Raw genomic sequence first — 57,671 nt, 5'->3', positions numbered from 1 at the left:
GTTAGGCTTCTGAAATACCATACCAACACGGCGGCGTAACTCTGCAACGTCTGTTCCTTTGGCATAAATATTGTCAGAGTGCAGATTGATTTCACCAGTAATACGGCAGCTATCAACCAAATCATTCATGCGGTTAAAGCAACGCAATAAGGTCGATTTACCACAACCAGAAGGTCCGATAAATGCTGTTACCTTTTTTTCGGGAATAATCATATCTATCCCCTTCAAGGCTTCTTTTTCACCATAAAATAAGTGCAAATCGTTTACCGATAAACATACTTTTTCATCTTCAATACGCAGAGCCTGTTGGCTACGCTGCATCGCTGAAATATCAATTGAGTGTGTTTTTACGTCGCTCATAATAATCTATTCTCCGCCGCTTACATTTCTAGCGATTTGTATTTTTCACGTAGATGGTTTCGAATCGTTACTGCTGACAAGTTAAGCAAAGCAATAACAATCACTAGCAATAAAGCTGTCGCGTACACAAGAGGTCGTGCCGCTTCCACATTAGGGCTTTGGAAACCCACATCATAAATGTGGAAGCCCAAATGCATGAATTTTTGATCCAAATGGATATAAGGGTAATTACCATCCAATGGCAATGACGGCGCAAGTTTTACCACACCAACTAACATCAAAGGTGCTACTTCACCGGCCGCACGCGCTACCGCAAGAATCACCCCAGTCATGATAGCTGGACTTGCCATAGGCAAAACAACACGCCATAGGGTTTCTGCTTTCGTTGCTCCTAAAGCCAAACTGCCTTCACGAACATTGCGAGGAATACGGGACAAACCTTCTTCCGTCGCGACAATCACCACAGGTACCGTCAATAAAGCCAGTGTGATAGACGCCCACATTAAACCACCTGTACCAAAGGTTGGTGAAGGCAGCGCTTCAGGGAAGAAAGCTTGGTCAATGCCTGAACCTAGGAAGTAAATAAAGAAGCCCAAGCCAAACACACCGTATACGATAGAAGGAACACCCGCTAAGTTGTTTACCGCAATACGAATGATACGTGTCACCCAGCCTTGCGATGCGTATTCACGCAAATACACTGCAGCAACGACACCGAATGGTGTGACCAAAACCGTCATCAACAATACCATCATGACAGTACCGAAGATGGCTGGGAACACACCGCCTTCCGTATTCGCTTCGCGTGGTTCATCCGATAAAAATTCACCTAACTTAACGAAGTAAAAACCTATTTTCTCGACAACCCCCATGGAGTTTGCACGAAAAGCATGAACAATCTTAGAAACTGGCATTTCATGCACTGAACCATCCATCACCTGAACGATGAAGGTATCACGATTAATTTGACTATAAAGTTCAATCAAACTCTGTTGAAGCTGCTTGTATTCTTCGTCGTATTGACCACGCTCTGTAGCAAGATCCGCTTCCGCTTCTGGCGTTAACTTACCTTTTAGTTCAAGGCGACGTTGCTCTAAACGAATACGTTCAAGTGCATAGTTAATCTTGCCGATGTCTTTCTTCTCTATAACATGAATAGCATCATGAATTTTAGAAGCGCGTTCTATGCTTTCTTCGAACACTTGCCAAGTTGCCATCGCAGACGCTGTCGGCGTTAAATCATTCGTTTGAGAAACGATTTTACCGTCTTCCTTCACCGCTTTTAGGTAACCGTATAAATTACCCCATTCACGACGCTCCGCTGTAAATAGCATTTCAGGACGTTTGGTCTCAGTTAGGTATTCATCGATCACCCAACGGAAATCCGAACCGTAAACATCTCGGTTCCCTGTTTTCATTAGGGTACGCTGCATCAATTGATGCTCGTCTGGAATCTGAATACCCGCTTCACGTAATTGCGCAGCGGATACCTCAACACTTTCCACCCGTTCAGCAGCAATGTTGTACTCAGATTCGCCCGGTAAAGCATAGTGAGCTTGCACCACATCCGCTGGCCAGAAATGACCTAAACCACGCACCGCAATCAACAACAATAAGCCAATTACCATGATGACCGAAATCGCCACAGCACCTGCGTTTAACCACACCCACGGATCACCAGATTTGACCCATTCGGATACGGATTTTTTCTGCATTTTCATATCAGTACTCATTACAATGACCCGTATTTTTTGCGTAGGTGCTGACGCACAGTTTCAGCAATCGTGTTCACCACAAAGGTGAAGATAAAGAGCACGAAGGCTGCCAAGAACAAGATACGATAGTGTGAACTTCCTACTTCAGATTCTGGCACTTCCACGGCTAAGTTCGCCGCTAGAGTACGCATACCTTCGAAGATATTCACATCCATAATTGGTGTATTACCCGTCGCCATTAGAACGATCATGGTTTCACCCACAGCACGCCCCATACCAATCATCACCGCAGAGAAAATACCCGGGCTCGCCGTCGGTAAGACAACACGAGTCATGGTTTGCCAGTAAGTTGCACCCAGTGCCAAAGACCCTTGAGTCAGTGCTTTAGGGACACTAAATATGGCATCTTCCGTAATAGAGAAGATAGTCGGGATAACCGCAAAGCCCATCGCAAAACCAACCACCAGTGCATTACGTTGGTCAAAAGTGATCCCTAAATCATGAGTAATCCAACCTCGAATATTGCCGCCGAAGAAGTTCAACTCAATAATGGGGCTCAACGCCAAGCAGAGCCAAGCAAGGAAAACGATCACAGGAATCAACACCAGCGGCTGCCAGCCATCTGGCACCAACCAACGAACTTGCTGTGGAAGACGTGACCAAAGGTAAGCGAAAACCAAGATACCTATAGGCAGTACAACCAAAACACTAAAGGTTGCTGCTAGGTTTTCTTCAAGGAAAGGCGCAAAGAATAGACCTGCTAAAAAACCCAAAATAACGGTAGGTAAAGCTTCCATTAATTCGATAACAGGTTTGATCTTACGGCGTAATGCTGGCGCCATGAAATAAGCAGTATAAATGGCACCACAAATGGCCAGTGGTACCGCCATTAACATGGCATAAAAAGCGGCTTTCAAGGTACCAAATGCCAATGGCATTAAACTGTATTTAGGCTCAAAGTCATTATTAGCCGCAGAAGACTGCCAAGTGTAAGTGGGTTCTTGATACCCTTCATACCACACCTTGCCCCATAACGAAGACCAAGACACCTCAGGGTGCTCATTTTCAACATGGAAAAAGTGCAGGCCCTTACTGTCTTCCAATAACAAACCATTAGCACGTGGCGTAAAGCTGATCATGCGAGCGGTGTCGTCGCTTAACTTCTCATCGATAACTTGACGGGTCGAGGTCGCATTATAAATTGCCACCAAGCCACGCTCATCTAGTGTCGCAAAACCTTTACGACGTTGCTCCATGGTAATACCAACTAAAGCAACAGGTTGTTTTACATCACGGATAAAAGTCAGCTTTTCTTCATTCGTTTCATCGTCACGAACATTGAACCACTGACTCACTCGACCAGAAGAATCGGCAAACATAATAGAAGACTTACCTAGCAAATAGGTCATAGAAACCAGCTTGGCATCCGTGTCTTTAAATAAAGTGATGTTGTCTTTTAATGCAATATTATCGAAGTCACGCAGATCGAATTCGCTTAGCTGACCGGAACGCGTCGCAACATATAGATAACGCTGATCACCACTGATCAGCATGCTAGCCACATCAGCAACAAACGGCAGCGGCTCACTTTGCTCACTCAACTCCACTTCGTCAGTAATGAAATTGGTTTCTTTATTAACCTGAGTAATCGCACTTTGGGAATCACCAATTGCTGCAATGGTGAGGCCATCTTCGGTATCACGAACCGTCAATTTTTTGATGGCAAAATCACTAACCTCGATCGCTTCTTCACCGTAAGGAAATTCAACAAAAGGAGTGATTTTACGCTTGCCATCAGGGTATGAAATTCGATAGCTGTGCTTAGCAACAAGTGCTTTGCCATCGCCATATCCAAACGCCATAAGATGACTGGTGTCTGACTCTACGGCAAAAGCGGTCACTTTTTCTTCCCGTGGGTTCTTGATGACTTCGATCACATTGCCATCAGCCACAGAGAAAAATACGATACTGCCATTCATAGCAACACGCATCCCAACTTCTGATTGTTCTTCAGTGGTTAAGTAGAGACTTTCACCTTGGTCTTGGGCAGGCAAAGCATAGCTTGCCTTAGCATCAATTTCCGCGCTCGAGAATAACGGCGCTACTTCATAAAGTAGGTAGAAACAAATAAGCAGCACAGCCAGAATAACGCTGCTACCTCCAATGGCAATGCCCATCCCAGCTATACGGTCTTTCAGGGCTCTAATCTTACGGTGACGCTTTAAAGCAGGGGTATTGAAATCCAACTCAGGCATCTGATGGTCAGTTGATTTAGTCATCCGAATTCATCTTCTTGTGTGACGATTTTATGACAACAAGTAGGACAGAGAAAGCAGGAGTGCTGTTAGGCTACTCCTGCTCTATTTTCTTACTACTCGCTACTAAAGCTTAACTTACTTAATGCCTAGGCTGTTAAGGTATTTGTTTGCAACTTTAGCTGGTAGAGGTACATAACCGTCTTTTACAACAACCTCTTGGCCCATTTTAGAAAGAACCATCTTAACAAACTCACGCTGCATTGGAGCAAGTGGCTTGTTAGGTGCTTTGTTTACGTAAACGTAAAGGAAACGAGACAATGGGTATTTACCCGTTGCTGCGTTTTCTACGGTTGCAGGAATTAGCTTACCGCCTTCTTTCTTTGTAAGTGGCAATGCACGTACAGAAGATGTTTTGTAACCAATACCAGAGTAACCGATACCGTTAAGAGAAGTAGAAACAGACTGAACAACAGAAGCAGAACCTGGTTGCTCGTTTACACTGTTTTTATAATCGCCTTTGAAAAGCGCGTGTTTCTTGAAGTAGCCATAAGTACCAGACACCGAGTTACGACCAAAGATTTGAACATCACGGTTAGCCCAAGCACCAGTAAGGCCCGCTTTACCCCAAGTATTGATATCTTCTTTGTGACCACCTTTACGGGTAGAAGAGAAGATTGCATCAACTTCTGGAAGAGACAAGCCTTTGATTGGGTTATCTTTATGCACGAACACTGCTAGCGCATCGATAGCAACAGGAATAGCCGTTGGCTTATAACCAAATTTTTTCTCAAAAGCCGCTACTTCTTTGTCTTTCATTTTACGAGACATAGGACCGAAGTTAGACGTACCTTCTGTCAGCGCTGGTGGCGCAGTTGAAGAACCAGCCGCTTGAATTTGAATATTTACATTCGGGTATAGACGTTTGAAGTCTTCAGCCCACAATGTCATTAGGTTAGCTAGAGTGTCAGAACCTACGCTTGAAATATTGCCTGAAACGCCGCTTGCTTTGTTGTAAGACATCAAGTTTGGATCGATATCTGCAAACGCACTAACAGAAGCACCCATTGCCGCTGTAATTGCTAAACCTGCAACTAGTTTTTTCATCACATAAACCTCAGTGGTTATAGTCAAATATTTATGAGCAACTGCTCATGGCTCTTTCAATAGGATTCACTATAAAAGGCATATGTGACAGAAATATTAAAAAGTGAAATATTTCCAAAAAATCAAAAAAAATCCTATGTCGATAATTTACTCCCCCTCTTCATGTACGTCTTATATTCCCAAGCGTGGCGATATCCAATAGACTTAGCGTCCGGTTTCTAGACTGTGATCTCATACCTCACAGCGATTCTTTGGTTACTTTTTAACCGCTCTTGAGTTAATAAAGCACGAATAATGATTCGAATACTTTGGAAAATTTAATGTTAAACAAACTAGTTTGCTCAGCTGAGTCCATCTCCTATTACATGGGACGATGGGTTGCTTGGCTAACCTTAGCGATGATGGTGCTAACCTGCCTTATCGTATTACTGCGTTATGGGTTTGATATTGGCTCCATCGCACTGCAAGAATCGGTTCTTTACCTGCATGCGATGGTGTTTATGTTGGGGGCTGCCTATACCTTTAAAGATGATGAACATGTGCGTGTTGATGTCTTCTATCGCGACTTTTCTGCCTCTAAAAAAGCTTGGATAAATATCATCGGTGGGGTTTTCTTCCTATTACCATTCACTCTTTATACCGCTTATTTAAGCTTTAATTATGTGAATGCGTCTTGGCAAGTATTAGAAACCTCGTCTCAACCTGGCGGCTTACCCTTTGTTTATCTACTGAAAACACTCATTCCTATCATGATGATTAGCTTAATCATTCAAGGCCTAGCCGATATTTTAAAAAACATTGGCGTTGTCAGCGCTACTCGAACCGCTAAAGGACAAAACTAATGGCTGAATTTATCCCTTTATGGCTCTTTGCTGGCGTGTGCGTATGCTTATTATTTGGTTACCCTGTCGCCTTTTCTTTGGGCGGTACCGCATTAATTTTTGCGGCAGTCGGTTCTGTTTTTGGCTCCTTTGAAAGTGTTTTCCTAGAAGCATTACCAAACCGTTTATTTGGTATTATTGGCAATGAGACTCTAATCGCAGTGCCACTCTTTGTATTAATGGGCGTTCTGTTAGAAAAATCCAAACTGGCTGAAAAACTTCTCGAATCCATGGCCATGCTATTTGGCACCATGCGTGGTGGCTTAGGCATTTCTGTCATCCTAGTTGGTATGTTACTCGCCGCCAGTACTGGTATCGTCGGTGCAACTGTCGTTACCATGGGCATGATCTCCCTACCGACAATGTTGCGCCGCGGCTATGACCCAGCGTTAGCCGCCGGCACCATTTGTGCTACAGGAACCCTAGGACAAATTATTCCACCGTCAATCGCCTTAGTTCTATTGGGCGACGTAATGTCCAACGCCTTTCAAAAAGCGCAGTTAGAAATGGGTATCTTCTCGCCCAAAACCGTTTCGGTTGGCGATCTTTTTGTCGGTGCCTTGATTCCTGGCTTGATCCTTGTTGCCTTATATATTGTTTATGTTCTTTTAATCGCTTGGTTACAGCCGCATAAAGCCCCTGCCGTGCCCCGTGAAGAACTACGCAATGACTCAACTGAGCCCTTGTTCATACAACTAATCAAAGGACTTTTCCCTCCTTTAATCCTGATCTTTGCGGTATTAGGTTCCATCCTAGGCGGTGTTGCAACACCAACAGAGGCGGCTGGTGTCGGTGCATTTGGTGCCGCATTGTTAGCATGGGGAAGTGGCAAATTAAGCTTACAAACCCTAAAAGATACTGTTTATGCCACCACCAAGGTCACCAGTATGGTGTTCATGATTCTGGTCGGTGCATCGCTTTTTTCTTTGGTATTTCGTGGTTTTGGTGGTGAGGAGTTAATTAAAGACTTCTTCTCACAATTACCCGGTGGTGTGGTTGGCGCCATGTTAGTCGTCATGCTGCTGATGTTCTTCTTAGGTTTTATTCTAGACTTTATTGAAATTACCTTTGTTGTGGTGCCCATTGTCGCCCCTGTTCTATTAGCAATGGGGTTAGACCCTGTTTGGCTGGGCATCATGATGGCGATCAATTTACAAACGTCTTTCCTAACGCCACCATTTGGCTTTGCACTATTCTACTTACGTGGCGTAGCGCCACCAGAATTAAAAACTCAATCCATCTACAAAGGTGTTTTGCCTTTTATTGTGATTCAGCTGTTTGTGCTACTCATGTTAGCTATCTGGCCAGATCTTGTGACTTGGCTACCAGAACAAGTTTATGCAGACTAATTTTCAGACCATCAATTAAGTATTGAGAGGAAAGAACAATGAAAGCAATGCAAATGAAAGACTATGGCCCTGCCACTGATTTAACTTTGGTAGAAACTAACAAGCCAAACTTCAATGCAGATCAAATATTGATAGAAATGGGCGCTGCAGGCGTGAATCCTGTAGATACTTATATTCGTTCTGGTACTAATAACTACTCGACGACATTCCCTCATACTCCGGGGTCTGATGGTGCAGGAACTATTGCTGCATTAGGTGACAATGTAACAGGTTTTGAAATAGGCCAACGAGTCTATTTCAGTCGTAACCTAACAGGTTCATCTGCTGAGTTTACAGTTTGTGCCGCAACCCATGTTTACCCTTTAGCAGATGCTTTATCTTTTCAAGAAGGCGCTTGTGTTGGAATACCTTATACCACTGCACACCGAGCCTTATTTGGTCGGGCCAATGCCAAAGCGGGCGATACAGTATTAGTACATGGCGCAACGGGTGCCGTTGGCATCGCAACCGTTCAGTTAGCATTAGCGGCAGGAATGGAAGTCGTCGCTAGTGCAGGAACACCTGAAGGAGCGGCGTTGCTGAGTAAACAGGGTGTTTCAACGGTAATCATGCACAGTGAAGATAACCACCTTGCTCCCTTTCAGTCTCTTGATACAGGCTTTGATATCATCATCGAAATGTTGGCGAATCATAACCTAGACCAAGACTTAAAAGCCTTGGCATTCGGTGGCTGTGTCGCGGTTATTGGAAATCGTGGTACGGTGGAAATTAACCCTCGTGATCTGATGGCCCGTGACGCATCCGTTGTTGGTGTTGCGTTAGCCAATGTGAAACCCGATGAACTAGCTTTAATTGCCAAATCTTTACGCCCTTTATTTGAAAAAGGTGTATTAAAACCCGTTATTCGCCATAGCTATGCGCTCACGGAATTGCCTCAGGCCCATGAAGATGTTTTGAAATCTGGCGCCTTAGGCAATTTAGTCATCAAGGTTAACTAAAAGAACCACCAAGCGCGATACCCTAATACCAGTGTCTCGCGCTTGAGTACAACGCCTTTAAACGCCATGCCTTCCGGCGAAAACCTAGATCTCGCCACGCCCCCTACTCAAGTCTCAATAAGATAGCTATACTGGCCAAATCACACTAATTAAAAGGCATATTTTGACTCAGCCTGAATCCGATGTTTTCAGCCTACCGAATGAAGCGGACACCCATGATCACGATTACCACCAACTGGTTGTCGTTCTCGATGGTAATACCGATTTCGATATACAGGGTAATGGCAAGCAACTGCACACTGGCGAAGGTTGTATTCTGCCGTCAGCAAACAGTCATGCCTTTGCAGGGCTCGGTGAAAACCAAATCATGGTGGTTAACCTGCCTATTCCTCCTCAAAAGAGCATCACGGACGAAGAATATGAAATGGTGTCGCGGCTATTTGACCAAGCCGCGTATTTTCAACTAACGCCACGTTTACAAGTATTGGCCTCGGCACTATCCGGTGAATTACAACAATACCCTGATGATCCCATGCTGGCACGAGCTTGCGGCAACACTTTACTTAGTGCAATTCGCCATCAGGTCAACAATAAAGACTCACGAATTCGTGGTAATCATCTTGATATCAATAAGTTAGATCAGTTTATTGAGCTAAACCTCTCCCGTCGTGTGCACATAGACCAGCTCGCCAACTTTTGCTTTCTCAGCGTCAGTCAATTCCATGAACGCTTTAAAGACCGTACGGGCATCACGCCACACCAATACTTAATGCGCAAACGTCTAGAGCGTGCACAGAGCTTACTCAGCGAAGGTTTTCCTCCTATTCAGGTGGCTGAGATGTGTGGCTTTTCTAGCCAAAGTGCCATGACCAATGTGTTTTCTCAAACCTTGGGTATCACCCCATTGCGCTATCAAAAACAATTCACTAGCCGCTAAGCTTTTTGGGCAAACACTGCGCACTATTTCAATGCATTTTCTACTTTCCACATCCTTTTCCGCACCCTAAAAAAGCCGCCACCCATTCCCCCTAAAACAACCAGACTTTCTTATAAAAAAAACCGACGTTTTCGAAAGACAGTTTCTCCTCTCTATCACTAAAGTGTGCGTATTATCCAGACAGGCAGTTTTTTGTCAGGTTTCATAAAAACCGTCGAATAATTGCTAAATGCTCTATAACAACATACGGTCTAACGAAAAAAGAAAGTCGTTCTTTTAAGTTTAGTCTCGGGAGAATCCAACTATGTTTAAAGCGATTGAGGTGTTACAACCCAACTTCATTCAGCGGCCACTAAACGAACTGTGGCAGCTAATTTCCCCTCTCTACAGTATGGATGAAGAAAAGTGGTTGAATGAGCTATTACCTTTAGCCAAACCAACCAACAAAGAGCTAGAACATTGCACGAATGCCGCAACGAACTTAATTGCACAAGTCCGTCAAGATGACGACAGCATGTCGATGATCGACGCCTTGTTGTTGGAATACAGCCTAGATACGAAAGAAGGCATCTTGCTAATGTGTCTAGCCGAAGCCTTAATGCGAGTGCCGGATAAAGAAACCGCAGACGCTTTCATTAAAGACCGTTTGAGCGTCGCCGATTGGGCGTCCCATGCAAAAAATTCGGACTCCTTCTTTGTAAACGCCTCTACTTGGGGTCTATTGCTGACAGGTAAAATCGTCACCATGGATGAAACCAAAGATGGTCAGCCTGCTAATCTCGTAAACCGCATGGTAAACCGTGTTTCTGAGCCAGTGATTCGTAAAGCGATGAACCAAGCCATGAAGGTCATGGGGCATCAGTTTGTACTAGGTCGTAGCATCAAAGAAGCCCTATCTCGTGGTAAAAGCTACCGTGACAAAGGCTATACCTATTCTTTCGACATGTTAGGTGAAGCAGCACTAACGGCATCCGATGCCGATAAATACCTAACGTCTTATATGCAAGCGGTTGAGTCTGTCGGCAAAGATACTTATAACCAAAAGCATCGCCCTACTATTTCTATCAAGCTTTCTGCACTTCACCCCCGTTACGAAGTCGGCTGTGAAGAACGCGTTATGACAGAACTTTTCGATAGCGTAAAAGGCTTAATCATCAAAGCTCGCTCACTGAACGTGGGTATTACTATCGATGCAGAAGAAGCAGATCGCTTAGAATTGTCTCTACACTTATTCGAAAAACTTTACCGTGATGAAGCAATACGTGGTTGGGGTCTATTCGGGCTGGTTATTCAGGCTTATTCTAAGCGTGCTCTGCCTGTTTTAGCATGGCTTGCTGCTCTCGCTAAAGAACAAGGAGACCAAGTCCCTGTGCGCCTTGTCAAAGGCGCTTACTGGGATTCTGAAATCAAACTTTGCCAACAGCGTGGTATCACTGGTTACCCAGTTTATACTCGTAAAGAGTCAACTGACGTTTCCTATTTGGCTTGTGCTCGTTTCCTATTAAGCGAACATACCCGTGCTAATATCTTCCCTCAATTTGCTAGTCACAATGCCCATACCATTGCGGCAATCACTTGCTTGGCAACCGAATTAGGCGCAACCACCGAAGAGTTTGAATTCCAACGCCTACACGGTATGGGTGACGCCCTCTATAACCGTTTAATCAAAGACAGTGACATCTGTGTCCGTATTTATGCCCCTGTAGGTAGCCATAAAGACTTGTTACCTTATTTGGTTCGTCGTCTGCTTGAAAACGGCGCAAATAGCTCGTTCGTACATCGCTTGATCGATGCTAGCTATCCTATTTCTGACTTGGTACACCACCCAGTTACAACATTGGAAAGTCGCAAAACCTTGATCAACCCACATATCAAGGTGCCAACAGAGTTGTTTGATGACCGTAAGAACTCTTTCGGGCCAAACATCGAAATTGATGCCGAATGGACACCGTTCAAAGCGCAAATCGATACCTTCATGGGGCAAGATACTCAATGGCGCGCTTACCCTATCGTAGGTGGTGAAAACCTAGCAACCGCGAATACTCACACAGTAGAAAGCCCCTACGATCATAGTCAAACAGCAGGTCAAATTGACTGGGCAGACACAGCGACGGTAACTAAGGCTATTGACCTTGCTGAAGCCGCTTTCCCTGAGTGGTCAACACGTCCTGCCTCTGACCGTGCTGATTGCTTAGATCGAATGGCCGACTTGATGGAAGAAAACTACCCAGAATTGATGGCACTTTGCCATCGTGAAGCGGGTAAGACCATTCAAGACAGTATCGATGAAGTACGTGAAGCCGTGGATTTCTGCCGCTATTACGCACAACAAGCTCGTAGCCATTTTGCTACACCAACCACTTACACAGACTTCCTAGGTCAAGAGCAAAAAGCTCAGCTTACTGGCCGTGGTGTCTTCACTTGTATCAGCCCTTGGAACTTCCCGCTGGCCATCTTCACCGGCCAAGTCGCGGCAGCATTGGTAGTGGGTAACACAGTAGTCGCAAAACCTGCGGAACAAACCAGCTTAATCGCCTTCCGTGCCATTGAGTTGCTACATCAAGCCGGTGTTCCAGGCGATGTGCTTCACCTTTTACCAGGCGATGGTGCTACCGTTGGTGCTCCGCTCACCAGCGACAAACGCATTGCTGGACTAGCCTTTACCGGTTCTACTGGCACAGCACAATTGATCAACCGTACCTTAGCAAACCGTGGCGTTGCGCCAGTGCCAGTCATTGCAGAAACCGGTGGTCAAAATGCCATGTTGGTTGACTCGACGTCATTACCTGAGCAAGTGGTACGCGATGCCGTTCGTTCAGCCTTCGCTTCTGCGGGTCAACGCTGTTCAGCACTACGTGTCTTGTTTCTTCAAGAAGATATTGCGGATCGAGTGATCCCAATGATCAAAGGTGCGATGCAAGAGCAGTCTGTTGGCTTACCTTACCTTCATAGCACCGATGTTGGCCCTGTCATTGATAAAAAAGCACAAACCATGCTGCTTGAACACATAGAACACATGACCAAAGAAGGTAAGTTAATCGCACAAGCAGAACTTCCAGCTTTCGCGAATAACGGCACTTTCGTTGCACCAACCGCGTTTGAAATTAGTAGCATCGACCAGCTTACCGATGAAAAGTTCGGCCCTATTCTCCATGTTGTGCGCTACAAGGCTCGTGATCTAGACAAGATTATCGACACCATTAACAATTCTGGTTTTGGTCTGACACTGGGTGTTCATAGCCGTAACGAAACAACCTGCGCCCGTATCGCTAGTCGTGCTCGCGTTGGTAATCTCTATATCAACCGTGACCAAGTCGGCGCCGTTGTTGGTGTGCAACCTTTCGGTGGACAAGGCTTATCTGGTACTGGCCCGAAAGCAGGTGGTCCACATTACCTACAACGCTTCGCTATTGAGCAAGACCTTTAAGGGGACACTATTATGACAATCGTACAACCTATCCAAATTCAGGTCGCTCAAGATGTTTTCGAAGCTTGGGACATGTTATGTGCCGATGGCCGTGCTGACTGCCTAAAAACAGCCCTTGCATCGTTTCCAGAAGCGCAAAGAAAAATGGCCCACTGGCAGCTTGAAAATGCCGTCAAAGAAATCTCAGAAACACGTATCATGCCAGGACCAACGGGTGAACGTAATGAGCTATCGACCCAAGGACGTGGTGTTTTTCTATGCACCTCTTTTATCGACACTGAAAAAGCCACCGTGGGATTAGTCGGCCAAGTGTTTACCGCCCTAGTCGCTGGTAACCCGGTGATTACGGTCGGCCCAACAGGCCAGGAAATTATGGATGCTATCGCACCATTCGTAGCAGAAGGTGTGATTCAAAACGTTGCCGAATCTGCACAGGATTCTTTGATCGAAGCAGAAAACCTAGCTGGCGTTGCTGTGTTGTGCAATGCAGAACAAGCGAAAGCGCTAAACCAACGCCTTGTAGCGAAAAGCGGCCTTATCTGCCAATTGGTTGAAGAAACCGACAGTGAAACGCTGAGTACTATTGCTAAGCCTCATTACTTACTTCGCTTCGTCACTGAGCGCACAGTATCCATCAACACCACAGCGGTTGGCGGTAACGCTACCTTGCTAGAACTGGGCAGCATGGACGACTAAGACTCATGCCACTCAGGTGCTAAAAAGCCCCTTCAGGTTAACCTGAAGGGGCTTTTTACAATGACGCTTTTCTATTTAAAAGACTTAGTCGATATCACGATCATTAATATAGGCACGCTCAGAAACTTCATGCCAAGCCGTTACTTTGGCACGGAAGTCTTTGAATGACTCATAGACTTTCATCGTCATCGGATCCGCTGCGGCCGCTTCATCTAAGGTTTCTGTAGAGGCTTTTTTCAACGCAGAAAGCACATCTCGAGGGAAGGGCTTAAGAATCACATTATGATCATTTACCAGCGTTTGTAATGCCGCATTATTCAACGCAGTGAACTCATCCAACATGTCTGCATTCGCCTGACGCGTCGCTGCTCGAACAATCAACTGAAGATCTTTAGGTAAGGCTTCGAATGCTTCTTTGTTATAAAGTGCTTCCATGCTAGAACCTGGCTCATGCCAACCCGGGTAATAGTAGAATTTAGCGGCTTTATACAAACCAAAAGCTAAGTCGTTGTAAGGGCCAACCCATTCTGTTGCATCGATAGAACCAGTTTGCAAAGCAGTAAAGATCTCGCCACCAGGTAAAGTAACTGGGGTACCGCCAACTTTTTTAAGTACTTCTCCACCTAAACCAGGCATACGCATTTTCAAGCCTTGGAAGTCATCTAGAGAGTTGATCTCCTTATTAAACCATCCGCCCATCTGTACCCCTGTGTTACCCGCTGCCATAGGAATTAGGTTAAATGGCGCGTAGATTTCTTCCCACAGCTTCAAACCACCACCGTGGTGAATCCAAGAGTTGATCTCTTGAGCGGTAAAGCCAAAAGGCACCGCAGTAAAGAACTGCGCGGCAGGTGCTTTTCCTTTCCAATAATAAGCCGCACCATGACCCATTTGTGCAGTTCCACGGGAAACGGCATCAAATACTTCCAATGGCGGAACCAGCTCGCCAGCCGCATATACTTTTACATTCAAACGGCCGTTAGACATTTCTGTGATGTTTTTTGCTAAGCTTTCAGCACCCGTCCCCAGACCTGGAAAGTTTTTCGGCCAAGTAGTGACCATTTTCCAATTAATGACTTCGGCTTTAGCTTCTTCTTTCGTGGCTACTTTTTCTTCAGACCCACCACAGGCAACCAAAGTGGCTGCAGTCAAACCAACAATCGCTAACTTGCTCCACGTTTTTATTCTATTCATTCGTTATCCCTCAAAAAGGTAGTTCAGTTATTTTTATAATACTCTGCGAATCAGAAAGGCATTGACCCTAACGTTGGATCATATTTCTTACACATAGGTGATTCAGATAGTATGAATTGAGGCCATTTCTCTCAAGGCTTTTTTATCTTTATTGGTGGTTTCTTTAAATTGAGCACTCTATCGCACTTAAAAAACCAAAAAGCCCCACTATAAACGTAGCGAGGCTTTTTAATTAGAGCGTTTTAACCATTATTCAAACGAGGTTAATACTAGCCTCCTACTCGGGCATTAATATAGGCACGTTCAGAAACTTCATGCCATTCACTCACCGAGTCCAAAAATGCTCTGAATGAGTCATACACTTTTTGACTTTTGGGGTCTTGTGCCGCCACTTCAATCAGTGTTTCTTCAGACGCCTTTTTCAGTGCTGCTAAAAGGTCTTTTGGAAACTTCTTCAAAATCACATTATGATCATTAACTAAGGTTATTAATGCCGCATTGTTTCGCGCTGTAAATTCATTCAGCATATCTTGATTAGCTTGTTGCGCTGCTGCGCGAACAATAGCCTGTAAATCTTCAGGTAACGCATTGAATGCATCTTTGTTAAAAATCGCCTCAATGCCTGAACCTGGCTCATGCCAACCTGGGTAATAGTAATATTTCGCCGCTTTATATAAGCCAAATGCAAGATCGTTGTATGGACCAACCCATTCCGTCGCATCAATTGCCCCAGTCTGTAATGCGGTGAAAATTTCACTGCCGGGTAAATTAACCGGTGTCGCACCCACTTTTTTCAACACTTCGCCGCCAAGACCTGGCATGCGCATTTTTAGACCTTTAAAGTCGTCTAAAGAGTTAATCTCTTTGTTAAACCAACCGCCCATTTGCACACCAGGGTTGCCCGCCAACATTGGAACTAAGTTAAAAGGTGCGTACAACTCTTCCCAAAGAGCCAAGCCACCACCGTAATAAATCCATGAGTTAAGTTCTTGAGCTGTTAAACCAAAAGGTACTGTGGTAAAAAATTGCGCCGCTGGCATCTTACCTTTCCAGTAATAAGAAGCCCCATGGCCCATTTCAGCGGTACCACGAGAAACAGCATCAAATACTTCTAATGGTGGAACCAACTCGCCAGCGGCATACACTTTAACGTTCAGCCGACCACCAGACATTTTAGTAATGTTTTTCGCTAAGGCTTCAGCGCCAGTTCCCAACCCTGGGAAGTTTTTTGGCCAAGTGGTAACCATTTTCCAATTAATCACTTCAATTTTTTTATCCGCTTTTGCCGTTGCCTCTGTCTTTTCAGATCCACCGCAGGCAACCAAAGACATGGCTAACAAAGTAGCCAAGACCAATTTGCTCAATACAACTAGGTTTCGCATTCTTATCCCTCAGGGAGTGGGTTATTTGATATTTGAATTCTGTCTATGACATGAAAAGTAGCGAAAAACACCACTAAACATAGAGAATTGATCTTCTATTGGAACACATATAAAACCTTCCAATATTGTATTTTTATTGTAGGATCAGACAGAAAATAGCCCTATTTGATGAAGTAAACACAAAAAGGGCAAAAGATAATAAGAACTGTAATGATTTAGCTCAACTGTTTTTTTACTGTATATGACGTATCTATCTAGGTCATTCTATAAGTAGAATGTGATACGAGAGAAAAAACCATTAAATATCAACCGTATAATTCCAATTAAGACGTTTTCCTTCCATCGCGGATTGTTCTACCAGACACAAACCATAAATTAACTGACAGGCTTGCTCCATAGACACAGGGGCTTCACCTGTCCCTAATATGGCATTTCCAAGTTGGGCATAAAACTGACGGTAATCTCCCGCTTTCAGCGTGTCATCTAAAGGCACTATCGCGTTTTGATCCGATGCTAGATAACGAGTAACCCTTTGCTGAGCACCTAAAGAAGGATAAGAAGAATCCCACGGCATTTGTCCTGCGCGTAATGCTGCTTCCTGTGGATCCAAGCCAATACATTGCCAACTCCCCTTAGTAAAACGGCCATTGAAACGGCGCATCTCTCCAGCTTCAAATGGTGTTGAACCAAGACAAATTCGTTTGTCCTTATAGCCCAACTCCAACTCAAACCAATCAGCGACAGAACCACCTTCCCTTAAAGAACCTATGCTGCTTTGAATCCAGTCAGGTACACCAAACAAGCAAATTGCCTGATCTAAAATATGTGGTCCAAGATCCCAAAAAATGCCCGTGCCAACACCCGGCTCTTCACGCCAACGCGCTTGTGCAGTGGGCCGGAAGCGATCGAAACGCGAATCTAAATGCTTCAAATCCCCTAACTCTCCGCTATCCAGCAAGGCTTTTAATCTTAAAAAATCGCCATCAAATCGACGATTCTGATAAACACAAAATACCAAGTTCTTTTGCTTTGCTAAGGTACAAAGTTGTTCTATCTCTGAAATACTGGTTACAGAAGGTTTTTCTAATAAAACGTGCTTTCCGCTCTCTAAAGCCAATTTAGCCTGATCAAAATGCAATTTATTTGGCGTCGTGATCACCACCAAGTCCACATCATTTGCTTCAAACACCTCCCGTGCCGTCGCCACCACACGAGCATCAGGGGCTATTGGCCCAACGGCTTCCGCTTGGCTAGTACAAACACAAATCAGCGCCATCTCAGGGTCATTAATCACAAACGGCGCGTGGAAAATGCGACCAGATAAACCGAAACCAATCAAACCAACGCGAATGGTCATAGTGCTCTCTCTAATTTTGTTATTTTACAGGAGGCCACTTCAATCAGTCTTGTAATCTGATTTACTTGCGCCATTGCTCATTCTTCGCGCGTCTGCACAAATCAAAAAATAAGTCTTTTCATCAATATTTTAATCGACCTGAGCTCATTCCTATGAGCTTCATTGCTTAATAATATCGTTTAACTAATTTGCGCTGACGCGCTGAGCTTGCGAAGCAGGCGCAAGCAAATTAGTTAACGATATAAACGTCCAACCAAAAGCTACAAGACTTCCAGTTTAGCAAACGACAGTACTAGCCATTTGCTGCCTTCCTCATCAAAGTTAACCTGCACTCGTGCCTGCGGGCCTTGGCCTTCATAATTGATGACCAAGCCTTCACCAAATACCGGGTGATTTACTCGGTCACCCATGTTGATCGTTATTTCCGGTGCTTTGAAGTTATTCAACACGGTACTGTTTTGCAGACGACTTTTTTCCGTTTGGTAATCAGGGCGTTGAAGTGATACAGGACGGCTCACTTGCGACCGTAAACGCACTTCTTCCAAGCACTGGGGAGGAATTTCTTTGATAAAGCGTGATGGACTATTAAAAGATTCACTGCCAAACAAACGGCGAGACTCAGCATAAGTAATATAAAGTTTCTCCATGGCACGAGTAATACCCACGTAGCAAAGGCGACGCTCTTCTTCAAGTCGACCTGGCTCTTCAAACGACATCTTACTTGGAAACAGATTTTCTTCCACGCCGGTTAAAAATACCAAAGGAAATTCTAGTCCTTTGGCAGAATGGAGTGTCATTAACTGCACCGCATCTTGGTATTCATCCGCTTGTGCATCACCCGCATCTAAAACGGCTTTATCTAAAAAGGCCATTAAGGGCGAGCTAAACTCTTCCTCTTCGTCATTCCAGCTAAAGCCACCCGCCGCACCGACCAACTCTTTCAAGTTTTCAATACGCGCTTCGCCCTTTTCACCTTTTTCTTTTTCATGAAAAGGAATCAATCCGGCTTCTTCAATTATCTGTTCGAAAATATCGTTTAGGTTTAAGTCCGGCTGTTGCACCGTGGTACTCAAACTTTCAATAAGGTGCAAAAACATTTTGATCGCATTGGTCGCTCGGGCAGGCATCAGGGACTGACGTACGACTTCTTCAGCCGCTTTCCACATGGAACAACCTTGATCACGGGCAAATTCACGTAATGTCCCAATGCTGCGCTCACCAATACCACGGGGTGGCACATTAATTACTCGCTCCATGGCACCATCATCATTAGGATCAAGCGCTAATCTTGCATAAGCCAAGGCATTCTTGATTTCTAATCGATCATAAAATCTGTGTCCACCATAAATCCTATAAGGAATCTGTTCCCTAACAAGGCACTCTTCTAGTACTCGAGACTGGGCGTTGGAGCGATATAAAATCGCCATACCGGTTAATGAAGTCCCTTCATCACGCCATTTTTTAATTATGCCCATAATAAAGCGAGCTTCGTCTTGTTCGTTAAAGCCTGCATAAAGAGAAATTGGCTCGCCTTCACCGCTGTCAGTCCATAGCTCTTTACCGAGTCGATCATCGTTGTTCTTAATCAATCCGTTGGCGGCATTTAGAATGTGTCCTGTAGATCGGTAATTTTGCTCTAATCGAATAGTGCCGACGTCTTTAAAGTCTTTGGTGAAATTATGAATATTTTCGATTTTCGCGCCACGCCAACCATAAATAGACTGATCATCATCACCCACGGCGGTAATGGTTCCTTGATCACCAACCATGATGCGTAGCCAAGCATATTGAATGGTGTTGGTATCTTGAAACTCGTCCACCAGCACATGTCTAAATCTCTCTTGGTAATGACGAAGCAAGGCAGGCGAACTCAGCATCAGTTCATGGACACGAAGTAATAGCTCACCAAAATCGAGTAACCCCGCACGCTCGCACGCTTCTTCGTAGTGATAATAAAGCTCACGCATACCTTTGGAGAAAGGGTCATGACTATCAGGAACATGGGCAGCTCGACGGCCTTCGTCTTTTTGTCCATTGATAAACCAAGACACCTGCTTAGGTGGCCAACGGGTATCGTCTATGTTCAATTCACGCATGATGCGTTTGATCAGGCGTAACTGGTCATCACTGTCCATGATTTGGAAGTTTTCTTTTAATCCAGCATCACGCCAATGGGCACGCAACAAACGATGGGCTAAACCATGGAAAGTACCAACCCACATGCCCTGTGGCGGTACGCCAACAAGCTCTTCAATACGTCCTTGCATCTCACGAGCAGCTTTGTTGGTAAAGGTCACTGCCATCAAACTGTAAGGTGACAGCTCATAAGCGTGCATCAACCACGCAATACGATGTACCAATACTCGTGTTTTACCAGAACCAGCACCCGCTAAAACAAGACTATTTTGCAGAGGGGCGGCAACCGCATCACGCTGCTTGTCGTTGAGTGAGTCAAGGATAAAAGAAACGTCCATCAAATTCCGCCATGGTTGAATAGTATTTAATTTGTAACAAAAAAACGGCATGATCAGGTTGATTTTTGATCAAAATACGTTTTTTATTAGCTTGCTAATGTGTTGTCCGTCTATTTTGACTTTTTTTATCTGTCGATGACAGTGAATCTGTGCATTTCAATGTCATCGAAATACGCTAGAAAGGAAAAACCATGATGAGTAACCTAAATAAAGTATTAACTGAAGTAAAAACAGACATTCTTCACGCCTCTATTAGTGTGGATAACGAGACGAAAGAAAAAAACCAAAAAGAAGACTCGGCACGTATGTTAAAAGCACGTCGAGCCATTGAAAAACATCTGGAAGAAAAACGCTTACATCAGGCGATCTCTGACGGTTGGGACGAATGATTTTTTTCTCAATTTATAACTAGATCAACAAACAATTAGAAACCATACCGTTTCAACAGATTCGACCTATAAAATACACGTACCGCTTACCAAGCCTTATTTGGTAAGCGGTTTGTTTGCCCCTAAAACCTGATAACCAGTTAGTCTAAATATACATTTATCTACACGAAACTTCGTACACTTTATGCCCATTCTTATAGCGGTTACTCGTGTCTTGGAGTACCATATGCGCTGATTTTTTATATCTCCTTACCTATAATAAAAAAACAAATAACCCTCTTGGGGAGTCTCTATGTTTGAACATATCCACGCTGCGCCTGCAGACCCAATACTTGGCTTAAATGACGCTTACCGAAATGAACCAAACCCAAACAAAATTAACTTGGGTGTTGGTGTGTACAAGGATGAACAGGGTGTAACGCCAATATTGCAAGCCGTAAAGCAAGCAGAAGAGCGTTTATTAAACCAAGAAGAAACCAAAAGCTATCTCAGTATCGAGGGCTCCCCAGCCTATCGAGAAGCCGTACAAAAACTTTTATTTGGTGAAGATCATCAAATCATTTCCAAAAAGTTGGCGCAAACTGCTCATACTCCGGGTGGTACTGGCGCATTACGCGTCGCTGCAGAATTCATTAAAAAGCATTTACCTGAAGCAACCATTTGGGTCAGTAATCCAACTTGGGCAAATCACCAATCCGTTTTTCAATCTGTTGGCTTAGAAGTAGGAAGTTACGCCTACTATGATGCGAATACCAAAGCTTTGGATTTTGAGGCATTACTCGCCAGCCTGTCACAAATCCCAGAAGGGGATGTAGTGCTGTTCCATGCTTGTTGTCATAACCCAACAGGCATAGACCCAACACCAGAACAGTGGTATCAGCTAGCTAAATTATGTAGTAAACAGGGCTTCTTACCTTTATTTGATTGCGCTTACCAAGGCTTTGGACATGGTATTGAAGAAGATGTTCAAGGCATACGCACCTTCCTTGATTATGTCCCTGAAATGCTCGTTGCCAACTCTTTTTCAAAAAACTTCGGTTTATATAATGAGCGTGTGGGTGCTTTGACCATAGTTTGCGAAACATCAGAGCAAGCGGAAGCGACTTTTACTCAAGTACAACGTTGTATCCGTACTAACTACTCTAATCCGCCTTCCCACGGAGCAGCGATAGTTGCTGAAATCCTCAATGACAAGCAACTACGTAGTCTATGGGAAATGGAATTAAAGAGCATGCGAACTCGTATTCATGAAATGCGTAGTTTGTTTGTGAATACCTTAAGGGTCAAAGGAGTAACGCAAGATTTTTCTTTTATCTCTCAACAGCAAGGTATGTTCTCTTTCTCTGGTTTAACCCCAGATCAAGTGGCTCAACTACGTAACAATTACGGCATTTACATTGTCGGCTCTGGTCGTATCAGTGTAGCGGGAATCACCCATGAAAATATGAACCCCTTGTGTGACGCTATTGCTGCGATTCTGAAGGACTAGATACTCAACTAGCACATACAAAACGGCTTCAGCACCATAAGTTGAAGCCGTTTTTTTATGCCTATTACTTTGTAATTAAGGAGATGCCTGTTGTTTTCTAAGTAAGGAGGCTGTTACCTTATGACCTCTGTTTTCTTCATCTATGTCGCGCTTATTATCTGAAATTAAGGAGCCACCTATGACAGCCACACTGATTTACTGTTATGACCCCATGTGTAGCTGGTGCTGGGGATTTCGTCCTACCTGGACCCAATTACAAAAAGCCTTACAACCCTTAATAGATAGTCAACAATTAACAATTCAACCGATACTAGGTGGCTTAGCCATAGATTCAGATGTCCCCATGCCTGAAGAAATGAAGGAAAAATTGGAAAATACTTGGCAGAATATCCAGTCGAGCTTAGGCAGCGAATTCAATTTTGAGTTTTGGCGTACTGCGACTCCACGACGATCAACTTACCCAGCTTGCCGAGCCTGCTATGTAGCAAGAGATTTTGGGTTAGAAGAAGAGATGTACCATGCCATACAGGAAGCTTATTATTTACAGGCACAAAACCCGTCAGATTTAGACACCTTAAGCACCTGCGCAGAGCACATAGGGCTAAAAGCAGAAGGTTTTCAAAAAGCCATGCAGCATGTAAAAGACGAGCAACTACTAGAAAAAGAAATTAATCAAGCCAGACACCTTGGCTTAAACTCTTTCCCATCTTTAACTCTGTTGTTAGGTGACCATTTAACCCCTATCCCTTTGGATTACAAAGACCACACAAACATGTTAGAAAACATAAAAAAAACGCTGTCGTAACAGCCCTTTCTCAAACTTACTAAATGACCAAACTAGCCAAAGTCGTGATTAATTAAGTCCAACATAGGGTTGTATAAAGGGTCACTAGAAGCATCTCTCTGCTTTTTATCTTCTTTATTTTCCTGCTGTTTAGCCATTTCCCCTATGTCTACCTCTTCCGTACTTTTTGCTGTCAGGTCACTTGTAGCTTTTTCATTCAGCTCATCAGGTTTGCTATCAGAAGACTCATCAAGGGACTCAATGTCAATGATATCTTCTTCTACCTCACTAACTTCTGTGCTTTCTAAGTTCGTTTCAGATAGATCAGCCTCTTCCGAATCAAGCAGATCCTCTTCTACACCCTCTTGTGGCTCATCAATAATTTCTACTTCTTCTGTCTCTGCTGTTTCGGCCTCCTGCTCTAGAGATTCTTCATCAGGCTCAACTGGTTCGGCAATTTCAGGTTCTGCTTCTAACTCAAAATCAGCTTCCTGCTCTATCTGTTCCATAGTCTCAGGTTCTGGCTCAAATTCAGGTTCTAGCTCGGTAGACGCCTGCTCCACTGAATGAACAGCTTGATCTTGCTTATGTTGCTGAACTGCCAGCAACTCAGCCAATTTGTCCGCAAGAGGTTCAATATTATCTAAGGTGACATTAATCGCTAACCAGTGATTCGCATCAGGATCGTGATTCACTAGGGAACCAGGAATAATGGCGTGTCTAAACGACGCGAGCAAAACAGTCATATCTGAAGCTTGCAATGGAATGGATAAACGCATCCATAAAGATAAGCCGCCTTTGCTAGCAGCAAAACTCACTGTATCGCCAAGACGTGATTCGAGATGAGCTTTGATTCTTTCAGAGTTAGCCCAAACTTGACGGGATCGTCGGGTTAATGAACGCTTACTATTAGGCTGTAAAACATCACTCAATGCAACCTGCTGAGCGTTGCTTAATGCCATATCTGCCGCTAAGAAAGCGCCTTCTAATAAAGCTTGATGCCGGCCGGCTAAACACCAACTAGCAGAGCGATCAACACCTTTCGATTCCACACCGCCAATATAAATAATATGGCCAGATTGGTCCAAAGATTTATAGGTCATCACAGGGCCGGCTCGATGAGCTAGGTGGGAACACATGTCCCATTCAATGGCTGGTAGTTTGGTTTCTTCAATAATGGCAAGCCAACGACGTAGGCTTAAATTACTCACCATTTGTCCCATTGGGAAGGCAAACTGTCCGGGCAAGACAATCAGTGAAATCGTTTCATCTCGTAAACAGCTAATCACTAGGTCTAAATCTACCCCCCGTTCACCAGCCGCCAAGGCGATTACTCGTCGACCTAAACTTTGTAGTGTCGTTGTAAGCCTTGGGTCACAAGGAGTAATAACCAAAACCGTATCGCCATGCTGAGTAATAGATTGCACACTTTGCGTCAACATAGTTAGAGGCGAGCGCCCCAACCAAAGATGTGAGGCATGAGATTTAATCCCTAAGCTCTTTAGATAGTCACTGACAACTTCTCGCACAGCAAGATGACCTTTGCCTAAAACAGGAAGATCAACCTCCTCCTGACGTGCTGGCGGGCTTAGAAAGGCATCGCTTTGATCTACTAAGGCACCACGATGAGCAAGACAAGACCAAGCAGACTTAGCATCATCATTTTCTAAATAGCGTAACCCTTCTCCACCTAGTACTAGTGCTGGTTTAATATTACTTCGGTGACAAACAAAATAGCCTGACTTAGGTCGCGACTCTATCCAGCCATCAGCTGTAAGCAATTCATAGCCGTGAATGATGGTGTTTAAGCTCAGCTCCAATTGCTTTGATAAAGCACGCAATGAAGGCATTTTGTCACCCGGTGCTATGGCCTCTTTCGCCATTTGATCCAAGAACCAATCCACCACACCTTTATATAGAAAATCCGCCACTTTTTTGTACCTTTCTTATTTTGCCGCCTAGTATCTGTTATCAATCATTATAGCTGTCTTAAAAAAACGCAAGTAAAACACCAATAATTCCCGATTTTGTTAGGAGTTAAGGTAGAATTTTACTGATTTATTGTCTATTTAATGGCTTTTAAAACCTTTTGTTATCTTAAAGTAGAGTGCCCATGCCTTTCGATCCATCATCACTGCGTCATCTTTTTCCTATTTTATCGCAGCCCGCTCATGGTCATCCCTTAACTTACTTGGATAATGCCGCTACCACACAAAAGCCATTATTAGTACTAGACAGTATCCAAGACTACTATCAAACCTGTAATGCCAATGTACATCGCGGGGCTCACTTCCTCAGTGATCGTGCGACGAATCGTTTTGAACAAGCACGAGAAAATATTGCGCGCTTCATCAACGCCCCAGGACAAAGTCATATAATTTGGACCAAGGGAACAACAGAAGCCATCAACATGGTTGCTCTCGGTTTAGAGCACCTATTGAAAAAAGACGACGAGATTCTAATTACTAGTCTTGAACACCATGCGAACCTAGTACCTTGGCAGCAGCTAGCCTTCAGAACAGGCGCAAGACTAAGAGTATTACCACTCACTTCGAGCGGAGAATGGGAAACGGAATTCAGCCATTACTTCACCGATCGCACACGTATTTTTTCTGCCACCCAAATATCTAATGCCATTGGAACCAGCACGCCATTACAAACCATGCTGGATCATGCCAAGCAACAGAGCGCCTTTACCTTGGTGGATGGTGCCCAAGCTGTGGCACACTATCCTATTGATGTGCAAGCACTAGACTGCGATTTTTATGTGTTTTCGGGACACAAGATGTATGGTCCAACAGGCATTGGTGTTTTATATGGAAAAAATCATGCTTTAGAAGTGTTGATCCCTTATCAAACCGGGGGAGAGATGGTGCGTCATGTGTCATATCAAGCCACCGAGTTCAATATTTTACCCTATCGACTCGAAGCAGGTACTCCACATATAGAAGGTGCATTAGGCCTAGCGGTCGCCTGTGATTTTTTGCTGTCGCAAGACAGACCCGCCTTATTCGCCTGGGAGCAACACCTCGCCAACCATGTCTATCAGCGCTTAAGCAAAGCAGGGGGAATGGAAATCTACTCACCAGAAAAGCACACCACCTTGGTCTCTTTAAGTGTACCCAATATTCATGCCTTAGATCTAAATGCCTATCTAGATAGCAAGGGAATTGCGGTACGAGCTGGCAGTCACTGTGCCCATCCACTTATGGCGCAACTAGGTGTTTCTGGCACATTGCGCGCGTCTTTTGCCTGCTACAATACCTTAGAAGAAGCCGACAGATTCTGTGACGTCCTAATCGAAGCCATTGACTTATTAAGTGATGAGTAATAAACAATGACGAAAACAGCCTTAGAACAAGCACAACCATTCACCATAAAAGCCCAACTGCAAGCCTGTAGTAGTAAAGAAGAGACCTTCAAAACACTGGTGACCTTGAGTAAAAGCCTACCGCGACTTTCAGAAGAAGAAAAAATAGAAGATAACAAGATAAAAGGCTGCGAAAGCGCTGTTTGGCTCATCATCGAAGAAAGTAACGGTTTACGCCACTTCAGAGCCGACAGCGACGCCAAACTTATGCGCGGTGTGCTTGTGGCTATAGTAAGTCTCGTAGAAGAAAAAACACGGATAGATATTCAACAGATGGATTTAAAAGCCGAGCTGCAAGAACTGAACCTCAGCAGCTACCTAACCAGCTCTAGAACCAACGGGATATTGGCTATTTTATCCCAGCTTCAGCAGCCTTAGTTAACCTATCTAACACTCTAGATACCGCCACAAAACCAAAGGTTGCAGTGACTAAAGTACTAGCACCAAAACCCGTATCACACCCCATCTTGGTTTCTGTATCTCCTTTTAAACGCTCTTTGGAGACTGTGCCATCCCCTTGAGGGTAATTAAGTTGTTCGGTGGAATACACACATTCAATATGAAAACGCCGCTTAGGATTACGAGTAAAGTTATAATAGCGACGCAAAAAATTACGCACTTTAGAGGCCAATGGGTCTTTTTCGGTACGCGATAAGTCCGCGGTTTGTATTTGCGTTGGGTCTGTTTGTCCTCCTGCTCCACCAACCGTAATGATTTTACGTTTATTGCGCTTACACCAAGCGATTAAAGCGGCTTTTGGTTTAATACTGTCAATGCAATCAATAATGTAACTAAACGGCTCAGCAAGTAGTTCAGGAATGTTATCAGGGGTAATAAAGTCTTCTATGCAAGTCACTTGGCAATCTGGATTAATTAGAGCGATACGCTCCGCCATCACTTCCACTTTCACTCGCCCGATATTGCCGTCTAATGCATGAATTTGACGGTTAATATTCGTGATGCAAACATCATCCATATCAATCAAAGTGATGTAACCAATACCTGAGCGCGCCAAGGCTTCTGCCGCCCATGAGCCCACGCCACCAATACCAATCACACACACATGAGCTTGAGAAAAAGCCAGATACGCATCATCACCATACAAACGGCGAATACCACCAAATCGTTGATCACTTGTCACTTTTTATCTCCTTGCAGAGTTTGTATCACTGCGTTTTTTCTCTAATGCGTGTATTCTTTTAGCCTATAAATTATGACCATAACCTGTGAGCCTTATGATTCAACAAGCCTTTGAACAGTTGGGGTTAACCCAGAGAGAAACTCAACTTTATCAAACTTTATTAAAACTCGGACCTTCTTCTATCAGAGATATTGCCGAACACAGTGGCATCAATCGCGGCACAGCTTACGAATCCCTCAAGCAATTACAAAGCAAAGGCGTTGTTAGCTATTTCCCTAAAGGAAAACGTCGTTTTTTCACCGCAGAAAATCCCGATATTTTATTAAATCTCGCGGAAGAAAAGCGTAATCGACTCGACAAAACCATAGAAAACCTGAAGAACACTATTATTCCTGGCTTACATCAACAACAACCAGAATACCATCATACCAATGTGCGTTATTACGAAGGGGATGATGGTATAGAGTGGGTTTTGCGCGACATTTTAAACGTGGTATCGCAACAAGACCATAAGGAATATTGTGTATTTTCGTCTAAACCCATTCGCCCCTTCCTCTACCGCCCTTTTCCAAATTACACCAAACAACGAGTAAAACTGGGGATTAACGTAAAAGTAATAGCCCTTGGTGATGGCGGTGAAGACGCTGAATTATCAGAACGTAAATGGATTAAAACCGAAGGCTCGGTAGACGCTAGTTACATCGCTATCTACCCACCTAAATGTGCCATCATTTCATTAGCCAGTAATAACTTCCCATCTGCCGTGGTGCTGGAATCTCAAGACATTGCCAAAGCACAACAGATCATTTTCGATACATTATGGAAAATGCTTTAACAATCTCACATTGAAAACAACAAGCAATAAAAAAGCAGCCCTTAGGCTGCTTTTTTGACTTCAAATTCAACATTACCGCTTATTTATTATCGCGGAACTGCTGAAGTGTACGTAAGCGAGCCATGGCTTCCACCAATTCTGCTGCCGCACGAGTGTAGTCGACGTCAGGTTTTTGGTCAGCTAAAAGCGCTTTAGCATGCTCTTGAGCTTTCAGTGCCGCCTCTTCGTCCAGATCTCTTGCACGAGTAGCTGTATTAGCTAAGACAGTGACACGGTGCGGTTGAACTTCTAAGAAGCCACCGGACACGAAGATAAACTCTTCGTCACCATTTTCTTTAACCACACGAACAGGACCTGGTTGTAGAGTCGTCAGCAATGGTGCGTGACCAGGCATAATACCTAGATCGCCATAGCTGCCTGCCGCCACAAGAGATTGAACCGTTCCGGAAAAAATCTCTTGTTCAGCGCTTACGATATCGCAGTGTACTGTGATAGCCATAAGTTGCCTCTCTTAGTCAGACTTAGTAAAAGCGCCTTACAGCACTTTTACTACGCGTGATGGTTAAAGTTTCTTAGCTTTTTCGACGGCTTCGTCGATGCTACCAATCATGTAGAACGCTTGCTCTGGTAATTCGTCAAACTCGCCATCCAAGATGCCTTTAAAGCCACGAATAGTGTCTTTCAAAGAAACATACTTACCTGGAGAACCAGTAAAGACTTCTGCTACGAAGAAAGGCTGAGACAAGAAGCGCTGGATTTTACGAGAACGGTTAACCGTTTGCTTATCTTCTTCAGATAACTCGTCCATACCCAAGATCGCAATGATGTCTTTAAGCTCTTTATAACGTTGCAATACCATCTGAACACCACGTGCTACGTCATAATGCTCTTGTCCAATAACAAGAGGATCAAGTTGACGTGAAGTAGAGTCTAGAGGATCGATCGCTGGGTAAATACCCAATGAAGCGATGTCACGAGACAATACAACCGTTGCATCCAAGTGAGAGAAAGTCGTTGCTGGAGAAGGGTCAGTCAAGTCATCCGCAGGTACGTATACCGCTTGAACCGATGTGATAGAACCCGTCTTAGTAGAGGTGATACGTTCTTGAAGAACCCCCATCTCTTCAGCAAGTGTTGGCTGGTAACCTACCGCAGATGGCATACGACCTAGCAATGCAGATACTTCCGTACCAGCAAGCGTATAACGGTAGATGTTATCTACGAAGAAAAGTACATCACGACCTTCGTCACGGAATTTCTCAGCCATCGTCAAACCCGTCAAAGCAACACGAAGACGGTTACCTGGTGGCTCGTTCATTTGGCCATATACCAAAGATACTTTATCGATTACATTCGAGTCCGTCATCTCATGGTAGAAATCGTTACCTTCACGAGTACGCTCACCAACACCAGCGAATACAGAGTAGCCGCTATGCTCAATGGCGATGTTACGGATAAGCTCCATCATGTTTACGGTTTTACCAACACCGGCACCACCAAACAGACCAACTTTACCACCCTTCGCAAAAGGACAAACAAGGTCGATAACCTTGATACCCGTCTCTAGCAATTCGTTACTAGAAGACTGCTCAGCATAAGAAGGTGCAGAACGGTGAATAGACCAACGCTCTTCTTCGCCAATTGGGCCTTTTTCATCAATTGGGTTACCTAGAACGTCCATAATACGTCCTAGTGTTTGAGTACCAACAGGCACAGAAACAGGTTTATCTGTATTATCTACAGTCAAACCACGTTTCATACCATCTGTGGAACCCATGGCGATGGTACGAACTACACCGTCGCCTAGCTGCTGTTGAACTTCCAACACCAACTCTTTGCCCTCAATGGTTAGGGCATCATATACTTTTGGCACGCTATCACGTGGGAATTCCACGTCAATAACTGCACCGATAATCTGTACGATTTGTCCGCTACTCATGTTCGGATCCTCTTAATACCTAAATACCTTAAACCGCTGCCGCGCCGCTGACTATCTCAGAAATTTCCTGAGTAATCGCTGCTTGACGAGCCTTGTTGTACACCAACTGCAATTCATCAATGATATCGCCAGCGTTGTCGGTTGCGTTTTTCATGGCAAGCATTCGAGATGCTTGTTCACACGCAATATTTTCAACAACTGACTGATATACTTGAGATTCAATATAGCGAACCAATAATTCGTTTAATATTTCAACGGCTTCTGGTTCATAAATATAATCCCAGTGGTGCTGTAACTCTGTATTCTCTTCCGCTTTTAATGGCAAAAGTTGCTCAACCGTCGGATTCTGAGTCATGGTATTCACGAACTCATTAGAAACCACATATAGACGATCAATGCGACCTTCATCAAAGGCGTCCAGCATCACTTTCACGCTACCGACTAGGTCGTCCGCTTTCGGTGCATCACCTAAACCGGTGAAGGCTGCTGTTACGTTACCGCCGTAGTTTTTGAAAAATGAAACCGCTTTGCTACCAATAGTACAAAGGTCAATTTCAACCCCTGCATCAGCAAACTGTTTCATTTCCTTAATAGCAGCTTTAAACACGTTAATGTTCAAACCACCACATAAACCACGGTCAGAAGAGATTACGATATAACCAACACGCTTCGCCTCACGCTCGGTAAGGTAACGGTGTTTATACTCAGGATTCGCGTTAGCCAAATGGCCAACTACTTGGCGAATTCGTTCCGCATACGGACGAGAAGCGGCCATACGATCCTGAGCTTTACGCGTTTTACTCGCTGCTACTTTTTCCATAGCACGGGTAATTTTACGCGTATTGTTAATGCTCGAAATCTGAGTGCGTATCTCTTTTCCGACTGCCATAATAGAACTGCCCTTGTGAGAGTGTTAATTCACAAACTGCAAGAAAGTGGTGACCAATATAAAATATCGATCACCAACTTATTACCAAGTTTGCGTCGCTTTAAACTTCTCGATTGCCGCTTTCAATGTCGCTTCAATCTCGCCGTTAAAATTGCCAGTTTTGTTGATGTCAGCCATAAGATCAGCATGTTCGCTGTTCATGTAGCCCAACAATGCATTTTCAAAACTACCAATTTTGCTTGTTTCAACATCTTCAAGGAAGCCATCATTGGCAGCGTAAAGAACCACGCCCATATCAGCGACTGGCATAGGAGAGAACTGCTTTTGTTTCATCAGTTCAGTAACCTGTTTACCATGTTCTAACTGCTTACGAGTCGCTTCGTCTAGGTCAGATGCAAATTGAGCGAAAGCCGCTAATTCACGATACTGAGCCAAAGCAAGACGAATACCACCGCCAAGTTTTTTGACAATCTTAGTTTGTGCTGCACCACCAACACGAGAAACAGATATACCAGCATTCATCGCAGGACGAATACCAGCATTAAATGAGCTCGCTTCCAAGAATATCTGACCATCAGTGATGGAGATAACGTTGGTTGGTACGAAAGCGGATACGTCACCACCTTGTGTCTCGATGATAGGTAAAGCGGTCAAAGACCCAGTTTTACCTTTCACTTCCCCATTGGTGAACTTCTCTACGTACTCAACGTTTACACGAGATGCACGCTCAAGAAGACGAGAGTGAAGATAGAATACATCACCAGGGTATGCTTCACGACCAGGTGGACGACGAAGAAGCAAAGAGATCTGACGGTAAGCCCAAGCTTGCTTGGTCAAATCATCATAAATGATCAATGCATCTTCACCGCGGTCACGGAAGTATTCACCCATAGTACAACCAGTGTATGGTGATAGGTAAAGCATCGCTGCTGGATCAGATGCGCCAGCCGCTACCACAGTGGTGTAACTCATTGCACCCGCTTCTTCAAGCTTACGTACAACGTTGGCAATAGTAGATTGTTTCTGACCAATTGCTACGTACACACATTTAATGCCACTGTCTTTCTGAGCAATAATGGTGTCAATAGCTAACGCTGTTTTACCAATCTGACGGTCACCGATGATCAACTCACGCTGACCACGACCAATTGGCACCATAGCATCAATGGCTTTATAACCCGTTTGAATAGGCTGATCAACTGACTGACGTTCGATAACGCCTGGTGCCACTTTTTCAACTTTATCCGTTAATTTTGCATTGATATCGCCTTTGCCGTCGATTGGGTTACCCAATGCGTCAACAACACGACCAAGCAATTCTGGTCCGATTGGAACTTCCAATATACGACCAGTACATTTAACTTTTTGACCTTCAACAAGGTCCTGATATTTACCTAGTACAACCGCACCTACAGAGTCACGCTCTAGGTTCAAAGCTATACCGTAAACACCACCAGGGAATTCGATCATTTCCCCGTACATAACATCTGCCAAACCGTGGATCAGAACAATACCGTCTGCCACGCTGACAATTGTGCCCTCATTTTGGGCATCAGAAGATACATCAAGACTCTCGATGCGCTTCTTAATAATCTCGCTGATCTCAGATGGATTCAGTTGCTGCATGCTAAATTCCTCAACCCTGTTTTCGATTTAACGAATACTAGGAGTTTATCGCCTCGGACAGTTTCGCTAGTTTACCGCGTACTGAACCGTCGATGATTAAGTCACCTGTACGGATAACCACGCCACCAAGCAGGCTCGCGTCTGTCTCATTAGTTAAGTTGATCGTACGATCCAACTTTTTAGCCAATGATGCGGCTAGTGCTTGTGCTTGTTCTGCTGACAATTCAAAAGCAGAAGTAAATTCAACATCCACCGCTTTTTCAAAGTTCAGTTTAAACTGTTGGAATAACTCAGAAATCGCTGGAATCAACGTTAAACGTTTATTCACTGCAAGGGATAGCAAAAATGCTTTTCCTTGTTCTGTGATTATTTCCGCACAAACATCCGCTAGAGCGTTTGCCTTCTCTTCCGCACTAAAAGCTGGATTTCCAAGTGCCATTTTAAGCTTAGGATCCAATGTTACAGTCGCTAATATGTTTAACATATCAGCCCATTCTGCAACTTGGCCTTGCTCACGGGCAACTTCGAAAGCCGCTTTAGCGTACGGTCGCGCGACTGTTTTTAATTCAGCCATTAGACCCTCGCTTAAAGCTCTTTGGCGAGCTGTTCAACGATCTCGCTATGTGCTTTTTCGTCAATAGTGGCACCCAAAATTTTCTCAGCACCAGCAAATGCAAGAACAGAAACTTGAGAACGCAATGCTTCTTTAGCACGCAATATATCTTGTTCTATTTCTACTTGAGCTGCTTCACGCAAGCGCTTGCCATCAGCAATCACCTGTTCGTTAGCTTCATCGATAATTTGGTTCGCACGTTTGTTGGCTTGTTCAATAATCTCGGCCGCTTGATCCTTGCTTTCACGTAATGTTTGAGTGGCTTGTTCTTGTGCCAACTCTAAATCACGGGATGCACGGTTAGCTGCTTCCAAACCGTCTGCAATTTTTTTGCTACGCTCTTCGAGCGCAGCAATGACTGGTGGCCACACATATTTCATGCAGAACCAGACAAAAATGGCAAACGATATAGCTTGGCCTAGAAGTGTGAGATTCAAATTCACGCTAATACCCTCGCTTTTAGTCGTTTAAAAATAATTTCCGCAAGTTTTTGCAGAATATTAACCAGCGACCAAAGCAACAAAAGGATTCGCAAAAGTAAAGAACAATGCGATACCTACACCGATCATAGTTACGGCATCAAGAAGACCCGCTACGATGAACATTTTAACTTGCAACATTGGAACCATCTCAGGTTGACGCGCCGCGCCTTCCAAAAACTTTCCACCCAATATACCAAAACCAATCGCAGTACCTAGGGCACCTAGACCGATTAGAAGGGCTACAGCAATCGCAGTAAGACCAACTACAGTTTCCATTTTAACTCCTACATTTTCACAGTTTTAGATTCAAGGTTTAAATATTACTTTAAAGAACACACTTTTAATGATCTTCGTGCGCCATACTCAGGTAGACGATGGTCAACATCATAAAGATGAAGGCCTGAAGCACGATGACCAAAATATGGAAGATTGCCCATGGTACAGATAAAGCCCATTGTAGGCCCCAAGGTAAAATAGCAATCAAAATGAAGATCAATTCACCAGCATATAAGTTACCAAACAAACGCAATGCTAATGAAACAGGTTTCGCAAGTAGACCAACACCTTCAAGCAATAAATTGAAAGGAATCATCCATTTGCCAAAAGGCTGTAATGTCAATTCACCAACAAAACCACTAACGCCTTTTACTTTTATGCTGTAATAAACAATCAAAGCAAAGACAGAAAGCGACATACCTAACGTAGCATTAAGGTCGGTGGTTGGAACAAATTTGAAATAGACATGGTGTGGGTCGGCACCAAATATATTGACACCAATGAAGCTTGCAAGTGCAGGCAGGAAGTCAACAGGCACTAAATCCATGGCATTCATTAAGAATACCCATACAAAAATAGTCAGAGCTAATGGTGCAATGAGTTTATTCTTGCCATGAAAAGTTTCCTTGACGCTGCCATCAACAAACTCAACCATCAACTCAACAAAGTTTTGTAAACCTGACGGAGTATCCGAAGATACTTTCTTCGCTGCTTTACGGAATAACCACAAAAACAACACACCCAAAGCGATAGAAACCGCCATTGTATCTAGATGAATTGCCCAGAACCCCATCTCTGCCGCTTCTTTTGCATTGTGAGCAAGACCTAATGTTCCATCAGGATGTTGACCAAAGGTCAAATTCTGAAGGTGATGCTTTATATATGCAGAAGCTGTTGGACTTTCAATACCCATACTTATATCCACGCTCTCTTAATGATTAAAATCCTATCCACTACCATGCTAACTATTATTTGAGCATGATAGGGCTGAGCCAATGACTCAAAATTGCGCCCCCAAAACCTGCAAAAAAAGCCCCTGCAGCTAAGGGTTTTATTAGAAGAAAAACCAGCGACAATAAAACCACTGTCATAGCTAATTTACCGGCTTCTCCTCGATAGAATGATCTAACAACATCCTTGGCTGGACGAGTTCCCTTATATCCAAAAATCCGCCAAGCCATATAAATACTAGGTAATATGCTGGTCAGTGCTCCTAATATAAAAGAGTACCCATGCAGACAACCCGAAATGTAAAAAATTCCCAAAGATATCAAAAAAATGAGTGATAATTGTAACAATAGAAAATGAAATATAGCCTTCTTTTTTGCGCTGATTATTGCACTCGCGCTTAACGGCTTATTTATCCCCATTAACTAACTCTCTTTCCTGCACTCTAAAAGTGCAATCAATGTGATGATTTACAAAATTCGAGGCATTATATGGGTAATACCGACAGTGTTCAACTTAAACAGGACAGCAAGGTCACTTTCAGTGCATCTTACTTTAAATAGAAAAAAATACTGCTCATAAATTACCTCATTTCCCAGTGAAAAGTTCACTTATTAAGAGCTCTAAGTGTTCAGGGTTACGGTATTCTATGACGACTTTTCCCTTACCTTTTGAGGAAGGCTGTATTTTTACAGAGGCATTGATTTTTTGACTAATACGCTCAGCTTCTGCACTTAAATCAGGCAGAACAGGAACAGATTTTTCATCTTTATCAATGATTTGAAAGTTTTTTACCAAACGTTCCGTCTCACGAACGGACAACGACTTAGTCACAACTTGAGAAGCCGCTTGAATTTGTTTGTCATGTTCTAAAGGCAATAATGCCCTAGCATGACCCATCTCAATATCACCATGTTCTAGTAGACGACGAACTTCCGGTGTTAAACCAAGCAAACGAAGTAAATTGGCTACGGTGGAGCGAGACTTCCCCACCGTATCAGCTACCTCTTGTTGAGTAAGATGAAAATCTTCAATTAAACGCTGTAATGCTAATGCCTCTTCAACTGGATTAAGGTCTTCCCGTTGAATATTTTCGATCAGAGCTAATACAACAGCATCGGCATCTTCGACGTGACGAACAATAACAGGAACTTGAGTTAAATCGGCTAGCTTAGCAGCACGCCAGCGGCGTTCTCCGGCTATTATTTCATATTGGTTATGACCATTAGGACGCACTACAATTGGCTGCATTATACCTTGAGTACGAATAGAAGCAGCTAAATCATCCAATTGAGCGGGATTCATATCACGACGTGGCTGAAATTTACCTTTAGAAAGCCATTCAACAGGTAAATAGGTTAGGCCCTTAACTTGTTCATCCTGCGAACTATTATTAGAATCTTCCACAATAGAAGCTTGCGGCGCTAATAATGCATCCAAGCCACGACCTAAACCTCTTTTCTTCATCGTCATTTCATTAACCTTAAATTGGTATTAAAGCGAACCTAACAAGCAAAAAATTACTGGCCGCTTTTTCTAATAAATTCGCCTGCTAATGCAAGATATGCAATAGCACCACGAGATTGTTTTTCATAATGCAACACAGGTAAACCATAACTTGGTGCTTCAGCAAGACGAATATTACGAGGTATTACAGTATCATATACTTTATCGCCAAAATGCTTGTGAAGTTGACTCGACACATCATGGGTCAAACTAGGACGAGGATCATACATGGTTCGTAGAATGCCTTCGACTGCTAAGGATGGGTTTAACGAGTGAGTAATACGATCAATGGTTTGCAATAATGCCGTTAAACCTTCTAAAGCGTAATATTCACATTGCACAGGAATCAACACACCTTGAGCCGCAGACAAGGCATTAACCGTTAACATATTTAATGCCGGTGGGCAGTCTAATAAAATAAAGTCAAACTCATTATCCACTTCATAAAGACCAGCGCGTAAACGGGTTTCTTTACTAGGTAAATCTAATAAAACTACTTCAGCGCCAGTTAAATCTCCATTCGCAGGCAACACCCAATATTTACCAGACTCTATTGTGTCTTCCATGACTGGCTTCATCACTTCTTTAACACCATGAGTCCCAATTAACACATCAAAAACACTGGTATCCAATTCTTCTTTAATTAACCCACAACCTGTGGTGGCATTACCTTGTGGATCAAGATCAATCAGCAAAACACGACGTTTCATCGCCGCTAAGGACGCCGCTAAATTCACGCAGGTGGTGGTTTTACCCACCCCGCCCTTTTGATTGGTCACTGCGATTATTCTTGCCATTTTTTCCTATCCTTTACGCGTCATCACTACCATGTGACGCTCTGCCTGTATATTTGGCACGTTAAGAGGCTCTATATGAACTAAATCAACTTCTTTTGGTAACACTGCTAGCTCTTCTTTAGGGTATACCCCTTTCATAGCTAAAAAATTACCTGTGTCCTTTGGGAGCAGTAAAGTCCAATTAATCATATCTTGTATAGAAGCAAATGCACGGGAAATAACATGATCATACTCACCCTGATGAGTATGTTTTTCAACACGCTCATTTGCAACCGTAACATTATCTATACCCAATTCCATTTTAACTTGAGTTAAAAAACGAGTTTTCTTACCATTGCTATCCAATAAGGTAAAATGTTTTTCAGGATAACAAATAGCAAGCACCATACCAGGTAAACCAGGTCCAGTACCCACGTCAATAATATTGTCGCCAGTGATATAAGGTAAAGTGGCTAAACTGTCTAACAAATGCAAAGAAATCATCTTCTCAACGTCCCGAATTGCAGTCAGGTTATAAGCCTTGTTCCACTTTTCGAGCATAATAAGATAATTAACAAGAACCTGAATGGTCTCATCGGAGATAGCAGCGCCCAATTGTTGGGCGCCTTTTTGAATAGTGTCAAAATGTGTCACAGTCGATCCTATCAAGAAAGATTATCGGCTGCTGATTTTAGGCACTTTTACGTGCAATCGCACGTTTTTTCAAATGAATCAAAAGTAGAGACACCGCAGCAGGTGTTATACCTTGAATACGAGAAGCAGCAGCAAGTGTCGCAGGACGAGCTTGAGTTAACTTTTGTTTCACCTCATTAGACAAGCCTTCCATGCTGCTATAATCTAAATCTTCTGGTAGCGGAGTATTTTCTTGTCGACGTAAACGCTCAATGTCATCCGCTTGACGAGAAATATAACCAGCGTACTTAACTGCTATCTGAACCTGTTCCGATACTTGTTCATCAATAGCTTCTTCCAATCCATTTTTTAAACCTGCAATATCTGCGTACTCAATACTCGGACGTTTCAACAAATCCAATAAACTGTATTCACGGGTAATAGGGGCTTCTAATTTTGGATTAATGGCTTCAGCTTCAGAAGAGTTAGGCATAATCCAACTGGATTTCAGTCGCTGGGTCTCAAGATCTATTGCTTCGCGCTTTTTGCAGAAAGCCGCCCAACGTTGATCAGAAACTAAACCCAATTCACGGCCTTTTTCAGTCAAGCGCATATCAGCATTGTCTTCACGAAGAATCAAACGATATTCAGCACGACTAGTAAACATACGATAAGGTTCTTTTGTTCCCATCGAAATGAGGTCATCGACTAAAACACCTAGATAAGCTTCATCACGACGTGGTGTCCAAGCCTCCTTATCTTGAGATAATAAAGCCGCATTTAAACCTGCTAGTAAGCCTTGCGCTCCTGCTTCTTCATAACCTGTCGTACCATTGATTTGTCCTGCAAAGAACAATCCTGGCATATGCTTAGTTTCTAATGAATATTTTAGATCCTGAGGATTAAAATAATCGTATTCAATCGCGTAACCAGGGCGAATAATATGCGCATTTTCCATGCCTTTCATTGAACGAACCAGTTCTATTTGCACATCAAAAGGCAAAGATGTCGAAATGCCATTAGGATACAACTCATGGGTTGTTAACCCTTCTGGCTCAATAAATATTTGATGTGAATTTTTATCGGCAAAGCGAACAATTTTATCCTCTATTGAAGGACAGTAGCGTGGGCCAACCCCTTCAATAACCCCAGTATACATAGGAGAGCGATCCATACCCCTGCGAATAATATCGTGGGTACGTTCATTAGTATGGGTAATAAAACATTCAATTTGGCGAGGGTGCATAGCACGATTCCCCATGTATGACATGACAGGAGTAATATCATCACCTGGCTGAGCTTGCATAAGGGAGAAATCAACTGAACGTGCATCTATTCTAGGCGGTGTACCGGTTTTTAAACGATCAACACGAAACGGTAAAGCACGTAATTTTTCAGCTAAACCAATTGAAGGTGGATCTCCCGCCCGTCCACCAGCATGATTTTGAAGACCAACGTGAATTACGCCACCTAAGAAAGTGCCAGCAGTTAATACAACTGTTTTACTGTTAAAACGAATGCCTGTTTGAGTAATAACCCCACGTGCGGCTCCCTCTTCAACAATTAAATCTTCAGCAGATTGTTGGAATAACCAAAGATTTTCTTGGTTTTCTAACTGATAACGTATTGCCGCTTTGTATAAAATTCGATCTGCTTGTGCTCGGGTAGCACGAACGGCAGGCCCTTTTCGGGAATTTAAGGTTCTAAATTGAATACCTGCTTTATCGGTTGCTAATCCCATAGCACCATCCAAAGCATCAATTTCTTTTACTAAATGTGATTTCCCAATACCACCAATGGCTGGGTTACAGGACATTTGTCCTAACGTTTCAATGTTGTGGGAAAGCAATAATGTTTTCACACCCATACGTGCTGCCGCTAAAGCCGCTTCCGTACCAGCATGTCCACCACCAACCACAATCACATCAAAGTGACTTGGGAAATCCACGGGAACCTCGATATTACTAATAAATAGAAAAATGAATAAAAAACGATCAACTCTCGATGAGGCCGCTAGTATATCGGTAATTTTTTAAAAAGAAAGTGATCGAACCGGACTTACCCGGTCATCAATATTAATATATATGAGTAAGTATATAAGTTCTTTTATGTTTGTTATGTTTATATAGCAAGATAAATTCTGTGGATAATTTATATTTATCTATATATTTCATTAAGATACGAAGATAACAACTTGTTAAGATAGACCTCTTCTTCCTGTGGTGTGGATAACCTAATCCTGTGTACAAAACACCTAGTTATACAGTCCCTTTCTAAAAGCTCTTAGTTGTTAAAAACAATGCAACTCTTCTTATCCATCTATCACCATACTTATCAACACCCATTTTTAGAATATTTTTTTGATTTGATAACATTGTTTTATAAGGTTTTTATCGTTTTTTATGCCTTCATTTTGAGTACTAAAAATAAAAAATAATCCACAGGCAAAAAAATGAAATAAATGAAAATTTTCACATTTCGTTCTAGAAAAGTGTGAATATTCATCTGAATTGGTGATGATTGCTTTCTTATCATGTATAGAATTCGGTGCTGTAAGCGATTCCTTCATTGTACTTGGAAAAATAATGGGAATTTTCTACTTTAATTTACAGTTCAGGGTAATCTGGTCATATTGGATAGTATGTTTATTGAATTAAGCTATTTTGACAGATAAAAGCGAGTTGAAATTTGTCTCTAGAAAGCAAAATGCTTAGAAAGTACAACAACTAATGGAAATGGAAGGCATCATGTTTAAAGCTTTATTAATTACTCAAAAAGACAAACAGCAATCGATTCGTATTGAAAATATAGAGGAGGAGCAACTACCAGTAGGTGATGTGTTGGTTGATGTTTACTATAGCACACTAAATTATAAAGATGGCTTGGCTATTACAGGGAAAGCTCCTGTTGTTCGTTCTTTTCCTATGGTGCCGGGTATTGATCTAGTGGGTAAGGTAAGTCATAGCGATAGCAATGAGTTTTCTATAGGCGATTGGGTACTGTTAAACGGTTTTGGTGTGGGCGAAGTTCATTGGGGTGGCCTTGCTGAGAAAGCTTGTCTTAAAAGTGATTGGCTGATTTCCTTACCTAAGGAGATAGCTCCAAAAGAAGCAATGGCAATAGGAACAGCAGGTTATACCGCTATGTTGTCTGTCCTTGCGCTAGAAAAACAGGGTGTGTTACCGAATTCAGGAGACATTCTTGTTACTGGTGCTAATGGCGGTGTAGGCAGCTTTGCTATCCGATTACTGAATAAGCTTGGTTATCGAGTCGTTGCTTCCACTGGTAGGATGGATCAAGGCGAATACCTTACTTCTCTAGGTGCTAGTGAACTTATTGATAGAGCCAGCTTGTCGGAACCAGGTAAGCCTTTACAAAAAGAACGTTGGGCGGGTGTTATTGATTGTGTCGGTAGCCATACTTTAGCCAATGCCTGTGCAAGTACTCGATATGGTGGCGTGGTAACTGCCTGTGGTTTAGCACAAGGCATGGATTTTCCAGCTTCTGTTGCGCCATTTATTCTTCGTGGTGTTCGTCTTATTGGAATCGATAGCGTGATGCGTCCTAAAGCAGATAGAATTGAAGCTTGGCAACGTTTAAGTGAATTACTTTCCTTGGAAGATTATGAAGCTATTTGTAAAGAAATCACCTTGGATGAAGTCATAGATACGGCCTATAAATTGCTTGATGGTCAAGTACGTGGTCGAGTTTTGGTTCGTATAAAAAACGAATAACTTGTCTCTATATAAGCGAATAAAAAGGACCAATATGAAAATTGTCATAGCCCCTGATTCCTTTAAAGAAAGTGCTACTGCTCTTGAAGTTGCTAATGCGATTGAAACTGGCTTTCGACAAGTGTTTCCTAATGAAGAATATATCAAGGTTCCAATGGCCGATGGGGGTGAAGGGACAGTGCAGTCTATGGTGGATGCGACTGGTGGTTATTTTATTGATCTTGAAGTAACGGGTCCGCTGGGTAATAAAGTGATGTCGCAATATGGCATTTTAGGGTCAAGCGATGGACAAGAGGCAACAACAGCGGTAATTGAAATGGCGTCAGCGTCAGGTTTACATCTAGTACCATTAAACGAAAGAAATCCTCTTTACACCACTAGTTATGGTACAGGAGAACTAATAAAAAATGCCCTAGAACGCGGCATAAAACACATCATTTTAGGTTTAGGTGGCAGTGCAACGAATGATGGTGGTGCCGGAATGGCACAAGCTTTAGGTATTCAATTAAAAACAAGAGATGACAAGGTATTAGCCTTTGGCGGTGAAGCCTTATCTCAATTGAAAAGCATCGATATGAGTCAAAGCCATCCATTACTGGCTCAATGCCGTATTGAAGTAGCTTGTGACGTCGATAACCCATTGTGCGGTGAATTTGGTGCATCAATGATTTTTGGGCCGCAAAAAGGTGCTACTCCAGCCATGATAGATACCCTAGATAAAGCGTTAAGTCACTTTGCTGATATTATGGTTTCAACAGGAATAGAAGATTACCGATTACATCCCGGTGCAGGTGCTGCAGGTGGTATGGGATTTGGTGTAAAAGCTTTTTTAAATGCGCAATTAAAGTCTGGTATTGAAATTGTTATGCAAACCGTGGGTTTAGCTGACAAGTTACAAGGTGCGGATTTAGTGATTACCGGAGAAGGCCGGCTTGATGGTCAAACCGTGTTTGGTAAAACTCCCATGGGGGTATTAAAGCAAGCTAATGTAAAAGGGGTTTCCGCCATAGGAATTGCAGGCAGTCTTGGTAAAGACGCTGATGCTATTTTACAGCAAGGTATGTTGGCTATTTTCCCTATTATTCCAGCGTTAGATAGCCTTGAACAGGTACTGGCTAACGCGGAAACTAATCTAATTAATACTTCACGAAATATTGCTTCGATAATCAAACTAGGACAGCTAAGCTCAAATTAATAGAGCTTAGCAACAAAGCTATTTTCCAATGCAAAATGAGCCGAAAATACGACCTAGTAAGTCATCACTGGTAAAAGCACCAGTAATTTCGCTGAGTGCTTGTTGTGCTTCTTTGAGATCTTCAGCAAGCAATTCCCCTGCTCCATAGCCATGTAATTGCTCGCTGCCGGTTTCTAAAAAACGATTGGCCTTATTTAACGCTTCTATGTGGCGACGGCGGGCAATGAAACCACCCTCTGTGGTATTGTCGAAACCCATGATGGCTTTTAGATGATCTGTTAAACCTGAAACCCCCTCACCTGTTTTAGCGGAGATAGAGATAACAGGAATGTTATTTATGGACTCAACCCCTATCTGCTCCTTGGTTAGGTCCACTTTGTTGCGAACTAGGGTTAAATGCTCAGTATCACCAAGTTTTTTCATAAACTCGGGCCAAATTTCATTAGGGTCTTTACTGTCAATGGATTGGCTGTCGACCATCATCAAGATACGGTCTGCCTTGCTAATTTCGTCCCATGCCCTTTGAATACCAATGCGCTCCACTTCATCTGGACTATCACGTAAACCTGCCGTATCTATTATGTGTAATGGCATGCCGTCAATATGGATATGTTCACGTAGAACATCGCGGGTCGTGCCTTCAACACTGGTTACAATGGCGGACTCTTTACCTGAAAGAGCATTTAGCAAACTAGATTTACCAGCATTAGGTCGTCCTGCGATAACAACGTTCATACCTTCGCGAATTAAAGCCCCTTGGTTGGCTTCTTTTAGCACCATTTTTAATTTGTTTTGAATTCCTGCTAGCTCATTCGCGACTTTACCATCGCCAATAAAATCAATTTCTTCTTCAGGAAAATCAATCGCTGCTTCCACATAAATACGTAGATGGATCAAAGCTTCTACTAACTCATCAACACGTTTAGAAAAAGCGCCTTGTAAAGAGCGTATAGCACATTTTGCTGCTTGTTCAGAGGTACTATCAATTAAGTCGGCGATGGCTTCTGCTTGAGTTAGGTCCATCTTGTCGTTCATAAAGGCACGTTCAGAAAACTCTCCCGGACGAGCTAAGCGAGCACCTAATACGATGCAATGACTAAGAAGCATATCCATAATAACGGGACCACCGTGACCTTGTAACTCAAATACCTCCTCGCCAGTAAAGGAGTTTGGTCCCGGAAAATACAAAGCTAATCCCATGTCGAGTTGTTCATTATTGGCATCTTTAAATGGTACATAATGGGCATAGCGAGGCTTGGGCTCAAAACCAATTATTTGCTTTGCGATAACAAGACTTTTAGGGCCTGATAAGCGGATGATGCCGACTCCACCACGGCCCGGTGCCGTCGCTTGAGCTACGATGGTATCTTGGTCAATGAGGTGCTGAAAGTCGGTCATAATTTAGCTCTTTAACTGGGTGGCAAGAAAGTTTGTTATTGTCCGTTAGCAAGACAAACATGGCAATCTAAACGTAAAAAAGGCCTCCCAATGGGAAGCCTTTTTTATCGAAAGAAAGGATAGCGCTTTGGCGTTAAGCTTCTCTTTCGATACGTTTAGTAATGATGTACTGCTGTATGATAGACAAGCTGTTGTTGGTTACCCAGTATAGTACTAGACCAGCAGGGAACCATAAGAAGAAGAAGGTAAATGCGATAGGCATAATCTTCATTATTCGAGCTTGCATTGGATCTGGAGGCGTTGGATTCAGCATTTGCTGACCCATCATACTCAGACCCATCAAGATAGGCAGAATGAAATAGGGATCCATAACAGCTAAGTCGTTAATCCATAAGAAGAATGGCGCATGACGCAATTCAACGGATTCCATTAATACCCAGTACAAAGAAAGGAAAACTGGCATTTGTACCAAGATAGGTAAACAGCCACCCAAGGGGTTAATTTTTTCTTTCTTATAAAGAGCCATCATTTCCTGTGACATCTTCTGACGGTCATCACCATACTGATCTTTAAGCTTGGCAATTTCTGGTCCGAATTTGCGCATTTTCGCCATAGAGCGGTAACTTGCTGCAGACAACTTAAAGAAGATGGCTTTCACACAAACTACGATCAAGATAATAGCCACACCCCAGTTGATCACTACAGCCTGAATCGCTGTTAGTAACCAGAATAGAGGTTTTGCTAACCACCACAACCAGCCGTAATCTACGGTTAGATCAAGGTTTTCTGCTGTTTCTTCAAGGTGACCTTGTAATTTTGGTCCAACATAAAAGGTGGAGCTCAAAGTACCTTGCTTACCCGCTGGGATTTCAACCGCTGAGCCTGTAAAACCAATGATGTTAAAATCACCATTAGTGCGGGCTTGTAGCGTTACTTTTTGACCTTGTTCAGGAATCCAAGCAGAAACAAAGTAATGTTGTAGTACCGCTACCCAACCTTGGTTGGTGGTAGTTTTAACTGGCTCTTCTTCCATATCTGAAAAAGATACCTTGTTGTACTTATTCTCTTCATCAGAAATAGCGCCACCGAGATAAGGTTGTAAGCCCATGCCAGTCGCTTGACTTGGGTCTGGTGAATTATCACGTTTGATTTGAGCAAATAAGTTACCGCGCCAAACAGAGGAAGATGCATTGTCGACAGTAATTAACTGACGAATACGGTATTTTCCTTTGAAGAAGCGAAATGTTTTGGTGTATTTCACGCCGCTCGCATCGGTAAAGTAAAGGTTCACATCTAATGAATCTTCGCCTTCAGCTAAGCGGTAAGAGGTTTTTTCTGATTGATAAACGGGACGGCCTTCAGGTGAAGCATCTGGGCCATCTTTACCAATCAAGCCACTTTGTGTCACATAAGTACGCTCGGCGCCATCTTCTAAGATGACAAATCTATCAGGTTGACCAAGCTCTTTGGAATATTGAAGAAGCGCAGCTTCAACAAGATCACCACCCACTGGATTAATAGCAACACGTAGAGTATCGGTTGTTATTTCAATGAGTTTTCCTGGAGCGATGCTCGTTGCAGTTTGAGGAATTTCTGCATTGGCATCTGTGGTTGTGCTTTGAACTGCCAAAGGCAAATCATTGCTTGTTTGATCGCTTGTCTCAGATTGTGTCTGAGAGCTTTGAGCTAGGCTTTGTGTGGACTGAGAACCATAATCTTGGTTCCACTGTAAAAACAGCAGGTAGCCACTGATAAAAAGCGCACCCCATAAAAAGTAACGTCTGAAATCCATGGTATTCAACTAATTTGTTTGGTTGGACGATAGGTTCACGGAACCCTATTTAAAAATCACGGCTATTAAAGCAGCCTTTGGCAGTTTTTTCAGCCTATTTCTGTTTAGAGTGAGCGTGTTTTTTGTTTGAAGGGGTTTTTAATGCTTTTTTTGCCAATTGATCCCATGCTTTATCTAGGCGTTTATGCAAATCTGGGTTCTCTAACTCTTTAATGCCTTGGCGTGCTAAAAACACAATATCCAGACCTTCAAGTGGCGTTTTATGGTGGCGAAAGGAATCACGTACCAAGCGTTTGATACGATTCCGGCCTACAGCACGTTTATCCGTTTTTTTAGACACAATAAGACCCAACCGAGTTTGGTTATCATCTCGTTTTCGTGCTAATAAAAGGAATTCGCCTGCGAAGACTTTGGAGGAGGTGTCGTTAAAGACGGATTGATAATCCCCGGCATTCAGAAGTCTGACATGCCGGGGAAAACAATAATCGGTCATCAGCGTTTTTATGCGCTTAGTACCTTGCGGCCGCGGGCACGACGGCGAGCGACGATTTGGCGTCCGCTTTTAGTAGCCATACGAGCACGGAAACCGTGGTTACGTTTGCGTTTTAAAACGCTAGGTTGAAATGTTCTTTTCATCGTTCTTCTCTCACTGAAGCAGTGTTTCAGTTTTGAGGGTTAGCCTTAGCCAAGCCTCTGCATTTGATCGTCAAATCAGGGCGCGGATTTTAGATCTTTTCCTTAGTAAATTCAATGGCTAACGAAGGTTAATTGCTAAATAAATAAGCATACAATTGATTCAATACTTATTAACAGGGTTTTGCCCAGCAGTGGACAAAAAAATCTAACAGAAGAAAAAATTATCCACAAAAAGATATTTTTAATTTTATATTTGTATAAAAATCAAAATAATATGTTTTATATCTGTTGTTAACAATGATTAAAATAAGGTAACCAAAAAGTGTGTATAACTAGTGGTTTTATGCACATCGCAATGACTTTATCTACTGGTGTGGATAAAGTCTTGTGTTATTAACAAAGTTTGATTATTTCTTTTGATTTTGCTTTATTTCTATTTATATGTGGATAACTTGATGTGCTCAAGGTAAAATCCGCTTCTTATCTGTCACTCAATCTGGGAGTACGCCAACAGTGTCTTTGGAGCATTGGGATCTTTGTCTGCAACGTTTGCAGGATGAATTTTCCACATCGCAGTTCAATACCTGGATTCGTCCGTTGCAGGCTGAAATGTCGCCCAATGGAGAATTGTGCTTAAGTGCACCAAATCGATTTGTGCTGGACTGGGTGAGCAACAAATACCAAACACGTATAAAAGAGCTGTTATCTGAGTTTGCTGGTGAAGATCCTGCTTCTGTTTTAAAACTTGCAGTTCGTGATCAAAATTTTGCACAGGCGAATCAAGCCCCGCCCCCACCGCCTGTTTCTAATGAAGCTATTGTTAGCCCTCTTAATAATGAAGTTGCAAGTGAATCAGGCTATCGACCTGCATTTGGTTTGATGAATGGAGAAGGCAGTCAGCATGCGGATCTAGAATTTGAAGCACCCTTGACCCTTTCTGGCACCGGCGCTGACTTAAGAGCAGAACTAGAGCCTAATACCCAGGGGCAATTACCACTGGCACCGCCAAAGCGTAAAGTCCAAGTAGAAGGTGGTATTAACCATGGTGCTAATTTAAATAATTCTTTTACTTTTGATAACTTTGTTGAAGGTAAGTCCAACCAACTAGCCCATGCCGCAGCGTTACAAGTCGCAGAAAACCCGGGCGGTGCTTACAATCCCCTCTTTATATACGGTGGCGTTGGTCTGGGTAAAACTCACTTAATGCAGGCCGTGGGCACAGAGTTGATGCGCCATAACCCGAATGCAAAAGTGGTGTATTTACATTCGGAGCGTTTTGTAGCGGATATGGTAAAAGCGTTGCAATTGAATGCGATTAATGACTTCAAGCGCTATTATCGTTCTGTTGATGCTTTGCTCATTGATGATATTCAATTTTTTGCTGGCAAAGACCGTACACAAGAAGAATTTTTTCACACCTTTAATGCGCTATTAGAAGGTGGACAGCAGATGATTCTGACCTGTGACCGCTATCCTAAAGAAATTCAAGGTTTGGAAGATCGTTTGAAATCGCGTTTTGGTTGGGGACTGACGGTTGCCATTGAACCGCCAGAGTTAGAAACTCGGGTGGCAATCTTGATGCGCAAAGCGGATGAAAGTGGAATCAAACTATCCTATGATTCAGCTTTCTTTATTGCCCAAAAAATTCGTTCTAATGTTCGTGAGTTAGAAGGGGCATTAAAGCGAGTTATTGCTAATTCGCACTTTACTGGTCGAGCAATTACTCCGGATTTCGTTCGGGAGTCTTTAAAAGACCTTTTAGCCTTGCAAGATAAGCTAGTGAACATTGATAATATTCAGCGCATCGTGGCGGAATATTATAAAATTAAGATCAGCGACCTGTTGTCCAAACGCCGTAGTCGATCTGTCGCTCGCCCTCGTCAAGTGGCTATGTCCCTTGCGAAAGAGTTAACCAATCACAGTTTGCCTGAAATTGGCGATGCTTTTGGTGGACGGGATCACACTACAGCTTTGCATGCGATTCGTAAGATTAAAGAACTGCAAGATACGGATTCGGATATCCGTGAAGATTACAAACAATTGATGCGAATTCTGACCACCTGATTGGTCTAAGACTTTCAGTTTACGAGGAAAATAATGAAATTTTCAGTCGTCCGCGAGACACTTCTTAAGCCGCTACAACTGGTAGCTGGCGTTGTAGAACGCAAGCAGACTATGCCAGTCTTGGCCAATGTCTTGGTAGAAGTAAAAGACCAAATACTAACCCTTACTGGTTCTGATTTAGAAGTCGAATTAGTAGGACATGTACCCTTAGATGACTGTGAAGAAGGCCGTATTACCGTGCCTGCTCGCAAGCTAATGGATATTTGTAAAAGCCTACCTGATAGTGCGGTGATTGAATTCACTTTGGATGAACAAAAAGCCGTGATTCGTTCTGGCCGTTCTCGTTTTAGTCTATCGACGCTACCTGCAGATGAGTTTCCTAATATTCAGGATATGCAGGGGGATTTAACCGTCACAATTCCACAAAACAACGTTCGCCGCTTGATCGACCGCACTGGTTTTGCCATGGCTAACCAAGATGTACGTTATTACCTTAACGGCATGTTGCTTGAAGTGGCGGATGGCCAATTACGTGTTGTTGCAACCGATGGTCACCGTTTGGCTACCGCGGTGGAAGATGCACAAGTAAATGGTGATTTGACTCAGGTGATTATGCCTCGTAAAGGTATTTTGGAGCTCAATCGTTTACTGAGTGATACCGATGAAGTTGTTGAGCTCATTATTGGTACCAATCATATCCGTGCAAAAGTCGCGGATTATGTGTTCACGTCTAAGTTAGTCGATGGAAAATTTCCTGATTATCATCGCGTTATTCCACGTAATAACGAAAAAATCGTTATTGCAGATCGTTTAGAGTTACGCCAAGTGTTCTTGCGAGCTTCGATTTTATCGAATGAAAAATATCGTGGTGTGCGTTTGATTCTATCAAATGGCATGTTGCAAGTTTTTGCGAATAACCCAGAGCAAGAAGAGGCTGAAGAATCCGTATTGGTTCAATATCAAGGTGACGATATGGAAGTGGGTTTCAACGTAGGCTATTTGTTGGACGTGCTTGGTGTGGTTGATACCCAGGAAGTTCGTTTGTCGCTAAACGACTCTAACAGCAGTGCTTTGATTGAAGAAGCAGAAAGCCATGCAGCGCAATACGTTGTGATGCCAATGCGCTTATAATCGTTGTTCTATTGCCCGCTTGGCATTTTAGAAAGTTTAAATAGCCAAGCGGGCTTTTCTTCCTTTATTTTAAGGTTTGAGTGTTATGCCACTGGTGCGTTTGGACATCTCTCATGTTCGTAACCTTTCTAGTGTGCGCTTCGAGCCTTCGCCTCAAGTCAATGTGATTGTCGGTGAAAATGGCAGTGGTAAAACTTCCGTACTGGAAGCTATCCATTTGCTCTCATTTGGCCGTTCTTTTCGAAGTCATAAACACAAAACCTATATTCAACACGATAACCCCCATTGTCTGGTCTTTGCACAACTGCATCAAATTCACGGTAGCCCTATTCCTATCGGTCTACAACGTCACCGTGATGGCCAAATAGATGTACGTATTCAAGGTCAGCGAGCCGAGTCCGTCATTGAGCTTGCTGAGCGCCTTCCTGTACAGCTAATTAACCCCGATGCTTTCCGATTATTAGAAGGATCACCAAGTATTCGACGGCAATTTATTGACTGGGGTGTGTTTCATTTTGATAAAGACTTCATTCCTGCTTGGAGAGGCTGGCAAAAAGCATTAAAACAGCGGAATACCTTGCTCAGACGTGGTAAAATATCGTCCAGTTTATTGGCGGCATTTGATCAGGAATTGATTCGACTTGGTGAGCAAGTCAATGTGTCTCGAAAAGCCTATGTTGAACAGCTCGAACCACACTTTTTAAGAGTGCTATCGTCATTAACGACGGAGCTTTCGGTGAGTTTGCAGTTCTTTCAGGGGTGGGATGCACAAAAGAGCTTAGCCTCGGCGGTTGAAATGGGTCGAGAACGCGATATCGAGCTAGGTTACACGCATACTGGCCCACAAAGGGCTGATTTACGAGTAAAGACAGCCACAGGATATGCATTAGACACACTCTCACGTGGTCAGCAAAAGCTTGTTGTCTCGGCTTTGAAGATTGCTCAAGGACAGCTCTTGATCGATATGGGGCGTCCACTGGTGTTTTTAGTGGATGATTTACCCGCTGAGTTAGACGCCAACCATCGACAGAAGCTATGTCGTTTGTTGGAGTCACTGAATAGCCAAATTTTTATTACTAGTGTTGGACCAGATACCACGGATTTTGCGTGGGCCGACACCACAGACGTTCGTCATTTTTCTATGAATAATGGCGAACTGTCCTTATCGAGCAAAGGTTTGCAGGAGAGTTAAATGAGTGAAAATAATTACGATTCGTCCAGTATCAAGGTGCTCAAAGGACTTGATGCCGTTCGTAAACGTCCCGGTATGTATATTGGTGACACGGACGATGGCACAGGTTTGCATCATATGGTGTTCGAAGTCGTGGATAATTCCATCGATGAAGCCCTAGCTGGCCATTGTGATACTATCACTGTACTTATTCACCCCGATGAATCTATTTCTGTATCCGATAATGGTCGTGGTATTCCAGTGGATATTCATGAAGAAGAAGGCGTCTCTGCTGCCGAAGTCATCATGACTGTCTTACATGCTGGTGGTAAGTTTGATGACAATTCTTATAAAGTATCAGGTGGTCTTCATGGTGTAGGGGTTTCTGTTGTCAACGCCCTATCCAAAGCTCTAACTCTTACTATCCGTAAAAACGGCAAAGTATACGAACAATTTTACAAACATGGTGTACCACAAGCTCCGCTGGCGATTGTTGGTGATTCCGATGGTGCTGGTACTACGGTACATTTCGAGCCTTCAGAAGATACTTTCAGCAATATTTTATTCGTTTATGACATCTTGGCAAAACGTCTACGTGAATTGTCATTCTTGAACTCTGGTGTAGCGATTCATCTAAAAGATGAACGTACAGGAAAAGAAGATTTCTTTAACTATGACGGTGGGTTACGTTCCTTTGTTGAGCATTTGAATACCAACAAAACGCCGATCAACGATATCTTCCATTTTATTTGTCAGCGTGAAGACTTAGAAGATGGCATTGCGGTTGAAGTGGCGTTGCAGTGGAACGAAGGCTTCCAAGAGAATATTTATTGTTACACCAACAACATTCCACAGCGGGATGGTGGTACTCACCTTGCTGGCTTCCGTGGTGCTTTGACTCGAACATTAAACAATTTTATTGAGAAAGAAGGCCTAGCGAAAAAACAAAAAGTAGCAACGACTGGCGATGATAGCCGTGAAGGTTTGACTGCCATTGTTTCTGTGAAAGTGCCTGATCCTAAGTTCTCTTCTCAGACCAAAGATAAGTTGGTTTCTTCTGAAGTAAAAACCGCCGTAGAGCAAGAGATGAGTAAACGTTTTGCTGAGTACTTACTTGAGAAGCCAGGTGAAGCCAAAATCATAGTCAACAAGATGATTGATGCCGCTCGTGCCCGTGAAGCGGCACGTCGAGCTCGTGATATGACTCGTCGTAAAGGCGCTTTAGATATCGCAGGTTTGCCCGGTAAATTGGCAGACTGTCAGGAGAAAGATCCTGCGCTTTCTGAAATCTACCTAGTGGAGGGTGATTCTGCGGGTGGTTCAGCAAAACAGGGCCGTGATCGTCGTACACAAGCGATTTTGCCGCTAAAAGGTAAAATTTTAAACGTCGAAAAAGCGCGTTTTGATAAAATGCTATCGTCTGTTGAGGTGGGTACGCTTATTACTGCTCTTGGTTGTGGTATTGGTCGTGACGAATTTAACGCGGACAAACTTCGTTATCACAGCATTGTTATCATGACCGATGCCGACGTGGATGGATCACACATTCGAACTTTGCTGTTGACCTTCTTCTTCCGTCAAATGCCTGAAATCATCGAACGTGGTCACATCTTTATTGCCCAACCTCCTTTGTTTAAGATCAAACGTGGCAAGCAAGAGCAATACATCAAGGATGAAGCGGCTTTAAATCAACATTTAATCGAAGTTGCCCTTGATGGCGCTCGTATGTATGTGAATGAAGAAGCACCGGGTATTCAGGGTGAAGCTTTATCTAAATTGGTTCGTGATTACATCAAAATCGAAAATGATATTGAGCGTTTGTCTCGCGTGTACCCTAAAGATGTTATGGGTAAGCTTTTATACTGCAAACCACTAACAGTAGAAAATTTAACGGATGAAGCGATTGCTTTGGAGTGGGTTGAAGCGATTCGTCAGCAAATGCCACAAGATGCACGTACGGGTTTCCGTTTTGATTTCGGCGTAGAGAAAGACGAAGAGCGTAACCTTTATCTTCCTGTTGTTGATATTATGTCGCACGGTGTTTCTAACCGTTATCGCTTTGAAGCAACCTTCTTTAATTCACCTGAGTACAAACGTATTGTTGCTATGGCCGATACCATTACTGAATTATTTGGAGAAGAATCCTTTATTCAACGGGGTGAACGTCGCCAGTCAGTCACAACCATCGAAGATATGAAAGCTTGGTTGATGAAAGAAGCAAATCGCGGCATGACGACTCAACGCTATAAAGGTTTAGGTGAGATGAACCCTGATCAGCTTTGGGAAACCACCATGGACCCAGATGCGCGTCGTATGCTGAAAGTGACGATTGATGACGCCGTTGCAGCGGATCAGATGTTTACCACCTTAATGGGTGATGAAGTAGAACCGCGTCGTAATTTCATTCAAGACAATGCTTTGAGGGTAGCGAACCTAGACGTTTAAGGTTTAGTTTACTGATTAAAAAGCCCCAACCTTGTTATGAAGGTTGGGGCTTTTTTATTTCATTATCATAGCTCTAAGACTTAGTGATCATGCCTGTAGACTTGACTTCGCTTGGGTTAAAATTGAATTGCTTTTTAAACGCTTTGGCGAAGTGGCTCACATTGCTGTAACCCAAGCGATTAGCAACCACCCCGACGGGCAGATGTTGCGTCTTTAGTAGTGTCATTGCCTGTTGCATGCGTTCTTGCTGAAACAACCCATATATACTTGTACCAAAGCATATCTTAAAGCCTGTTTTTAATTTAAAAGTATTGAGACCACTTGCTCGCGCCAGCTGTTCTATCGTGGGTGGTTGGTCAAGGTGTGCAAGCAGTAGGTCCCTAGCTTGGTACAGTTTTTGTCTGTCCGTTGCATTAAGTTTGCTTTGCACTGGTGTCATGCCTTGAAATAAAGATATGAACTCCAAGCTTTTCGCTTCAAGCCATAAATTAGGCCGATTATGTTGAGCGTGTGTTAGGGCATGAAATAAAGACAGTGCAGTGGTATGCATTTCTACACTTTTATAACCTGTTTCAAATAATGGTGTGGCTGCCGATTCTGTGCTTTCAGCAGCCATATAGCAGGCAAGTTTTTCTGGATCAATGATAACGGATAAATGTGCAAACTCACCTTGTTGGCGCATATAACCTTCACGTTCACCATTGGATGCACGACCTAAACTCCCAGTTCCCGGTTTAACTGAGAAAGCTTTTTGCCTATCTCCCTTCAACTCGAATTCTACTCCTCCCTTAAGCCAGTATGAAAAATGCATTGTTTGAGAGTCATCACGAACATGTCGCTCAACAATTTCCTCACATTCTCCTGACCAGGTTAGCAGCTCAATGCCGGAAGGTAGTTTTTGTAGCTGTAAATGTTGGTGTCTGACACCTTGTTCTAACTGACTACTATCCATGCTAGATCCAGACATAAAAATACCTTTTGGAGTGAAAAAAATACCAAATGGAGCACTAATTAGAATTGATAATTATTATCATCTATTTACGACAAAAGTCCACTTTTTAGGAATCTTTATCATGCGTTATATATCAAAGCCCCAATGCTTTCTTTTGCTATTGATCGTTAATTTTAATGCTAGCCATGTTTTAGCAGAAACGGCTTTGGCTCCTTTAACTGTCTATGGGAGCAAAGTGAATTCAACGGAATTTGACACCCCTATATCGAGCACGTCATTAGATGTTGGTGAGTTAGAAAGCAAAGGGATTGATGATCTGGAAAAAATTGTTCAAGAAGTGCCTAACCTGTACTACACAAGGTTTAGTAAGGGCGCCACTGCCATCACTATTCGAGGCTTAGGTTTTGCTGATGATGAATCTGATAGTGTTGGCACCAGTGTGTTTGTAGATGGTGTGTCGGTTGGTGCAGCTGTACTTGATAGCCTTATTGATACAGAGCAAGTTGATGTATTGCTTGGGCCGCAGAGTATTTTGTACGGCCAAAATAGTATGGGTGGCGTCATCGCAGTTAAGACGATAGATCCGTCATTCGATGAGGATGGTTATGTTGAATTGGGAGCTGCGTCGAACAACACACGTAAAATACGTGCTGCAAAAAGCATTTCTTTGTCTGAGCGTACAGCATTACGTGTAGTGCTTGGAGACGAAAGTTCGGATGGCTATATAACGAATACTAAGCTTGAACGTGATGATAGCGCTGATTACTCAAGCCAATTAATGCGATTAAAGTTACTACACGAGGATAATAATGGTGGTGAGTGGCGTGTTGGCCTGCATCATATCGATAACAAAGGCGGTAACGACTATTTTAGTGGTAAAGCGTTATCAGATAAGTATCAATCACAGGCTAGTGACACTGGTATAAACAACACTTTATATACCCTACTGACATCCGAATATATAGGTGATATTGACGACAACACATTAACGGTTAATGCCGGTGTTAGTAAAAGTGAATGGCAGTACTGGTTACCAAAGTCGCTCTTTGGTGGGACTTCAGGGTTTGATATGAAAACCCAGCAGGCTAGTGTGGAAGCTCGTTTACAAGGTGAAGAGCAACAATATGATTGGCTTGCTGGCGTTTATCTAGATCACTACTCACGACAAGCTCCTTATACGTTCGATCTTAGCCCCTATTACCTTAGTCAAACTCATTCCGATGTGACGTCCAATACGCAAGCAGCATTTGCCGAACTAGGTTGGTTGTTTTCCCCATCTTGGCGTTTGGCTGGTGCTGCTCGTTTAGAGCATAATCAAAGATCAATGGATTGGTCTCTTAAAACATTAGGCGGTAGTGTTACCTATTTGGATGATGTTGATGAAAGTGAAACGGTTTTGTTACCTCAATTAACTTTGTCTTATTCTCCTAGTGCCCAGCATTATGCATGGAGCAAAATAAAGAGAGGTTATAAGCATTCAGGCTTTAATATTTTTTCGACAAACTCTTCTGATGCGGCTAATGGGTACGATCCAGAGTTTGCTAATTACTTCGAGGTAGGATATCGCTACCGCTCACCTAATAATGTATTTGAGTTTGGCTCTACAGCTTTTACTACTAAAATTCATGATCAACAAGTAATTGTGAAAGGAAATAGTGGTCAAACATTGACCGACAATGCCGCTAAATCTCACAATACTGGACTTGAACTTAATGGTAAGTGGTTGATTAACGAGACAACAACTATTGCCCTGATGACTGGTTTTGTTGAAGCAGAATACGATGATTATGTTTACGAAGGAACGGACTATTCAGGTCGTCAATTTGCGAGCACACCAAAGTACAGTATTGGTACTGCTATCTCTTGGAAACCCAATAAGAGCTGGGCGTTAGGTACTCAAGTTACGCGTAATGCTCGATCCACCCTATACCCCAATAGCGAACAAACAAACTCGCCTTATACCCTTGTGAATGCTCAGGTGAATTATTATCAAGATGGCTGGATCTTAGGGGTTTATGGCACTAACTTGCTTGATGAAAGCTGGTACACACGTGGGCTTAGTAGCAGTGGTAATGATTACTATGTTTCAGCTCAACCTCGTGAAGTGGGTATGAGAGCACGTTATGATTTTTAATCAAAGTGTTTCATCCGATAGCCGATTAAGTTATCAAGACAGTGCTCTGTTACTGGTTTTATTTTTTTCTCAGGGATTGCCAATGGGATTAGCTTGGCTAGGCTTGCCTCCATGGCTTAGACAGCAGGGCTATTCAGTAGAAACCATTGGTTGGTTGGGAATAGCCTTGCTGCCTTGGGCGGTTAAGTTTCTTTGGTCTGCTTACATAGAGAGTCGTTGTATTCGCTACGGCAATGGTCGTGTTCTTGCGCTTATTCAGTTGGCTGCTAGCCTTTCGTTTTTGGCCCTCGCGTTCATTTCGGGCAGCCATGCAACATTATTAATTATGGCTGTATTACTGGCTAATGTGGTTTGTGCAACACAAGATATTGCAACAGATCGTTATGCTATAAAGAAACAAGGTACAGAGCAAAGCGCACAGGTGAGCACTTTGCGTTTTGTTGGGTTTACCTTAGGAATGTTAGCTGGGGGACCTGTCTTTCTCATTCTCATCGAGCCCCTGTCATGGACATTTTTTCATGGCATTTGTGCCTTATGGATGTTTGGCATTGCTTGGCTTTCATGGCGGGTTGTTACTACCGATGTAGCGCTTTTATCGATTAGTACTCGAGCAAAGGTGTCGTTACGGCAGTTCCTAGCGCATCAGCCTAATCGTTGGAAAGTGTTGGGGGTAGCGCTGTTATTCAAAGGCGCCACAGGCTTAAGCAATAATATGATACAAACCAGTTGGGTGGACAGCGGGTACAGCTTAGATCAAGTGGCACAGTTATCGACGCTTAACTTGGTATTGTTGGGCATGATAGGAGCGCCAATTGGGCATTATTTAATTAGAAAAATACGCGTATCTGCCTCTAAATTGATCTTATTTGGTGGTATTTTTCAGGCACTTGTTATTGCATTGCTGGGTTTAAGCATCGATTCGGAGAATGAATGGAAGCTGTTTGGTTTAAGTCTTATGGTTATATTGCCTGCGGCCTTAGCCATACTTGATGGCATGGTATCTTTAACTTGTTTGTCACTCTTTATGAACTGGTCAAAAGGGGCTCAGCCAGGTACTGATTTCACCATCTTTCTAAGTGCAGAAAGTCTGGGGACAATTGCCTTTTCTATTTTTGCAGGTAGCTTAGCTGGGCTATTGGGTTACAGTTCGCACTTTTTGCTGAGTTCTGTTTTAGTTTTTTGTGCCGTATT

Annotated in this window: 48 protein-coding genes (2 of these 48 only partly in view); 20 read left to right on the top strand and 28 right to left on the bottom strand. The window is 43.2% G+C overall.

Features of this window, described 5'->3' with window-relative positions; translation table 11 throughout:
• From pstB to I8J31_RS01840, 4 genes are all read right to left on the bottom strand, one after another.
• A protein-coding gene (gene pstB / locus I8J31_RS01855) for a phosphate ABC transporter ATP-binding protein PstB (RefSeq protein ID WP_199466482.1) crosses the window boundary here: on the bottom strand, positions 1-360 show its start. The gene continues 471 nt to the left of window position 1, outside the view; only the first 360 of its 831 coding nucleotides appear in the window; it begins with the start codon at positions 358-360; its stop codon lies beyond the left edge, outside the window.
• 20 nt (positions 361-380) lie between these two features.
• Positions 381-2,081 (bottom strand): phosphate ABC transporter permease PstA, encoded by a 1,701-nt coding sequence (gene pstA, locus I8J31_RS01850; RefSeq protein WP_199466673.1) that lies wholly within the window; start codon positions 2,079-2,081, stop codon positions 381-383.
• Positions 2,082-2,092: 11 nt separating this feature from the next.
• Positions 2,093-4,354 (bottom strand): ABC transporter permease subunit, encoded by a 2,262-nt coding sequence (locus I8J31_RS01845; protein ID WP_199466481.1) that lies wholly within the window; start codon positions 4,352-4,354, stop codon positions 2,093-2,095.
• A 114-nt stretch (positions 4,355-4,468) separates the two neighbouring features.
• A complete protein-coding gene (locus tag I8J31_RS01840; protein ID WP_199466480.1) occupies positions 4,469-5,437 on the bottom strand; it encodes a PstS family phosphate ABC transporter substrate-binding protein in 969 nt (322 codons plus the stop codon).
• Positions 5,438-5,757: 320 nt separating this feature from the next.
• Here I8J31_RS01840 and I8J31_RS01835 point away from each other — a divergent pair, with 320 nt between their 5' ends.
• The 6 genes from I8J31_RS01835 (at position 5,758) to I8J31_RS01810 (ending at position 13,725) form a co-directional block, all read left to right on the top strand.
• Positions 5,758-6,279 (top strand): TRAP transporter small permease subunit, encoded by a 522-nt coding sequence (locus I8J31_RS01835; RefSeq protein WP_199466479.1) that lies wholly within the window; start codon positions 5,758-5,760, stop codon positions 6,277-6,279.
• The gene (locus I8J31_RS01830) at positions 6,279-7,667 is read left to right on the top strand and encodes a TRAP transporter large permease (protein WP_199466478.1); all 1,389 of its coding nucleotides are present in this window, start codon (positions 6,279-6,281) and stop codon (positions 7,665-7,667) included. Before I8J31_RS01835 ends, I8J31_RS01830 begins: the two co-directional genes overlap by 1 nt.
• A 38-nt stretch (positions 7,668-7,705) precedes the next feature.
• Positions 7,706-8,665, top strand: a complete 960-nt coding sequence (locus tag I8J31_RS01825; RefSeq protein ID WP_199466477.1) for an NADPH:quinone reductase — start codon at positions 7,706-7,708, stop codon at positions 8,663-8,665.
• A gap of 163 nt (positions 8,666-8,828) precedes the next feature.
• Complete coding sequence (locus I8J31_RS01820) at positions 8,829-9,602, top strand: helix-turn-helix domain-containing protein (RefSeq protein WP_199466476.1); 774 nt, start codon at positions 8,829-8,831, stop codon at positions 9,600-9,602.
• 304 nt (positions 9,603-9,906) lie between these two features.
• The gene (gene putA, locus I8J31_RS01815) at positions 9,907-13,029 is read left to right on the top strand and encodes a bifunctional proline dehydrogenase/L-glutamate gamma-semialdehyde dehydrogenase PutA (protein WP_199466475.1); all 3,123 of its coding nucleotides are present in this window, start codon (positions 9,907-9,909) and stop codon (positions 13,027-13,029) included.
• 12 nt (positions 13,030-13,041) lie between these two features.
• Entirely contained in the window at positions 13,042-13,725 is a 684-nt protein-coding gene (locus I8J31_RS01810) for a 1-pyrroline-5-carboxylate dehydrogenase (protein WP_199466474.1), read from the top strand.
• An 84-nt stretch (positions 13,726-13,809) separates the two neighbouring features.
• On the opposite strand, the gene I8J31_RS01805 is transcribed toward I8J31_RS01810, so the two are convergent.
• The 4 genes from I8J31_RS01805 to uvrD all read right to left on the bottom strand — a co-directional run bounded on the left by I8J31_RS01805 (position 13,810) and on the right by uvrD (position 20,132).
• Positions 13,810-14,919 (bottom strand): TRAP transporter substrate-binding protein, encoded by a 1,110-nt coding sequence (locus I8J31_RS01805; protein ID WP_199466473.1) that lies wholly within the window; start codon positions 14,917-14,919, stop codon positions 13,810-13,812.
• A gap of 269 nt (positions 14,920-15,188) precedes the next feature.
• Positions 15,189-16,301: a TRAP transporter substrate-binding protein gene (locus I8J31_RS01800; RefSeq protein WP_199466472.1), complete on the bottom strand. Its 1,113-nt coding sequence runs from the start codon at positions 16,299-16,301 to the stop codon at positions 15,189-15,191.
• Positions 16,302-16,599: 298 nt separating this feature from the next.
• Positions 16,600-17,658: a Gfo/Idh/MocA family oxidoreductase gene (locus tag I8J31_RS01795; protein ID WP_199466471.1), complete on the bottom strand. Its 1,059-nt coding sequence runs from the start codon at positions 17,656-17,658 to the stop codon at positions 16,600-16,602.
• Between the two features lie 260 nt (positions 17,659-17,918).
• The gene (gene uvrD, locus I8J31_RS01790) at positions 17,919-20,132 is read right to left on the bottom strand and encodes a DNA helicase II (RefSeq protein ID WP_199466470.1); all 2,214 of its coding nucleotides are present in this window, start codon (positions 20,130-20,132) and stop codon (positions 17,919-17,921) included.
• 191 nt (positions 20,133-20,323) lie between these two features.
• Between uvrD and I8J31_RS01785 the strand changes: the two genes are divergently transcribed.
• The 3 genes from I8J31_RS01785 (at position 20,324) to I8J31_RS01775 (ending at position 22,815) form a co-directional block, all read left to right on the top strand.
• The gene (locus tag I8J31_RS01785; RefSeq protein WP_233402528.1) at positions 20,324-20,521 is read left to right on the top strand and encodes a PA3496 family putative envelope integrity protein; all 198 of its coding nucleotides are present in this window, start codon (positions 20,324-20,326) and stop codon (positions 20,519-20,521) included.
• Between the two features lie 292 nt (positions 20,522-20,813).
• Complete coding sequence (locus I8J31_RS01780; protein WP_199466469.1) at positions 20,814-22,010, top strand: amino acid aminotransferase; 1,197 nt, start codon at positions 20,814-20,816, stop codon at positions 22,008-22,010.
• Positions 22,011-22,188: 178 nt separating this feature from the next.
• On the top strand, positions 22,189-22,815 hold the full coding sequence (locus I8J31_RS01775; RefSeq protein WP_199466468.1) for a DsbA family protein: 627 nt from the start codon (positions 22,189-22,191) through the stop codon (positions 22,813-22,815).
• Between the two features lie 32 nt (positions 22,816-22,847).
• Here I8J31_RS01775 and I8J31_RS01770 read toward each other — a convergent pair whose 3' ends face one another.
• Positions 22,848-24,725, bottom strand: coding sequence for a GntR family transcriptional regulator (locus tag I8J31_RS01770; RefSeq protein ID WP_199466467.1), 1,878 nt, complete (start codon positions 24,723-24,725; stop codon positions 22,848-22,850).
• 182 nt (positions 24,726-24,907) lie between these two features.
• On the opposite strand from I8J31_RS01770, the gene I8J31_RS01765 reads away from it, so the two are divergent.
• Together I8J31_RS01765 and I8J31_RS01760 are read left to right on the top strand one after the other, a co-directional pair.
• A complete protein-coding gene (locus I8J31_RS01765; RefSeq protein ID WP_199466466.1) occupies positions 24,908-26,125 on the top strand; it encodes an aminotransferase class V-fold PLP-dependent enzyme in 1,218 nt (405 codons plus the stop codon).
• A 6-nt stretch (positions 26,126-26,131) separates the two neighbouring features.
• The gene (locus I8J31_RS01760; protein ID WP_199466465.1) at positions 26,132-26,542 is read left to right on the top strand and encodes a SufE family protein; all 411 of its coding nucleotides are present in this window, start codon (positions 26,132-26,134) and stop codon (positions 26,540-26,542) included.
• Here I8J31_RS01760 and tcdA read toward each other — a convergent pair.
• Positions 26,514-27,305 (bottom strand): tRNA cyclic N6-threonylcarbamoyladenosine(37) synthase TcdA, encoded by a 792-nt coding sequence (tcdA, locus tag I8J31_RS01755; protein WP_199466464.1) that lies wholly within the window; start codon positions 27,303-27,305, stop codon positions 26,514-26,516. The genes I8J31_RS01760 and tcdA overlap by 29 nt on opposite strands.
• A gap of 94 nt (positions 27,306-27,399) precedes the next feature.
• Between tcdA and I8J31_RS01750 the strand changes: the two genes are divergently transcribed.
• The gene (locus tag I8J31_RS01750) at positions 27,400-28,140 is read left to right on the top strand and encodes a TrmB family transcriptional regulator (RefSeq protein ID WP_199466669.1); all 741 of its coding nucleotides are present in this window, start codon (positions 27,400-27,402) and stop codon (positions 28,138-28,140) included.
• Positions 28,141-28,219: 79 nt separating this feature from the next.
• Here I8J31_RS01750 and I8J31_RS01745 read toward each other — a convergent pair whose 3' ends face one another.
• The 13 genes from I8J31_RS01745 to mnmG form a co-directional block, all read right to left on the bottom strand.
• A complete protein-coding gene (locus I8J31_RS01745; protein ID WP_199466463.1) occupies positions 28,220-28,639 on the bottom strand; it encodes a F0F1 ATP synthase subunit epsilon in 420 nt (139 codons plus the stop codon).
• Positions 28,640-28,702: 63 nt separating this feature from the next.
• The gene (gene atpD, locus I8J31_RS01740) at positions 28,703-30,079 is read right to left on the bottom strand and encodes a F0F1 ATP synthase subunit beta (protein ID WP_199466462.1); all 1,377 of its coding nucleotides are present in this window, start codon (positions 30,077-30,079) and stop codon (positions 28,703-28,705) included.
• Positions 30,080-30,107: 28 nt separating this feature from the next.
• A complete protein-coding gene (gene atpG / locus I8J31_RS01735; protein ID WP_199466461.1) occupies positions 30,108-30,968 on the bottom strand; it encodes a F0F1 ATP synthase subunit gamma in 861 nt (286 codons plus the stop codon).
• 81 nt (positions 30,969-31,049) lie between these two features.
• Positions 31,050-32,594, bottom strand: coding sequence for a F0F1 ATP synthase subunit alpha (atpA, locus tag I8J31_RS01730; RefSeq protein WP_199466460.1), 1,545 nt, complete (start codon positions 32,592-32,594; stop codon positions 31,050-31,052).
• A gap of 37 nt (positions 32,595-32,631) precedes the next feature.
• Positions 32,632-33,168: a F0F1 ATP synthase subunit delta gene (locus tag I8J31_RS01725; RefSeq protein WP_199466459.1), complete on the bottom strand. Its 537-nt coding sequence runs from the start codon at positions 33,166-33,168 to the stop codon at positions 32,632-32,634.
• An 11-nt stretch (positions 33,169-33,179) separates the two neighbouring features.
• A complete protein-coding gene (locus I8J31_RS01720; RefSeq protein ID WP_199466458.1) occupies positions 33,180-33,650 on the bottom strand; it encodes a F0F1 ATP synthase subunit B in 471 nt (156 codons plus the stop codon).
• A gap of 57 nt (positions 33,651-33,707) precedes the next feature.
• Positions 33,708-33,965 (bottom strand): F0F1 ATP synthase subunit C, encoded by a 258-nt coding sequence (gene atpE / locus I8J31_RS01715; protein WP_012072127.1) that lies wholly within the window; start codon positions 33,963-33,965, stop codon positions 33,708-33,710.
• Between the two features lie 64 nt (positions 33,966-34,029).
• The gene (atpB, locus tag I8J31_RS01710) at positions 34,030-34,878 is read right to left on the bottom strand and encodes a F0F1 ATP synthase subunit A (protein ID WP_199466457.1); all 849 of its coding nucleotides are present in this window, start codon (positions 34,876-34,878) and stop codon (positions 34,030-34,032) included.
• Between the two features lie 55 nt (positions 34,879-34,933).
• Positions 34,934-35,335, bottom strand: coding sequence for an ATP synthase subunit I (locus I8J31_RS01705; protein ID WP_199466456.1), 402 nt, complete (start codon positions 35,333-35,335; stop codon positions 34,934-34,936).
• Positions 35,336-35,501: 166 nt separating this feature from the next.
• Positions 35,502-36,386 (bottom strand): ParB/RepB/Spo0J family partition protein, encoded by an 885-nt coding sequence (locus I8J31_RS01700; protein WP_199466455.1) that lies wholly within the window; start codon positions 36,384-36,386, stop codon positions 35,502-35,504.
• A 47-nt stretch (positions 36,387-36,433) separates the two neighbouring features.
• Entirely contained in the window at positions 36,434-37,216 is a 783-nt protein-coding gene (locus tag I8J31_RS01695; RefSeq protein WP_199466454.1) for a ParA family protein, read from the bottom strand.
• Positions 37,217-37,222: 6 nt separating this feature from the next.
• Positions 37,223-37,849 (bottom strand): 16S rRNA (guanine(527)-N(7))-methyltransferase RsmG, encoded by a 627-nt coding sequence (rsmG, locus tag I8J31_RS01690; RefSeq protein ID WP_199466453.1) that lies wholly within the window; start codon positions 37,847-37,849, stop codon positions 37,223-37,225.
• A 37-nt stretch (positions 37,850-37,886) separates the two neighbouring features.
• On the bottom strand, positions 37,887-39,776 hold the full coding sequence (gene mnmG / locus I8J31_RS01685; protein WP_199466452.1) for a tRNA uridine-5-carboxymethylaminomethyl(34) synthesis enzyme MnmG: 1,890 nt from the start codon (positions 39,774-39,776) through the stop codon (positions 37,887-37,889).
• 799 nt (positions 39,777-40,575) lie between these two features.
• On the opposite strand from mnmG, the gene acuI reads away from it, so the two are divergent.
• Both acuI and I8J31_RS01675 read left to right on the top strand, forming a co-directional pair.
• Positions 40,576-41,562: an acrylyl-CoA reductase (NADPH) gene (gene acuI / locus I8J31_RS01680; protein WP_199466451.1), complete on the top strand. Its 987-nt coding sequence runs from the start codon at positions 40,576-40,578 to the stop codon at positions 41,560-41,562.
• Positions 41,563-41,596: 34 nt separating this feature from the next.
• A complete protein-coding gene (locus tag I8J31_RS01675; protein ID WP_199466450.1) occupies positions 41,597-42,757 on the top strand; it encodes a glycerate kinase in 1,161 nt (386 codons plus the stop codon).
• An 18-nt stretch (positions 42,758-42,775) separates the two neighbouring features.
• On the opposite strand, the gene mnmE is transcribed toward I8J31_RS01675, so the two are convergent.
• The 4 genes from mnmE to rpmH form a co-directional block, all read right to left on the bottom strand.
• A complete protein-coding gene (gene mnmE, locus I8J31_RS01670; RefSeq protein WP_199466449.1) occupies positions 42,776-44,155 on the bottom strand; it encodes a tRNA uridine-5-carboxymethylaminomethyl(34) synthesis GTPase MnmE in 1,380 nt (459 codons plus the stop codon).
• A gap of 133 nt (positions 44,156-44,288) precedes the next feature.
• Positions 44,289-45,947, bottom strand: coding sequence for a membrane protein insertase YidC (yidC, locus tag I8J31_RS01665; RefSeq protein ID WP_199466448.1), 1,659 nt, complete (start codon positions 45,945-45,947; stop codon positions 44,289-44,291).
• A 94-nt stretch (positions 45,948-46,041) separates the two neighbouring features.
• Positions 46,042-46,440 carry a ribonuclease P protein component gene (rnpA, locus tag I8J31_RS01660; RefSeq protein WP_199466447.1) on the bottom strand — a complete coding sequence of 133 codons (399 nt, stop codon included), beginning with the start codon at positions 46,438-46,440 and terminating at the stop codon, positions 46,042-46,044.
• A gap of 8 nt (positions 46,441-46,448) precedes the next feature.
• Positions 46,449-46,583, bottom strand: coding sequence for a 50S ribosomal protein L34 (rpmH, locus tag I8J31_RS01655; RefSeq protein WP_084035504.1), 135 nt, complete (start codon positions 46,581-46,583; stop codon positions 46,449-46,451).
• A 513-nt stretch (positions 46,584-47,096) separates the two neighbouring features.
• Between rpmH and dnaA the strand changes: the two genes are divergently transcribed.
• The 4 genes from dnaA (at position 47,097) to gyrB (ending at position 53,394) form a co-directional block, all read left to right on the top strand.
• Positions 47,097-48,647 (top strand): chromosomal replication initiator protein DnaA, encoded by a 1,551-nt coding sequence (dnaA, locus tag I8J31_RS01650; protein ID WP_199466446.1) that lies wholly within the window; start codon positions 47,097-47,099, stop codon positions 48,645-48,647.
• A 33-nt stretch (positions 48,648-48,680) separates the two neighbouring features.
• Positions 48,681-49,778, top strand: coding sequence for a DNA polymerase III subunit beta (dnaN, locus tag I8J31_RS01645; protein ID WP_199466445.1), 1,098 nt, complete (start codon positions 48,681-48,683; stop codon positions 49,776-49,778).
• A gap of 85 nt (positions 49,779-49,863) precedes the next feature.
• Positions 49,864-50,970 (top strand): DNA replication/repair protein RecF, encoded by a 1,107-nt coding sequence (recF, locus tag I8J31_RS01640; protein WP_199466444.1) that lies wholly within the window; start codon positions 49,864-49,866, stop codon positions 50,968-50,970.
• Positions 50,971-53,394 carry a DNA topoisomerase (ATP-hydrolyzing) subunit B gene (gene gyrB / locus I8J31_RS01635; protein ID WP_199466443.1) on the top strand — a complete coding sequence of 808 codons (2,424 nt, stop codon included), beginning with the start codon at positions 50,971-50,973 and terminating at the stop codon, positions 53,392-53,394.
• Between the two features lie 73 nt (positions 53,395-53,467).
• On the opposite strand, the gene I8J31_RS01630 is transcribed toward gyrB, so the two are convergent.
• The gene (locus tag I8J31_RS01630) at positions 53,468-54,361 is read right to left on the bottom strand and encodes a helix-turn-helix transcriptional regulator (RefSeq protein ID WP_199466442.1); all 894 of its coding nucleotides are present in this window, start codon (positions 54,359-54,361) and stop codon (positions 53,468-53,470) included.
• Positions 54,362-54,467: 106 nt separating this feature from the next.
• Here I8J31_RS01630 and I8J31_RS01625 point away from each other — a divergent pair, with 106 nt between their 5' ends.
• Together I8J31_RS01625 and I8J31_RS01620 are read left to right on the top strand one after the other, a co-directional pair.
• Positions 54,468-56,480: a TonB-dependent receptor gene (locus tag I8J31_RS01625; protein ID WP_199466441.1), complete on the top strand. Its 2,013-nt coding sequence runs from the start codon at positions 54,468-54,470 to the stop codon at positions 56,478-56,480.
• Positions 56,470-57,671, top strand: partial view of an MFS transporter gene (locus I8J31_RS01620; protein WP_199466440.1) — the 5' portion only. Its footprint extends 52 nt past the window's final position; the window shows 1,202 of its 1,254 coding nt (coding positions 1-1,202); the start codon lies at positions 56,470-56,472; the stop codon falls past the right edge of the window. Before I8J31_RS01625 ends, I8J31_RS01620 begins: the two co-directional genes overlap by 11 nt.

It is taken from the genome of Marinomonas transparens, from assembly GCF_016463975.1.
In the GTDB taxonomy this organism is placed as follows: domain Bacteria; phylum Pseudomonadota; class Gammaproteobacteria; order Pseudomonadales; family Marinomonadaceae; genus Marinomonas; species Marinomonas transparens.
The sequence above is the reverse complement of the archived record's forward strand: the minus strand, read 5'-3'. Positions and strand labels throughout refer to the sequence as shown.

Coding starts and splice junctions, on each gene's coding strand:
- atpA (WP_199466460.1), bottom strand. CDS start 32,594: ATGCAGCAACTGAATCCATCTGAGATCAGCGAGATTATTAAGAAGCGC.
- I8J31_RS01695 (WP_199466454.1), bottom strand. CDS start 37,216: ATGGCAAGAATAATCGCAGTGACCAATCAAAAGGGCGGGGTGGGTAAA.
- yidC (WP_199466448.1), bottom strand. CDS start 45,947: ATGGATTTCAGACGTTACTTTTTATGGGGTGCGCTTTTTATCAGTGGC.
- I8J31_RS01750 (WP_199466669.1), top strand. CDS start 27,400: ATGATTCAACAAGCCTTTGAACAGTTGGGGTTAACCCAGAGAGAAACT.
- I8J31_RS01705 (WP_199466456.1), bottom strand. CDS start 35,335: ATGGGGATAAATAAGCCGTTAAGCGCGAGTGCAATAATCAGCGCAAAA.
- atpG (WP_199466461.1), bottom strand. CDS start 30,968: ATGGCAGTCGGAAAAGAGATACGCACTCAGATTTCGAGCATTAACAAT.
- I8J31_RS01840 (WP_199466480.1), bottom strand. CDS start 5,437: ATGAAAAAACTAGTTGCAGGTTTAGCAATTACAGCGGCAATGGGTGCT.
- I8J31_RS01765 (WP_199466466.1), top strand. CDS start 24,908: ATGCCTTTCGATCCATCATCACTGCGTCATCTTTTTCCTATTTTATCG.
- atpB (WP_199466457.1), bottom strand. CDS start 34,878: ATGGGTATTGAAAGTCCAACAGCTTCTGCATATATAAAGCATCACCTT.
- pstA (WP_199466673.1), bottom strand. CDS start 2,081: ATGAAAATGCAGAAAAAATCCGTATCCGAATGGGTCAAATCTGGTGAT.
- I8J31_RS01760 (WP_199466465.1), top strand. CDS start 26,132: ATGACGAAAACAGCCTTAGAACAAGCACAACCATTCACCATAAAAGCC.
- I8J31_RS01800 (WP_199466472.1), bottom strand. CDS start 16,301: ATGCGAAACCTAGTTGTATTGAGCAAATTGGTCTTGGCTACTTTGTTA.
- I8J31_RS01625 (WP_199466441.1), top strand. CDS start 54,468: ATGCGTTATATATCAAAGCCCCAATGCTTTCTTTTGCTATTGATCGTT.
- I8J31_RS01835 (WP_199466479.1), top strand. CDS start 5,758: ATGTTAAACAAACTAGTTTGCTCAGCTGAGTCCATCTCCTATTACATG.
- mnmE (WP_199466449.1), bottom strand. CDS start 44,155: ATGACCGACTTTCAGCACCTCATTGACCAAGATACCATCGTAGCTCAA.
- I8J31_RS01805 (WP_199466473.1), bottom strand. CDS start 14,919: ATGAATAGAATAAAAACGTGGAGCAAGTTAGCGATTGTTGGTTTGACT.
- I8J31_RS01795 (WP_199466471.1), bottom strand. CDS start 17,658: ATGACCATTCGCGTTGGTTTGATTGGTTTCGGTTTATCTGGTCGCATT.
- dnaN (WP_199466445.1), top strand. CDS start 48,681: ATGAAATTTTCAGTCGTCCGCGAGACACTTCTTAAGCCGCTACAACTG.
- recF (WP_199466444.1), top strand. CDS start 49,864: ATGCCACTGGTGCGTTTGGACATCTCTCATGTTCGTAACCTTTCTAGT.
- I8J31_RS01825 (WP_199466477.1), top strand. CDS start 7,706: ATGAAAGCAATGCAAATGAAAGACTATGGCCCTGCCACTGATTTAACT.
- uvrD (WP_199466470.1), bottom strand. CDS start 20,132: ATGGACGTTTCTTTTATCCTTGACTCACTCAACGACAAGCAGCGTGAT.
- I8J31_RS01780 (WP_199466469.1), top strand. CDS start 20,814: ATGTTTGAACATATCCACGCTGCGCCTGCAGACCCAATACTTGGCTTA.
- I8J31_RS01830 (WP_199466478.1), top strand. CDS start 6,279: ATGGCTGAATTTATCCCTTTATGGCTCTTTGCTGGCGTGTGCGTATGC.
- rnpA (WP_199466447.1), bottom strand. CDS start 46,440: ATGACCGATTATTGTTTTCCCCGGCATGTCAGACTTCTGAATGCCGGG.
- I8J31_RS01810 (WP_199466474.1), top strand. CDS start 13,042: ATGACAATCGTACAACCTATCCAAATTCAGGTCGCTCAAGATGTTTTC.
- rpmH (WP_084035504.1), bottom strand. CDS start 46,583: ATGAAAAGAACATTTCAACCTAGCGTTTTAAAACGCAAACGTAACCAC.
- I8J31_RS01845 (WP_199466481.1), bottom strand. CDS start 4,354: ATGACTAAATCAACTGACCATCAGATGCCTGAGTTGGATTTCAATACC.
- I8J31_RS01630 (WP_199466442.1), bottom strand. CDS start 54,361: ATGTCTGGATCTAGCATGGATAGTAGTCAGTTAGAACAAGGTGTCAGA.
- atpE (WP_012072127.1), bottom strand. CDS start 33,965: ATGGAAACTGTAGTTGGTCTTACTGCGATTGCTGTAGCCCTTCTAATC.
- I8J31_RS01725 (WP_199466459.1), bottom strand. CDS start 33,168: ATGGCTGAATTAAAAACAGTCGCGCGACCGTACGCTAAAGCGGCTTTC.
- I8J31_RS01700 (WP_199466455.1), bottom strand. CDS start 36,386: ATGACGATGAAGAAAAGAGGTTTAGGTCGTGGCTTGGATGCATTATTA.
- putA (WP_199466475.1), top strand. CDS start 9,907: ATGTTTAAAGCGATTGAGGTGTTACAACCCAACTTCATTCAGCGGCCA.
- I8J31_RS01675 (WP_199466450.1), top strand. CDS start 41,597: ATGAAAATTGTCATAGCCCCTGATTCCTTTAAAGAAAGTGCTACTGCT.
- I8J31_RS01785 (WP_233402528.1), top strand. CDS start 20,324: ATGATGAGTAACCTAAATAAAGTATTAACTGAAGTAAAAACAGACATT.
- I8J31_RS01775 (WP_199466468.1), top strand. CDS start 22,189: ATGACAGCCACACTGATTTACTGTTATGACCCCATGTGTAGCTGGTGC.
- atpD (WP_199466462.1), bottom strand. CDS start 30,079: ATGAGTAGCGGACAAATCGTACAGATTATCGGTGCAGTTATTGACGTG.
- acuI (WP_199466451.1), top strand. CDS start 40,576: ATGTTTAAAGCTTTATTAATTACTCAAAAAGACAAACAGCAATCGATT.
- I8J31_RS01745 (WP_199466463.1), bottom strand. CDS start 28,639: ATGGCTATCACAGTACACTGCGATATCGTAAGCGCTGAACAAGAGATT.
- gyrB (WP_199466443.1), top strand. CDS start 50,971: ATGAGTGAAAATAATTACGATTCGTCCAGTATCAAGGTGCTCAAAGGA.